Consider the following 57,671-nt stretch of genomic DNA (forward strand, 5'->3'; position numbering starts at 1 on the left):
GTAATAGTTCGCGTACTTCTCTCATACCTATCGGATTGTTGGCCATTATCCCTTCCTTTAAAAGTTAATGGCTCTAAGATGGGAAAAGTGTCCGTTTTGCCCCGGAACAGCTGTCCGCTTTGAAACGGAATCACTGTCCGCCTTGCCGCGGAACGGGTGTCCGTTTTATTCCGGAATCACTGTCCGCTTTCCAGCGGAATGGGTGTCCGTTTTCACCGGATTGTGCACTTAAAAGACAACGCTTTTGTACTCCTATGGAAAGGCCGTATCCAAATCGACCTCCTTCCATTTGGAAACATTGCTGATGAAGATTCGAAAGTCAGCATAGAAGGGGTTGGTCTGACCAGTGTGAACATGTCAGGGTTTATGGAAGTCTATAATGTGCAAATATTTAAAATTAGACAAAAAATTAGCGGGGGCATGCCCCCGCTAATTTTCTATTTACACACTTTATGAGATAGTCCTGATAAAAATCCTTTTCGTCAAAACCCTTTGCGACTTGGGTTAAAGAGCTTTGAAAGCTTTTATCTTTTTCCTTTCCAAATACGGCACTATCAAATTCAGATTTCATTTGGTTTACTACCTCAAAGTAAGCATCTATAGATAAATAGTTGGCTTCTCTTGAGGTTAATCCTTTGGCGTCTAATTGCTCATGATCGTAATCATCTAACAAGCTTAAGCCTTTGGCATAAACTGTAAGCCATTCATTATCTTCTATTTTTTCTTCAATGGCCCTGCTCAATATTTGTATGCCTCCTTTTAGAAGCTGTACTTCTTGCTCTTTTTGGGCCAAACGTTTTTCATTTACAGCGTAGCCTTGAATTAGATATTCCTTTAGAATATTGGAAGCCCAGATTCTAAATTGTGTTCCTCTTTGAGATTTTACCCTATAACCTACAGAAATTATTACATCTAAATTGTAAATATTCACGTTGGAGGTTTGTGTCTTCCCTTCAATGGCACCATGCTGAGTGGTTGTCCGGGATTTCCGGACAACCAGTTTTTCATCCAGTTCACCTTCTTTAAAAATGTTTCTTATATGCTCCGAAATTGTACGTTTGTTTTTTTCAAATAGTTGACCCATTTGCGCCTGTGTCAACCAAACGGTATCTTGCTCAAATTGAACGTTTATATGAGTGGAACCATCATTAGCTTGGTAAATCTCTATTTGCTTATCCGTATTCATATTGTTATGAACTGATATCTCCGGTTTGAAATTATTTTTGCTTAAACACTTTCAGTAGCAAGTTATCGTTTATTTGAACTTTACTTAAGGTGTTTTGGAAAATCCATCCGACCGCCCAAAACTCTTACAATGAATATTTTCTCATTTTCCACAAAATAGAATATGACATGTGCCTTGTACCTATAGCGTAGCAACATTTTGTCCTTTACTGCCACATATCTCTTTCCGAGTTCAGGGTTGTCGCCCAAATCAGCTAAAATAGTTTTGAGTCCCTGTGCATATTTTAAAGATTGCCCCTCACCGAACTTTTTTATTGTGTATTTGGCAATGGCCTTCAAATCTGCCTTTGCCTTTGCACTAATGACAAATTTATTTTCCGGCATTGTGCTCGTTTATGGCTTCTTCCCAAATACTATCTATAGTAGCATCGGTCGGACCGCTTTCAATTCCTTCGATCAACGCTTCATTCAAATCAACGATACGTTTTCTACGCTCTTGATCCTTTCGAATTATGTCCCTGATATATTCGCTGTCGTTCGTGTAGAACCCTTGCTCGATCAAACTTTTGACAAAGGCATCTTGTTGTTCCGTAAAAGTGATAGATTTTCTAATTACCCCCATATTGAACCAATATTATTAATAATGATTCAATTTAAGCAAATAATTTGGCATAGACAACAATCGTTTATTTGAACTTTATCTATTAAGAATTGAATCTCTATAATCAATCCATTTTTGTAGATTTCTTTTGGACTTTTCAACATCAAAGAATAAAGGGCTAGAACCATCTGCCGCTCTTAATTTAAGGCTATTCAATATATTTCCGATACATGGCACCGCAAGTTCATTTCCTCTCACATGGATCACGAAACCATCGGATTCCTCAGAATCGCCCATATTAAACTCTATTGAGAATTGTCCGTTCACCAATATTCCCCAAGATGGATTTGAAAAATCCACTGTTGGTTCAACCGCTTTTATCTTATCAATTATTTCTGACCTCTTACCAATTGATTGCGGTTCAAAGTCATCGGGGATTTCTTCCAAAGACTCAAAATCTCCATAATCTTGCACGAATAAATCCCAACTCATTTTGACACTATAGTTTATTTGAAATTTTATTTCTTCAGTACTTCCTTCCACTTTTCTGATTCCGCAAACTCTTTTATCGTTTGATTGCGTTTTTCAAGCAATGTCTTCATGTATTTCTCCAAAAACAAGCTATCAGCAAGGTTTCCCAAAAACCCTAGTGGTGACTTATATTCAAAATAATCAATCATCAAGGTGCCGAAATCAGACTTTCTAAAATAATGCTGATGCCTAAAACTTTTAAAGGCCCCTTTATCCATTTCATCCACAAAAAAATCCGGTCTTTCAAATTCGACAATTTTAGAAGTCAGGGTTTGGTAGAATCCAAAATGTTTAGCTCTCCACGTTACCCATTCACCTTTGCCAATGAGACCGGAAGTTTTGCCTTTTATTGCTTCTTCTTTTGTCTGTTCAGTTGAAATTTTATGCAAATCAATGCTTCTGGACAAATCAAAAACGATTTCTTTATCGGCTTTAATTTCAGTTTTCAATTCAATCTTCGGCATTGTTCATTAGTTTAGATTTCCTTGGGCCTAATGGTTTCTATACTGTACTCAAAACGCAAAACCCTTAAATTCCATAAAGTTAGCGTTTGTATAGCAGTTATTTTTCCATTTTCGCCAGTTACGACCAGTTTATCTTTAAATGATTTGGTGAATTTAGCCCATAGTTCTCCTTTGGAATCTTCTAGCAAAAAGTAAAATCCACTATCGCCAATTTGTTGTCCGGAGGATTCCAAGATTAGGTCACCTTTCTCACCGACTCTAGGAGTTAAAATGACTGTTGCACTTCCATTTGGTAAAGGAAAAATTGCTTTTATGCACGCCTGACCCGAAGGGAGGGTACAAGTTTCATATACTCCTGAATATACTACTTGTCCCGTTGCCTTAAATGATCTAAGCCAGATTGTCCGTTTTGGTTCATTCGTTTTTTTATCGAGCAAATGGATTATTTCGCTTTTCAATCCTTTAGAATCCGCAATGTTTTGAATCGGAACATTTAATTGCTCTATTCTTTTACTGAAAATCAATCTCAGTAGAACACCAAAAATTTTGAAGAACGGATTCCACTTAACTTTTAATCGAAGGTCATAATTGGATGTGTTTTCATAAAAATCAATTACACTTTGGGATAGGGATGCCAATTCGTTTTCAGGTATATTAAGTTGGTCTATTGATTGGATCAACCCCTTCATTTCTGTTTGGTCATCAATAATTAAATTTTCACTTTCCGCTAATTGCGTGATAAATTTGAGACCAATACCATTTGTCCCACCAAAAGGGCCGAGTAGCCATTGGTGACTAGTTCTGTCAATTCTATGGCCAAAAAGAATGACCCATTGCTGTGTGATCCAATCTTGAAAGGTTTGTTTTTTATGCGGTGTCCCCATTTATCCCTAAAATTCTTTAAGTCTTGGGAATATAATTTGATCGGCCCTTCCAAGTACCAAATTCGCCAATAGGCTTAAACCTTAGTGTGGTGAATTCAAAGTGAAAGTCCTTTCGTTCTCTTTCTTTCATTGCAGCCTTGTGTCTTTTTGGTTTTTCCACGGCACTATGTCCATGAACCATGTCGGTCATTTCTTTCTCGGTTTTCCAAATTGAAATAGTTGAAACAGTATTTGGAAACTTTACTGATGCTAAGGAAAGTGTAGTTCCTGGATGGTCTCTTACCAGTTTTTCCACGGGCCTTCCCCAATGAATAAATCGTGGTACGGAAAAAGGCTTCATTCTTGCTATGGTCACGGCAACCACGGGAGAATTTGGGCTTTCCAATTTACAGCTATGCTGCGGGATTGTGAATCCACTGAATTTCCCCCATTCCCTTATAAAGGACAATCGAACATGCCAACTTTTTGCCAAGATCTTTCCAAAACTGGTTTGCTCCAAATAATTTTGAAGTGCAATTTCATCTTCCCATTGCGCAAAAACCGCTACTTGTCCTATTAAAACTCTAGAGGTTGAAATGATGGGTGAACCCAAGGTCATTACGGTCATATATTCGGAGTGAATCAGTCCCTTGGTGTTTTTGGAAATAGGACTGGAGAATATTCCTCTTATCGCTTCAAAACAGGGAATCTCGGCCAAATGATAAGAGAATATGCTCACTTTTTATTTGTTGGATTAAAAGTTGTATCGTTTATTTATACTTTTTAATCAGATAAATATCGGTTAAAGATGTCTTTTGAAATCTCTTACTTGTCCTAAAATGCGAACAACGAATATGCCCTTTTCAGTTGGTTCGTAAAAAATTGTGTGTGCCTTATAGTTGTATCTTCTAAGTAGAGCTGCAAATTCTGAAGCACTTCGACCAAGATCGGGATTATCTGCCAGAGTTTGTAAAAATTGGTATAATTCGGTAACATAGATATGCGTCTGTGATTCACCCCAAGTTTCCAAGGTATAATCCACTATATCATCGATATCGTCATCCGCTTTGGACGATAAATAATATCTAGGCATTTCTGTTCTTTTTACGAACTATCGCAGCTTCAATAATTTCATCAACAGACCTGATTTTAGAACTTACGCCACTATCATAACCATCTTGTATGGCCGCCTTAGTGATTAGAAACTCCCTATTGCGCTCCTCATCTAATCGTATTAGATGTCGCATGTATTCACTATCGTTTGCGAAGCCACCATTCTCGATTTGTAATTTTATCCACTCTTCCTGGGCAGCAGTTATAGTTAATGATTTTCTGATTGTTGCCATAATAATAGTATTTACATACAATATACGCATTCTAACATATTATTGGCGCATATTTATTAAAAATTTGTCAAAGGGAATTATATCAGGAATGTTTTAGGTATCGTTTAGTTGAACTTTAATGATTAAAAAACTAATTGATAATCTTAACATCGTCGTATTGAAGGCCTTCTTTGACCCTATTTTTGGAGTCGAACCTGTAGGACAGGGATATATTAAGTTGCGGAACTCTGTTCTGCAGCGTAAGTTCTCTTATAAATCCATCGCCATATGTTGTAACAATCCTTTTATTTGAATTCAACACATCACTATAATTAAGGGTCAAAGTGTACCGGTCGTTAAAAATTGTATTGCTCAGTCCCAGATTCATATAGTAAATACCCTTTCGTCTATACTGCCCTGTTTCAATGGGACCCCTGTAATTGTTCTGCCATTGCAGTTTCAAGGACTTTAACAAGTTGAACGTATGGTTGAACCGTCCGTAAAACAACATTCCTTCCCCGTTGAAACTTGCTCCCCTGACGTTGCCAACTTGCTTAAAACCATTGAAAGTGGTTTCGAGATATATATTCCACCAGTTGGTTGGTTTGTGTACAATGCTCAACTCTAAACCATAGGCGGTATAATTGCCGATGTTTGCGATGGTGGATGCAAAAACCTCTCGGGTTTCGGAGCCCACGGTTATGGTTCTTTTCTCCACAAAAAACTCCATTTCATTCTTGGTATCCCTTAGGTACAGGGTTGGAATGATTTGGAATTTTTCAAAAATTTTCCCCGAAAAAGCCAGTTCCACACTACTTATATATCTGGGGTCGATGTCCGGGTTTCCCACAAAAATATTACGCCTATCCGTGTAGCTTGAAAAGGGCACCACCAATTTGTAGTAAGGTCTTCCGATGCGTCGAGACAGACTCAAATTGAAGGTTGCGTTCCCCTTGCCAGGTTTATAATTGAAAAATGCCGAAGGAAACAAGTCCGTGTAATTTTTCTTTTGTTGAAAATCCGTGGCATTTGCCTTGATAAGGATATCCGTAGTTTCAGATCTCAACCCAAGTTTGAAGGAAAATGTTTTCCAAGACTGAGTGTATTGAGCGTAAAATGCATGTACGTTCTCCCGATATTCACTATCGTTCGTGAACTCCGGTATGTCAACGATTCCCGTATCGGTATCTGTACTGACTTCATAGTCGTTTTTTGTGGAACCCAAAGTGGACAAATATCCAAGTTCCAATTTGGAGTCTTTTTGAAAGGGTAAGCTATAATCTGTCGAAACTAAAAATTGCTGTCGGTTTTCCGCATTGGAGCTAAGATCAAACCCGATGTTGTTTGAATCGGGAAATAGGGTGTTCTCTAAAATTTGGGCATTATCATCATTTTGGGCCAACTCGCCACTGAAGCCCACTTCCAATTTTTGTCCCAACGTATCCAGTTGAATAATATAATCCGTTCTTCCCTGAAAAAAACTTCCTTTTTGATCCTCCTCCTCGGCCCGGTTGACAACGGAGGTTAATGTTCTATCATTAAAGTCTTCGTAATTGGTGGTGTTTTCGTTGCTTGCCTTTACCCTTCGATAGGTCACACTTCCCGATAGCGTTTGTTTTTCACCAAGGCTTTTACTACCACCAACATTCAACAAAACATATAGCTGCTTGCGCAAGCGTTCAGATCTTTGTTCGGTACTGTCTGGGTCAGCCAAAAAGTCATTCAAGGATATCCAACTCTTGCCCAGCGGTTCAGAATATCCAATGCCCGCATTGGTGAACCAAGAGCCGGTTTTGGTGGCGCCGTTCAAATTAACATTGGAACCTAGGTTAAATCGGTGCCCCGTAAAAATCTCGGCACTTCCATTTAGTTTCCTTACGGTTCCCTTTTTAAGAATGATGTTGATGATTCCGGCAGCACCTTCGGCCGTAAACTTTGCTGATGGGTTGGTGATCACTTCCACTTTGGCAATACTGCTGGCAGGTATGGCCCGAAGAAATTCGGCACTGCTGGCGAAACCACTGGGTTTTCCATCCAAAAGGATGAGCACATTGGCATTGCCCCTCAAACTCAAATTCCCACTGCCGTCAACTTGGACGGAGGGTACATTCTGCATCACATCCACCAGTGTACCTCCCTTGGAAAGCAAGTCTTTTGAAACATCGTACTCCTTTTTGTCAAGTCCCAGTTTTACTGCGGAAGTGGTGTTCCTGACCACGACCTCATCCAGTTGGGTTTCAGATTCGATGACAAGTTTCCCCAAATCCATTGTATCCTTACTGTTGGAAAGGTCAAAACCAAACGTTTTGGAAACCAGTCCCACAACGGATACTTGGACAGAATAATTATCTTTCTTCAATGTCAACGAAAAGCTGCCATCCTCAAGACCCAAGGTTCCATAGGTGGTCATAGAATCATTGATTTTAGTGAAGACTATACTGGCAAAGGAAACTTCGATCCCAGAATTGTCAACCACTTTTCCGGAAACGGCCACCGTTTGGGAAAACAAATTCCAAGATAAGAAGAGAAAATAAAAAGTGAATAAATACAATCTCATTTAAAAAATTGGCTTTTACCTAAAATGTGAAAGGGGCTTATAGGTCATAAATTATTTGAACTTTAGCCATGCGGATTGAGCTGTCTATTATCTTTCATAGCAATGACAGTAACCTTATCTTCTTTAAAAATATAATAGATAGTGGTATTTTTATGGATTACAGCTCGTCTTAAAGATTTCTTTTTTTGTGATTCCGGATAAAGAGTTGGAAAATTGGATACTGTATTCTCAAATTGCTTCAAAAGTTCCTCAAAACTTACTATTTCCTTTTTGTTGAACTTTCTTTTTAGATATGCTTTAATTTCCAATGCGTTGGATAATGACCTTTCGGTCCAATGTACTTCATACAAATCATCCATTGGCCAGGCCGTTCCAAAAGTCTTTTGAGCTCATCGTCAGACCCTTTTCAAAGTCTCTTATCCCTGAAAGAATATTTACCCTGTCACTTTCTGTGAGTTCGTCCCACCAGTCACCTGACTTTCCTTCACTCGAAAGTTTTACTGAATTCAAAAGCCCTAGGATTGTATCATCCTTCAAGGATTCTATCCAACCTACTAGTTCTTTTTTAGTGGATTTTGACTCTGACATGTTCATTGAAATAGCTTTGTGATATAAATTTACAAAAATGATGCTAGATAGCAGATAAAATCCTTTCTGTGAATCGTTTATTTGAATTTTACTTTTTATTTAGCTTCCTGATTTTGTTGGCAATTTTTTCGATTCCTTTTTTCTCTCCAGTCTCAATATATCGGGAGGCAATTGTTTTACATGAACTACACCATCCTTTTAAAATAACATCATTTAGGTCGTTAAGGTAACTTTTGTATTTGATTAACTTTCTGTTTTGAGCACCACAATCACAGAAAATTGAATTAACCGCAATTTCAATATCATCTTTCCATGATTGACCAAACATCAATTGAAGTTGAAGCGGACCTATTTCGATTTCATCTTCATGAATAATATGTTTAGTCCTTTTTTTAGCCACTTTTCAATCGTTTATTTGAACTTTAGTTATATCGGACATAAATTGGTCCATTTGGGTAATTTAACTCTACCAAGTAATCTTCTTCAGTGTAAGGTCCTTACCATTTGCGATATTTTCTATTTCTAAAATCATAAATGTTGATAATCAAGTAATTTGAATCTAAAAGATTTTTTGATAAGATTGCTTTGAATCTCTTGATGTCTAAATTTTGGCCTTTGGAAGTGTAATAATCAAATTGAAAGTCAAATGAACCAATAGTATCATTAGTGATTAGCTCCCAAGCATTTTGACTCATAGTCAATTTTCCAGGCACATAATCCACTCCAAAAGATTTTTTCGTTTCACCTTGATTAATTGTGATGCTTGGACGTCCGATTCCAGAAACAACTAATTCATTATTGACCTGAATAATCACATTTCACTATAAAAGTTCAATAAAACGGTGGTCAAAAAACTCGCTTGATGAAACAATTTTAATGTAATTCGAGTTGAAATCAATAATTTTCCATTGTTGTCACAACAGTTTCATTGACCGTACCTCGCTATGAATTCGGTCAAAATTTAATTTTAATTCTTGAGGTGTTTTTGGTTCAGGTTGGGGTAAGTTCCGTGCAATCCTCGGATTCTTGAACCGTATTTTTTTATCTATCCCATCAAAAAACGCCACAAATTCTCCCTGCCTCAATCCATAGAAAGCATCTGCCCGGGTCTTGGCCACTTCCCGTTCGCTTTGGGTCACCCGGGTATCAAAATTGAGGTTGTACCCTTTGTTAACACTCTTAGACTGCTTCTTTACAATCTCAAAAAAGCGTTCATAGTATTTGGCCGTGTCCGGGTCATTGGCCTTGCCAAAGAATTGATAAGAGAGATTGCTCAATATTGCCTTACTGGCCTTGTCCCCGTAGAGCATATCATTTTGGATCTTGTCCTGGAGCACATAGACCGTTGCTATATCGTAGCTCCGCAGTGTGGCCGGTATCCGATGCATATTCAATAGGCGTATGGTGGAAGCCTCTTCGATAAGAAAAAAAGAGGGCAGACGGTTCCGCTCGCTCATCTGTTTGGAAATCGTATGAATGATTGTAGCTATTACGGGAGACAGTGAGGTTTCCTTTTTAGGGTTGTTCACTATGGAAATGACCGAGGGGTTTTGGGGATTATTGATATCCAGAGACACCTCATCTGCAGAGAGGACCATAAATATTTTCCGGGTACTGATTTTCTTGAAGGCATTGGCGAGGGTACTTTTCACCCCTGCGGTCTGCCTATCGGAATCCACCCCACTGATAAAAGCATCGGCCATGGCCTTGGAAGTCAGTTCGGCACTTAAGAAACGCACCAACTGTTCCGTATCGAGGTGTTGGTAGAGTGCTATCATATGGGGAATAGTACAGTAGTCTGGAAAGTCCTCTTTCAAGCGCCAGATCAACCCTCCTATCAATCCCTCAACGGCATCCTGAAAAAAACGTGAGGTGCCACTGCTACCACTTTCCTTGAGTTCCAAGAGGTTTTCCAAAAGCACCCGGGAGATTTCATGGACACTTTCCTCATCGGGCAAATAATGGGGCGCAATGGGATTGACCCGATGGTAAATGGGATCAAAGGAAACGATATGGAATTTCCGATCGGTTCCTTTAAAGAGCGGGTAGGCCATTTCCGTGATCTCAAAGTTTTTGTAATCGTGCATGACCCCACAAAAGCGATGGGTCGCAAAATGTCTAAAGAGGTTGTGGACGATGCTTTCGGTCTTTCCGCTGCCCGCTGCCCCGATAATGGAAATGCCCCTTCGGATATTGGCCAAAACCAACTTGGTTCCCTTGGTCTGCAACACCAATCGATATTTTTTGTCAATGGTTTTGACTTCTTTGTTCGGGATAAAAACATAATACAAGAGGTTTACAAACCCCCAAGGCAACAACACATAAAGTACGGCCCTTAAAAAAGTAGCAGTATCCAAATAGAAGAAAAAAGCGGTTCCCATTCCTAAGAGCAGGGTCCATGACCCAACAAACCCGTAACGGAAGTACTTGACCAAAAGGAAAGAAATCAAGCTTCCCAATGGAAGTACCAGCAAAACAATATGTTCAATGGAAGCAGTCAACATCATTTTAGATTTCAATGCCCCCTGATCGGACGGCCCGTTCGACACCTTGTTTGAGTTTCATCAGGATCTTATAGGCCAACTGCACCTTGTTGGTGGGGATGTTGGGGATAGCGACTCCCCCTTTGCGCAACAGTTGGAGGGCCAGTTGCTTTTCGTTGTTTGGCAATCCCATCAAAAGGACCACGAACTTTTTTGGATCCTGTCGGTATAGCTTTTTCGTACCATATTTTTCCATGAAGTTTCGGTCATAGGCGAACATGCGGTCAAAGGTCTTTTCCGCAGATTGGTAGAATTGATCCCGATGGAAGCCCTGTTTGACCTTTTTGCCCTGGAGGATGGTTTCGGAGGCCTTGAACTTGCTCCCAGGGGATAGGCTATGGGTATTGGTCATATCCTTTCGGCTGACGATGATATGGATATGGGACTGCGCTCCTTCCTTTTTCATCCCTTCTACGATCATTTGGCCATTGATCTTATGGGGAGCCTCATGGGTCAAGCGATGGATTTCCTGTTTAACGGTGTTTAGGTCTCCTTGGATTTCACCCCGTTCCATCTTTGTCAGGTCATTACGAAGTTTGGCAATCTGTTTGCGGTACGGGGCATTTTCCAGCACTTGCTTTTCAAAGCCACGAAAGCTGCGTTCATGTTCGATTTTCGCGTAGTATTTGATATCATCGACGGTAATCTGTCTATCCCGATAAAAGGAAACGGCATAATCCTTCATGATCTCCCGAGTGTATTTTCTAAGTGCTACCGAATCATTGTTAATCTGTTTGAGTTCCCGTTGGCTTGGGCTTACCACTATGGAATAGAATTTGGGTTCATGCTTCTTGAGTTTGGCGGTATTGTCATCGATTTCGGATATGACCTTTTCTGCGGGAATAGCATTTTCGGTTTGGTCAAAAAAGGTCCCTTGCTCCTCCGGTTCCAAATCTTGGTTCTCCTTTTCCAAATAGGCAACATAGTCCTTTACGCTACTGTGATAGATCTCGAAGCCTTTTCCGGTTTTCTGCGCTGTGATGGTAATGTACATGTTCATAGATTTTCAAGGGTACGTTTATAGTTTTCCAATTCACCTTCGGTGATATCCAAACGTAGATAGGGTTTTCCAAGAGAGGGTTTTATTAGGGTTGTGTTTTCGATTAGGTACTGGCTTTCCCTTTGGAGCATTCCCATTTTGTCCTGAAGCCGTACATAACGGATCTTGGGAACGGTAATCTCAATCGGCGGTTCCTGTTTGGAGGGTATTTGTTCCGCCCTTGGTTTTACATGCCTGATCTTTTGTTCAAGCAGGGCCTCAAGAATGGCATTGGTGGGCTTGGTCTGGGTAATCTCGATATCACGGATAATGGCAATGGAGGCCTCGGTGCGTTTGATGGAGGTTTCGATAAGTTTCCGGTTCTTGAGAACCTCTTGGAGGAAGCTTTGGCCAAGTCTATCGGAAGGCGTAAAGCCATGCCACTCAAAAAAGTCCATGACAGCCATAAGGGTTTCCGTGTGGGATTTTGCCGTTTTTTTAGAGAAACTGCGAAACCTATTGGCCACCGCACTTTTAATATTGATAGACGAAAATCGATATGTTTTTCTGTTCCGTTTCATGTTTTACAGCAATTTTTTTCAATCTTTTCAAGGGTTTCAAGACGATTTACAGCAAACAATGGATGTCGAATTTATCATCCCATCCTTGAATCCTCCAGTATCTATGGGCTTTGCACAGCAAATGGGACTTGTAGCAACGCCTTGCTATTCGTTTCCCCGCGCGCTCGGGGAAAACGCCATACCTATCCCAAGGTATAGGCCTTGACAGCTCAGGAAACACCAAAACGAAATTTTAAGATGTGGAAAGTGCTGCTTTTGAAAAAAATACAAGGAAAGCGTCCAAGGGCTGTACATCTTCAATAAAAAAGGGAACCTATGTAGTTCCCTTTGCTAAAATAGTGGTGCAGCTCCTTCAGCTACAACACCCCTTGATCGGCAAAACTAAAGTAGTCCCCGTTGGGGGCGATGATGATATGATCGAGGACCTTGACATCGAAGAGCTGGGCGGCCCGTTGGATCTTTTGGGTAATGTCCCTATCCGGTTGGCTGGCCTGTAGTTTCCCACTGGGATGGTTATGGGCATTATGGAAAGCTTTGCATAAGGCCCATTATGTAAAGTGTTTTTTTATGTAAAGTAACCCTATGAATACCCCATAAACCTTGAAGTTTTTATAAAATTACTTTACATAATAATATCAGAATCGCTTCAGCCAACCGATCAAATTTTCATTATTTGTCCAAACAGGTTCCTCATCTGGGTTGATATCCACATATGCGTTTTCCAACGCTTTACGTTTTTGTCTGGAATCGGCCCTAGCATAAATCTCTGTGGTCTGGACGGATACATGCCCCAAAATATCTCGAATATACACTAGGTTCACCCCTGCCTGCAACAGGTGCATGGCCTTGGAATGCCTAAAAGAATGGCAGCTGACCTTATCAGGGATCAATGTTTTGTCTGCTTCCCTGGCCATTTCTATATATTTTTGGATGATATGGTTGATTCCGGCACGGGTGAACCTTTCCTTTCTGCTATTGAAGAAAAGAGGGTGCACACTGGCACTGGCCTGGTCCAATCGATGCTCTTTCATGTAATTTTTAAGGTGCACGATTTGCGCATCCAGCATTGGAACAAGCCGTGCCCTGTTCCCCTTTCCGATAATTTTGATCACTGGAGGCCTTGCCAGTCTCAACCTTGAGGGCGTTAGATCAATAATTTCCTGGACCCTGGCACCGGAATCATAGATCAGTGACAGCAAGGCCAGGTCCCGCCTTCCCCTGGAGGTTGTTGTATCGGGCTGTTTCAGGAGCAACTTCATTCCTTCGATAGAAAGGTATGTTATACTTTCCTTTCGGGCCCTCTTGGACCTGATGGACAGTATCCTTTGGCTTTCGTGGAGATTGTCCAGGTTTTCGTGCTGCAAGTATTTATAAAAGGAATGGATCGCTGCCAATCTCATGTTCCTGGTGGAGTCGCTAGATTTCCGCTGTTTTTGTATCCAATCAAGGAACTCTATGATGGTCTCCTTTTTGATCTTTTCTAGTGTCAGTTTTTCTATCTTTAAGAGCTTTCTCTTTTTGATAAACTCCAATAGCAGGACGAACGTATCCCTGTATGCGGCAATGGTATTCACACTTGCCCCTCTCTCGTCGGGTAAATATCTCACCATAAAATCGGATATGTACATTGAAAAATCAGTTGGCCTCATAATTCTTGAATTTAGGGAATACGTCCAGGCACACTGCATTCATGTCATTGATCAGATTAGGGTACATGTTACTTGTCAACCTGACATAATGGTCGGTCGCTCCAATAGATTGGTGCCCTAAATAATTGGAGAGTATGGGCAGTGAGGCATAAAGATCAATCCCCGATTCTGCCATTTGGGCAAGTGAAGTAACGGCAAAGGTATGCCTAAGGTCGTGAAGTCGTGCTGAATTGGGTATTCCTGCCTTGTCCAAACATTTTTTGAACCATTTCCTAACGTCTTGCCCGCATTTTTGCCCGTTGATCTTCACAAAGAAGTAGCTGGAACCTGTTTTTCTGGATGGAAGTAAATCCCTGTATCCCAGATATTCCCGGCATACGGATACCAGTGATTGTGGGATCGGTATGATCCGCTCTTTCCCGTTCTTGGAATCCCGAACCAGTAAATAACCTTCATCTAGATGGACATCTTCATTTTTTAGGGCAATGGCTTCTCCAATCCGGATTCCGGTACAGTAAAGTAGCCTGATCAGTGCAGGCATGCAGATCAAACAGGAATCCTTGTTTACCCTGCCCAACCTTAATTCATCACAGGCCTTGAACAGTTGCCGAATCTCTTTCCCTGAATAGATGTAGGGAATGAATGTGCTCTTTGGGAAGTTCGGTAACCTAGGGATATATGATGGGGTTCCCAGTTCGCACAGGTAGGAGGAGAACTGTACAAGATGGCTTATCCTTGTATAGCGATAAAACTCGGATTCGTTGGGCCGTCTTTCGCTCCATATCCTTGTAAATTCTTTTGTAACCCCCAATTCGGTTTCCTCCCTATGGGCCGCCAAGGCATCGATCTGGGATAAAATAAACGTACCGGTTGCAAACTTAAAACCTAACCTTTTCTTTAGTTCTATGAACTGTACAATATAGGGGCCATATATACTGTTGTATTGCTTATTCATAAAAGAGCCCTCCTTTCTGCTGGTAAAAACCGATAGGGACAGGAGGCACATCGACCATACATTGTCTCATCGATTTAAGATCGATCCTAAGGTAGTACCTGGTGGATTCTGTGCTTTGGTGGCCAAGGACTTCCGAGATAACAGGAAGCGCAGTGCTTTCCTCCAGCATCCTGAACCCTAGGCTATGGCGCAGGGAATGGGCACCGAACCTCCTGCCTTTGACTTCAATCCCTGCTTTTCTATAGGCCCTTTGGACAACATGGGTAACCACCTGGCTGGTATGGAACTCTGCATAGGGTGCTTTGGCTATCAAGAATACAAACGGGGATGTCGATACTGGACGGCCATATTTCAGATAATCGATCAGCGCATTGCCAACATCGGGCAATATAGGAAGCACTAATTCCTTTCCTGTCTTGACCTGGCTTATTTCTATGGAACTTGTTCCCCAATTCAGTTCCGAGAACTTCAACCTTGAGATATCCGATGCTCTTAATCCTAATCTGGCAGCTAAAAGTATGATTGCATAGTTGCGTTTTCCCATTGGGCTGGATCTGTCTATTGATGCGATCAGCTTTTCGATTTCCTCCTTGGAATATGTGGAAGGCAATTTGGGCTGATCTACAGATCTGTATCTCGGAATTTTGCTGGAGTAATCAAAATTCGCCAACTTCTCCCGATAGGCATACTTCATAAAGCTACGAAGTGCTATGATGGTAACTTGCACCACTGTCTTTTTACGACAGTCCATTTGATTTAGATATCCGAGGATAAAGGCTTGATCGATATCCCCCATGGAGCCAATGTTGTTCTTATTGCAATATTGCAGGAAGGGGAAAAGGTTTTTCCGATAGTCATATAAGGTTGATACGGTCAATCTTTCCTTCAGTCTTTTGTGCTCCAAAAAACCAACGATCGCCCTTCCTATTGTCCCTGAAAAAACGATTGGGTCTTCTTTGCGCTGGCTCCTGGCGGGTGCCGTGATAATACCTGTACTCTTGAATTCGGTCAACATCCTGGCCCCATGGTAAAGATATCTTTCGCTTTCCGATAATTTCGGGATACTGCGGCCACCAAGCTCATTCTGAAATATTAGGGTCTCGACCCTTTTGTCATAACGTTCGATCCCGTGTCGAAACATGTAAACCTTTATCTTTTTCCAAGCCGACCTATAGCAAGCAAGGGTACTCAATGAATAAGATAGTTCAGATTGGAGATAATCTCCCGCTTTGGACATTAACTCATGGAATTCTTTGATCTGTTTGTTCATGATACAATCATTTTAAATGTGAATAATTTCCCTAAATAAATGATTGACCTTCAATTTGAACAGTATACGTGATATTTTTATGTAAAGTTATTTCCAATACTTTCTAACAATGACAGGGTTTTGGCTGCTTCACTTTACATAAAAAAACACTTTACATAATGGGCGAGCAGGATGCCCACGGAGAGCGTTTTGAGCACTACGGCGAAGAGGATGCGCAGATCTACCAAGGTTCCCGTGATCCCGCCTTGCGAGATTTGGTAGATGCCCTTGACCTTGTTGCTGTTGTTGAGCAGGACGATCTTAAAGGATTCATGTACGGCGATGGTATCGGCGTTCCATGTTTGGTAGAGCAGTTCCGCGGCATCCTTGGAGGATTTTATCTGTTTCCAAAAGGGGGCGGGTACGGGTTCTTTGTAGCGGATGCTGATTTCGTTGACTTGAGTTCCCATGATGATGGTATTAGGGTGCTGATGAAAAAAAGAGGGCGGAAGTTTTTAGCTGCCCACCCTCTTAAGGCATCGGCTCGACCGCATTAGGCAGTCTTGGCCGTTTTAGGGTTCTTGGCCTTTGAAGCCGTTTTTTGGCCTTTTCCCTTTTCGGGGATTGGCTCGGCTTCTTGGGATTCCTTGCCTCCCAAGAGCAGGATCTCGGTGGCCACAATCTCGGTCACATAGACCTTGACATCCATTTCATTGGTATAGCTTCGGGATACCAGTTTGCCCTCGATGGCGATTTCCTTGCCCTTGTGGGCATACTGTTCGATGACCTCCGCCCTTTTGTCCCAGGCCACCACGTTGTGCCACTGGGTGGACTGTACCTTTTCCCCTTGGGCGTTTTTGTAATACTCGTTGGTGGCCATGGCAAAGCGTACGGTCTTGCTGCCGCTTTCCAATACGGCCACTTTGGGGTCGTTTCCGATGTTCCCGATCAATTGGACTTTGTTTCTCAATGTACTCATGATTAAAAAATTTAAAGATTAGAATTATATGAAGCCCTATCCGTCAGGGCGTTGAAAACTGATTTACTTATTATATCCAGAGCGTTTTCCTTTTTGTTCGTTTTTAACTTTTGAAGTGCTCCCGTTTTATTGTTTTCGTATGATTTCATCGTTCTTGGTTTAAATGATTTACTTCCCATAGGGCCGTCACGTATCCTTTTTGTTGCTGATCGCGGTACAACCTCCAGGCTTGTACAAGGGCGTATAAAAAGCGAAGCGGCTTTATGCCGCCCGCAAGGCTGGATGTTGTTGTTTTGCCGTCAAAAAGGAAGCACGGACGGCTTGGACAAGGGAATCAAGAACGGGAAATACGAAAGGAATGGGAGCCACGGAAAAAACAATGGCAATACATGGAATTCAAGCTTATTTCAAACCACTATCTTATAGGTGGCCTGTAAGAAATAAGACCCTACGGAATAGTACGTACCTTAAAAAACCCAGTAGCCATAACGAGGGGTATCAAGGGATAAGGGACTAGGGGCCAGATTTTAAGAAGATAGATGGCTACGAGTCAAAAAAGCAGGTATAGTTACATGGAAATTGTGGGATTTTTGTCGACGGGCCTTTATGATTAGCTGTTGCCAAAATGCAATCCTTTCAACGAAGTCGAGAAAAACGGAAGCAAGCCTTTCGGTTTGGTACATTGCCCTTGAATCCAAGTGAGGACGAGACCCCGTCAACATGGTATCAACAAAGGATAAAAAAGGTGGCATGATGTACACAAGGGAAAAGATGGGTTTTCAACAAAAAGGGCAGGTTATGAGTCTCCCCCCCGCCCCCCCTCTTTCAACATCATCATCACACTTATTTTTAAAGAAATACTGTCCTAGAGATAGGGGGAATTATAATAAAGGATATTGGTAAGTGCGAAATGCCCTTTTCGCTTTTGTTTTGTGCAAAAGGACTTAAAAGTTTCCCTATTGGAAATGCTGGACATAGTATACCACCTTCGCTGGATAAAATTGAGCACCCTCGAAACCAACACAAAACCCCGTATTTCAGAACACCAAGACCGATTGTTGGATGGCTTTAATCTTCCGTTTTCACAATGAACACATGTCAAACCATTGTCAACTCTGTTCATCATTTTCCCTACAATTAAACGAGGTAATGGATCATTATCCATGATTTAAACTGTTGTGTTCATTATTCTTGTTTAATTGAATTTCTTGGGCTTCTTCGGTGATTTTATTCACGATTTCATCCATTTCGTTAGATGAAACCCTTAGGTTCTTTAAAAGGAACAGCAGGTCATCATCCAAACCATCTGTCTCCATTTCGATTAAATTCACTATCCCCAAAATTCTTGACAAAGGCGCTCTTACAAGATGGGACTGTGTCCATGCAATGTTTCTTAGTTTTTTATTCTGTTCTTCAATATGCGTTACATACTGACTTCTACTGAATGCAAACTCAATGCTTTTATGAAGAATACTTGGTGTTATTTCATCTTTGATCAAAAAATCTTCAACACCTAGTTTAAGGCTTTCCTTGGCTAAATTAATGTCTGAATATCCTGTTAAGATTATTATGGGGACTTGAAACTTTTCAGAAACAACTCTTTGAATTAGATCCAGACCTGAGAAATCAGACAAATGCAAATCCAAAAGGATCAAGTCATATTTTCCATTTTCATTATTTGTGAATTCTTCAAAGTCACTATATGAATCACATCTTTCGATCTGAACTGTTTTAAAAGTCTCAATCAAGAAATCTTCAATTAACACAAAATCACCATCGTTGTCTTCTATCACGACAACTGAGAACTTTTTACTCATGTTTTATTTTTTATTCATCTGGCCAGTGTTGCTAGCTGCAGCCAAAACTCTTCAATTTTAAGAACTGCCTGCATAAACTCTTCCATTTCCAACGGCTTTTGAATATAGCTGTTACAATAATTGCCGTATGCCTTATCTATGTCCTTTTGATTGGAGGAGGTAGTTAGCATGATGACCGGAATTTTCTTTAAATTTTCATTCCGTTTGATTTCTTCCAGCACCTCATGTCCGCTAAATATGGGTATGTTGATATCCAACAAAATCAAATCGGCTTTTTGAGCGCCCGAAAATTCACCTTGCTTTTTGAGAAAGTCCAATGCTTCCTGTCCATTCCTAGCTACACTTACCTGTGAATGAAACTTACTTTCCTCAAAAGCATCAAGGGTAAGCAGGATATCTCCTTCATTGTCTTCTACCAGAAGGATATGTGCAGGTTTTGGATTACTTGTCATGGTTTTTCATATGTATTTAGTGTTATATAGAAGATAGTGCCTTTATCTAATTCAGATGTCAACCATATCTTACCTTTCATTTGTTCAATATTTCTTTTTACAAGGGCCAAACCAATGCCTTTACCCTTTTGTTCTTGTGAATTATCCAGACGTTTAAAAATCATAAATATATTTTCATGTTGATTTTTCGGTATACCCAAACCATTGTCTTTTATGATAAGTGTTGGTTGACCATCTATCAACTCCGTTGATATGCCAATGACCGGAAACCTATCTTCAGGTGTAAACTTAATGGCATTGGAAATGAGGTTTTGAAAAACCTGAAAATAGCCTGTGTATGAGCCTTTTACCAATGGCAGATTACTGCTTTCAATTTTTGCGCCCTTTTCATCTATCATCAATTTTAATGTTTTTCGGACTTCTATTAAAACCAAATTTAGGTCAACTACTTCATCATTGACTGCATTTTCTGTTCTGTGAAATTCTAATAGGGCATTAAACATCTCATCAAGTTTTTTTGCTCCACCAGTTGCGAATTTCAAGTAGGACTTACCCTTTTCGTCTAAATTAGCCTCATATTTTTTTTCAAGTAATCCCAAGAAGGATTTAACCATCCTTAATGGCTCTCTAAGGTCGTGTGACACAGAATAGGTAAAATTGTTCAGGTTATCATTTAATGCTTCTAGCTCTTTATTCAACAACTCAATTCTTTTACTTTTTCTAATCAATTCCCTTTTGCTATTTACTAATTCATTATTAATGGCTGAAAAATCGTCCAATATCGAATTGTCATTATCAGGTTTTCTTGATTTAACTTTTAAATTGAATATTTCTTTCTCGGAGAGTCTTAGTTTGTTCACCTGCTCATTGGAGATTTTCATAAGTTCATCCAAGGCAGTTGCAGGCGCAGATAGCTCGGTATTTCCGGTCAATAACACCTTGTCTCCCAAGAGGTAGCCTGAAAAAACGTACGTCAATTGCCTTTCATTACAACTCAACGTTAATACATGATTTTCCTCAATTTTATTGTTGATAATGGAAAGCCAAAAAACGCCTAAATCCTTTAACGAATTGGAGGCAAAAAGTGTGTGCAGGCCAACAGGCAGTATAATGCCATTCAATAATAAAGCTGTATCTAAATACAACTCTTGTACAAGCCCGTGCTTATTACAAGCAATTATAATTTTATGATGATCGGCTTTAATTTCCATACTAATTATAGATTAGTTCATTTGCCTTTAAAATGGCTTGCTCAGCATTTTGCGCAAACCCATCTGCTGATACTCTTTGCCATAGTTCCGGATTATTTATGAACGGGTAGCCCCCAACCATGATTTTCACATGTTGAGTTGATGGGTTTGTTTTTATACTTTTTATTAAAGCTGCCGCTTTACTAACATGCAACGGAAGGGTAACAGAAAGTGCCAAAATATCAGCCTTGTATTCAATCAAGTAAGTTTCAATCTGTTTTTCCGGTAAATTTGTTCCCAAATAATAAGTGTCCCAACCCTCCATTTCAAAATAGTCTGCCACCATCCGGATGCCCATTTCGTGCAATTCCCCTGAAATAGAGCATGCAACAAGTGTTTTTCCATTTCGGTCCATGTTAAAAATATATTGATAAAGGCCTGACATAATTTGCTGTGTAGCAGCTGTACAATAGTGCTCGTGAGCCACCGTAATTTTATTGCATTGCCAGAGTCTTCCAACTTCATATTGTGATACCTGAAAAATGTCTTGATAGATATTTTTAATGGATACTCCATTTTGAATGAGCTCGTTAACCAATGTATTGGCCAGTTGACGTTTCCCGTTAAGTAAATAATCCAAATAGTTTGAGACTTCATTTTTTAAAGGATTACTTTCATTTATATAGGAATTATTTTCTGCCTTTCGATTACTCAGTTTTTCTTTTGCGGCTTGAATGTAGGGTTCGGTAAGTGTTGTATATTGACTCCCCAATACTTCTTTTATGCTTTTCTGTACATAATCTATGTCATTATAAAGGACTGATTCAGGAATATTTCTTGAGTCCAGCATGGAAGCTGCCCAAAGTATATAATTGGCATACATATCGGGCAACTCCATAGTAATTGCTTCCGCCAGGAATTTGAGATGAAAAACAGCGTCTTCATAGCATCGATCCTTACCAGCTGCACCGTAGCATTCTATCGACTCAGGATGATGTTTAAAATGTAACTCCAAAATCTGTTTGGCAATCTTATCGGCTGATTGCGCAAGGATTTGTATGTCTATTTTTTCCATAGTTGACTGCTTATATGTTCCTACTTGTTCAACTCCCAACTTTTAGTGAGCAGCTTTAATCCTTTAGGTATATTTTGATGGGATTCCTTTTCTTCCATACTGTTTCTAATTTCAAAATTTGCTTATTACCGCTATCGTGTTTTTTCAGTTTTATCAGGAATTTTTGAAATTGTAAAGTAAAATGTAGTGCCTTCACCAACCTTGGATTCCACCCATATCTCTCCCCCCAGAAACGCTACTGCTCGTTTGGCAATCGCCAAACCAATACCGGTACCGTCAAATTCACTTCTATTATGAAGTCGCTGGAATATGATAAATACCTTATCATGGAACCTTTTATCGATTCCAATCCCATTATCCTTTATTGCAAACTGCCAAAACTCTCCTTTATCTAGCGCTTCTATCTCAATTATTGGAGGCTCATCCACTTTGGTGTACTTAATGGCATTGTCTAGCAAGCTATGGATAATTTGTGTCAACGGAACTTTCAAACTCTTTAATTCTGGAAGGTTTTTATACTTAATTTCAGCTTTCTTATCGGTAATTAGCTTCCTCCTCAAGTCCAAATATTCGGTCAGTACATCATTTAAAATTACCTCCTCTGGCTCCTCTGTGGATGCGTTTATTCTGGAATAAAGCAACAAATCCTGTATGATCTGCTTCATGCGATTGGCACCATCTGTGGCATAATGTATGTATTGAAGCCCTTTATCGTCCAAAAGACCAGCATATTTTTTTTCCAGTTTTTCCATAAAGCTGCTTACCATCCTCAAGGGTTCCTGTAGATCATGAGATGCAATATATGCGTACTGCTCGAGCTCCTCATTTTTGGCTTGCAATGTCTTTGTACTTTTCTCAAGTTCCATTCTTAACCTCTCTTGCTCAAGTATATAGTTTTCTATACCTCTGAAAATTTGAGGGATGAGAGCTGATGACAGATAACATAGGAAAACAAGATTAGAGGAAACAGCAGCCCATTCTGTCACTGATTTTAAATCGATATTATTGCTAAACTGAAGTAAATTGAATTGAATGGCAACCCCGATCAATACAGATAAAAGCAATACGAAATGGCTCCACCAGTATGCATACTTATTATCGAAAATGATTATGGAATAAATGCAACCTGCCATCATGTAAACAAGTACCGGGCCCGAAGATGGTGTTAGTGTATTAAGGGATACCGCAAACGCAAATACCGTACAGGAAAAAATCGTCTTACGTACATTGAGACTTATTCTGGGCATAAATGCTATAAAACACATAATGCATATGGTAACAATATCCAATAAAATAATAGTACTTACATTTTTATAAATATTAAGTACAAGTACAGGAAGCATTGCAATGAAACAAAAGGGTAGGATAAAGATTAATGTGGAAGCAAAAAGCCTGTTTCTCCAATAATTGACACCATCCATAGATTCCTCGAGGGAAGTGTCACAATTCTGGGCTATCTTTAGCTTATACTTTTTCCAATATCCTAATATCATTTCTTTGGTATTTTAAAATAAAATGTTGATCCTTCTCCCAAGGTGGACTTCACCCAAATCTCTCCACCCAGAAACTCTACTGCTCGTTTCGCAATGGATAAACCAATACCGGTACCATCATACTCCTTTCTATTGTGTAACCTTTGGAAAATGATGAACACCTTTTCATAGAATCGATCGTCAATCCCTATCCCATTGTCCTTAATGGAAAACTCCCAAAACCCCTCCTTATCAACCACCTTGATAGCAATGGCAGGCGTCACACTCTCCCTGGTGTATTTTAAGGCATTATCCAGCAAACAATTAAACAGTTGTGTTACAGGAGCTTTGAAGGTTATTAGTTCCGGCAATTGGTCCACATGAATTACTGCCTTTTTTTCAGCGATTAACTTTCTTCTTAATTGTAAAAACTCTGATACGATTTCATTCAGGTTTACAGCTTCTTGGAACTCAGTGGGCCTATTAACTCTTGAATACAGAAGTAGGTCCAGGATAATCTGCTTCATCCGCTTGGCCCCATCCTTGGCGTAGTGAATGTACTGTTTTGCCTTATCATCCAATTGATCGGCATATTTCCTGTCCAGCTGATCCATAAAGCCTGAAATCATTCGAAGTGGTTCCTGTAAATCATGTGAAGTGATAAAGGCGAATTGTTCCAATTCTTCATTGGACCGCTCCAATTCCCTGGTTTGGGTTTCCAATTTTCTATTGACAGCCAGAAGCTGTTGCTCACTTTGTTTTCGTTCGGTAATATCCGTCATTGCTCCAATCATTCGGATGGCTTCACCAGAACCACCTCTTATGATAAATCCTCTATCTATCACATATAGTGTATTTCCTTTTTCATTCAAAATTCTATATTCCATTTCCCAACGATTGGTCCGATCATCCTTGAGTGTATTGGAAATACTCTCTTTAATAATTTTGAGATCATCCGGGTGGAAAGAATCGGTCCAGAAATCTTTGCTGGTTAACTCTGTAGCGGTTTCCTTGCCAAAAAATTTCAGGATATTTTGAGACCTATAAAACGTGTCATTCACAATATCCCAATCCCAAATGGCATCATTGGTAGCTTCCGTTACTTTTTCGAACCTTTCGTTTGCTTTAATCAACCGCTCATCGGCTTCTTTTCTAAGGGTAACATCCGTAAAGTAAATGGATAGTCCAGTGTCCGATGGATAAACATTCACTTCAAACCATTTTCCTTGTGTTTCATATTTTTCTTCAAAGCGAACCGTTTCTCCCGTTTTCATCGCATGGTGATATTGGCGATAAAAATCCGAATCAATGGCATCTGCAAATACTTCCCATAGGTTCTTTCCAACAATTTCTCCTTTCGGTAATCCAAGTAACTTCTCCGCTTGCCTATTCCAGTAGGTAACAGTCCAATCGCTATCAATGGTAAAAAAGGCATCTCCGATACTTTCCAGTATATTGTTTTTTTCATGATAGGCCTTTTCCAGTTCCTCCGCAACCTTCTTTCGCTCATCAATATTCTTAAAATAAGCTGCTACACCACCATTAGAAGGGTAAGCGGCCAGTTCATACCAAGAATTATCACCGGGATAGAAATATTCAAAATTTTCAGGATTCTCTGATGAAGCCACTCTCCTGTATATTTTTTCAATCTCGGTTCCTTCAGCCGGGGCGAAGATTTCCCAAATATTGCCACCCAAAACTTCCTCAGCCCTTTTCTTCAAAAGGTTTTCTGCTTCTTTATTGAAGTAGGTAAAGTTCCAATCCTCATCCACAGCATAAAATGCGTCTGAAATACTTTCAAGTATAGTGGCCCTTTCAGCTTGAGATTGTTTGTACTTTTCTTCTAGTTCCTTCTTCTCTGTAATATCGATGATCACCGAATTCCACAACACCGCTCCGTCCTTCAGTTTTTGTGGCAAACCTCTTCCTTCGTACCATTTCTTTGTTCCGTCGGGAGATATGTTTTTCCATTCGGCATACCAAGGAGTAAGATGTTCGGCAGATTCCATGATGCTTGCTACTACTTCATCCTTGTTGCCACCGGCCTCTATTTGTTGCCATATCTTTTCCGGAGAGCTCATACATTCCTGTGGTGACAGTCCCCAGACTTTGTAGCTTCCCTCGCTGATGTATAGAATTTGGTCATTCCCGTCAGTATGGAGCAGGTATTGGAAAATCACCCCAGGAAGGTTGTCAGTAAGCGATTTAAGTTGCAGTTCAGCGGTTTTTCGGTCGTGTATATCCTGAAAACTACCATAGATCCTTATACATTTTCCGTCAATAAATTCCCCATTTCCGATACAGCGAATCCATTTATTCATTCCTTTTGCTGTTCTGATCAATAACTCCAAATCAAAGGGAGTCCCTGATGCCATGAGTTTTTCAACTGCTTCTTGAATCAATACTTTGCTATCTACTTCATAGAACTCGAAGCCTCCGGTAAGCGATGGGTTATAATCATCACCTACTTCCAGAATCTGTCTTAGCATAGGTGACCAGTACATGTTATCAGTTTCATCCTGGTTGGCAAGGTTTAGTTCCCAATTCCCAATTTGGGCCATTTCGGAAGCCTCTTCGTAGAGGTCAACAGCTTTTTTCTCATCGGTGTTATCGAAGATCATGGAGTTATAAACTACCGTGCCATCTGGCAAAAATTGAGGCGTACCAAAACCTTCGACCCATCTCACTTGACCATCCTGCAGCATAATCCTCATTTTGCTGTGCCAAGGTGTTTTGGTCTCTTTAGAATGTGTGATATCCTGCACCACACGTTCATAATCACCCCCCTTTTTTATTAGATCCCAAATGAGATTGATATCTTTTTCACACTGCTCGGGCCTGAGTCCCCAAATCCTTTCCGACCCCTTGGAAACAGTAAAAACCTTATCTGTACCATCTGGATACAAATGATATTGAAAAGAAACTCCCGGAAGGTCGTTGGTAATATCCTGTAACCTTAATTCAGCTTCTTTTCGACCCGTAATATCTTCACAGATTGCTACTGTTTTAACGGGGGTTCCATCCTCATCTCTGATAAATGCCAAATGAATACGCACCCAAACGATAGATCCGTCCTTTTTGATGTAGCGTTTTTCATTACGGTATATCAATTCTCCTTTAGCTGCTTTATGGAACAACTCCCAATCTTGTTCTTGATCATCAGGATGGGTCAAATCCTTAAATGTCATTTGTAGCATTTCATCAATGCTGTAGCCTGTAATCTCCTCATAGTGAGAATTGACAAGCAGGATCTGTCCATCAACCGGAGATACCTGAGTAATTCCCAAAGATGCGATTTCAAAAATAGTCTTGAACTTTGCTTCACTTTCGATTAAGGCCAATTCGGTTGCTTTAATTTCCGAAATATCCTGAAAACTACCGAATAGACGTTTGGTGATACCATTAACCCGTTCTACTTTTCCTATAGTACGAACCCATTTTTCATTTTGATTTTTTGTAACAATGACTGCCTCAAAGTCGAAGTCTATACCTTTTTCCACACTTTTTGTCACCAATTCCTGAACCATCGGCCTGAAATCTTCGCGGTAAAAGTTGATAGAAGAAGCTAGATCGGGCGAAAAGCTGATAGCATCGGTTTCATGTAGCTGATGTACCATCTCAGTCCAGAATACGGTGCCTTTTTCTACATCTACTTCCCAAGAGCCGATTTTGGCCATGGTATTGGCCTGCTTATTCAGTTGACGCAGCACTTTTTCCTTGGTGATATCTTTGGCAGCCGCATAGATCAATCCTTCTTGAACAGACGAGTTACAGTTCCAGCTCAACCAGATGATTCGTCCGTCCTTGGTGATGTATCTGTTTTCAAATTGAAATGTGGTAGCGCCCTGTCCCAACTTTTTCACCTCATTAGCTGAAATAGCTCTATCTTCAGGATGTGTAAATTCATCAAAGGGGTGAAAAAGTATTTCTTCTTCCGTATAGCCTAAAAGTTCACACCCCGCAGGGTTCATTTTCAAAAAACGTCCTTGAAAATCAGCTATACAAAGAATTTCTGGGATGGCTTGATATAAATGCTTAAGATCATCCTCCAATCTACTGCGGTTGATTTCGGAGCCGATAAATGCTTCCAGATTTTTTAAGAGTCCGCTAAATTTTTGCAAGCTTGCATCACCACTTGTAGTACCTATGACCAATACTCCTGTAATTTGGTTCTGATGTGTCAAAGGAACCCCCAAAAGATGCGTTAGCCCTGCATTTTCGGCTTCCTTTTTGCGCAGAAAATATTTTGTGATTTTTTCCTTATCCCACAGCAATTGTTTTTTTTGCTTCCAAACTTTCCCGGACAGGCCTTCGCCTTTTGAAAATTGGAAGGTGGAGTTATTTGTGTCTTCAAAGTCTTTGGCACGGGAGCATACTGAAATTCTTGATAAATAGGTAAGCTCCAAATTCGGACACCATAGCTCAACCAAATCAAAGTCGGCAAAATCCCGAATAACTTCACAAATGGCTTTACCCGCTTGGTTTATTTCCTCTTCCAGAAAGCAGGTGGAGATTTGGGCTAAAAAGCTTTTTTCCAACTCGGCATTCTTTTGAGCAGTTACATCCCTCATAATGGCAATCCAGTGCGTGTACCAGCCTGTTTCATCAGCCACCGGGGTTACCGTGAAGTTGACCCAAAACTCTTCTCCGTTCTTTTTGTAGTTTATAGTAGTAATTTCATGCGTCTGCCAATTTCGTAGCGAATCTCCCAATTTTGCCAATGCTTCAAAGTCGGACTTGGGACCTTGCAAAATTCGGGGCGTTTTACCAATCACTTCTTCAGCGGTATAGCCCGTCATCCGGGTAAAAGCTTCGTTTACATAAATGATTCTGGGGCCGGGTCCGCTTACAGGTTCGGCTTCGGTGATCAAAACCGCATCATTGGTGCTTGTGATTACACTACTGAGTAGTTTAAGTTGTTGCTCTTCTTCTATCTTTTCCTTTGCATCTCTGGCTACACAATACATCAATTTGACTTGATCGTCCCATCTTGCCGACCATAAATTATAGGCTATATCCCCATTTTTCTTGTGAAACCGATTGTTAAAGGACTTATAAATTTTTCCTGCCATTATTTCGGACGCTACAATGTCAGTTTTCTCCAAATCCTCTTCAAGAATAAGATCTCGGTAGGGTTTATCTATTAATTCTTCAGGAAGATAGCCCCAATGCTCTGTGGAAGCAGCACTTACATAAACAAAATTCCCTGCTTCATCAATGGTACAAAAAACATCTAGGGATGAATCCATCAATGAGCTGGCACGATACTTTTCTTGGACAATATTGGTTACGTCAGTATTTCGGCATGCCACACTTTGAATTTTGCCATCTTCGCCTTTTATGGGGGAGAAAGATATGTGGCCGTATTGAACCTGATTATCTCCGGGGTGGATGAAATGTTCTTCAATGTTGAAGGACTCACCTGAAAGTGCTCTCTGATAATACGATTTCCACTTTTCAATATAGCTCTGGCCAAAGTCTTCTACTAGAATAGGAGTGTTTAGTTTTTTTTCTTTACCCGTCACTTCTTTCATCAGGTTGAGAAAAGCTTTATTGGCATAAACCAAATGTAAATTTTGGTCAACCATCCAAATCAGGTCTTTGGTTTGATTGAGTAAAAGGTCGCTATACTGTTTATTATCCATTTTTTCAGTCTTGTTATTTGTCAGAGCGTTATTAAAAATCACCCATTTGTTTTTCTGTTCTGGGGACGGGAAAAACACATGTCCATTTTACGAGCTGGCTTTGATATCCCATGGTTGTTTGTTAATTCCCAAATGTCATCCCTTATCCTGTGTTACGGCCAATTGGATGGAGCGTGGTTTTTGGAACTTCTATAAATAAAACAGCATAGCCCCTTTTTGGTCAATGGGTTGTTCTCTGTGCTTACCGTGGAACCAGATGCGGGAACCACCACAGCTCCATGCCAAAGATCTTGTCATAGAATTATTTTCCAAAAAAGTTGATTTGGCAGTATAAAATATTTGGAGGTTAACATATTGGCGTTGAAAACTGGGCAAACCCCGAATTGGGTTTAATCCGGGGTTTGTTTGTTCAGTACCTACCAATCATTCCCGTAGGTGTCGGTCAACAGTTTCACCAATTGATCCTCAAACACCGGTTTCACTAAGTAACCACTGAGTTCATTGAACTCTTGAGCTTTCGATTCGTCACGTTGATCTTTGGAGGAGGTCACCATATAAATTTTCAACTCGGAGGAAATCTTCTTCTTTAGTTTCCTGAATTCGGTTAAAAAGCCCCATCCGTCCAATTCTGGCATATTGATATCCACTAAAATGATGCCGGGTAAATTTTGGTCCTCATCCACACATTTTTGTAAGGCTGCTATGGCTACTGCTCCATTCCCAAAGGAGTGCAATTTGATATTATCCGACAAATGCGCCAATACTTTTTTGGTTACATAGATATAAATGTCATCATCATCCACTAACCATACGTTGGGTTGTCTCATTTTTCCTGTTTTAAAATTTTATTTCCCCCATTACATAACCTGACTTGGATACACAAAAAATGGGGAGAATCAATATTTTTGTGCATCTGGGATAAATATAGTTTTTTAATCATTTTTGTCCAGTAAAACCGGAATTAAAATCATACTTATCCTTAGGTTGCTGAAAATGATGTTCATTGAGATTTTCCGAGATGTAGGTGCTTTTTGCATTACCTTTTATGTTACAAAGGACCCTGATTTTTAGAGTCCATTGTTACACGAATGGTAAAAAGGTAAATTCTTCAAAATCCCATCCCAAAAGATAAGAACATGTTCGTTTGCCCTCGGTCAGGGCACCAAAATTTCTTATTTATCTTCCATCATTTTTGATGTTAATCGGAAAAATATGCTTTAGGATATCCAACCCTTTCAAACAACGGTCTTTGCAGCGAATTATTTCAAGGCTTTCAGCTCCCCCATCGAAACGCTAAACCGACCCTTCTGGTGGTCCCTCGCTCAGTAAGTTCGGCCTTTAGTCTCTCCCCTTTGTCCAAATGAAATTTCGGAAAGACATACACCAAGCGAGCTTTTTGGCCATGCATAACACTTCTGGGGGCACCATACCTATACAGGGGCAGCAGTTCCAATTCCTGGTAGGAAGCCCTCCTGCCCCTTTTACCACTAATCTTGAAAAGCTCCAGATCTCCAAAATCAAACCGGACACCGGAATGGTTCGCTATCTCAAACTGGACATACACCTCGTCTTCCATATGGCACATATTCTTTACGGCCAATGAGAGCCCCTGCTCTCTCTTAACCGAATGTTTTCGCTCGGGCAGTTGCAAGAGTGATTCGCAGGAGTTCTGAAACCTGCGATCACTGATTGTGGAAACCTCCGAGGAATCCGCAACCAAAGTCTGGGCTACCCTTTCCTGCTGAACATCTTCCCCTACCCCTTGGTCTTCGGTTCCGATCCGTTCCGCCAACCCAATAAATCTATTGGGATATTCGAGTTCCTTGGCGTAGCGGACCATATAGGAATAGACACTCCCGTCCTCCGTGATCACCAGTAGATTGCTGTCCTTACCGGGAACGGCCTTTAACAGACCCAAGGTCTGTGCTTTTTCCCGGTTATAGGTAAAGGCAAAATTGTCGTTGCCCACAATGCCCTGTTTGATCTTGGAGGGAAAGAACAGGGCCATGTTCATGTGTTCGTTGGCATAAATGGTATCCAAGGTTTTGTTGTTGGCAGCATGGGATGTGACTGCAAGAAACATCCCCAAGATGATGATCGTATTTTTCATGACGATATGGTTTTAGAAGCCCCAGTCGAACGAGGACTCAAGGTTTCAGTTTTAAAAGGATTTTATAGTTTTTGTTTACGGTGGCCCTAACCTTTCGATTGGATCGTTTAAAGATGTTTTTCAGGCCCTTGACCTGGGGCACTCCCGGCACATTGATGTCGTCCACGACATCGTCCATCAGTTCCCTGGACAGTTCGGCTCTAAAAGAATTCTGGATATACAGGCCTTCCAGTCCATCCCGATAGTCATAGGCCCTTAAGCTTACGGGGATATGATCAATATTCCTGATATCCAGTACCATTCTATTGGGTTGAAAGCCCACGATGCCGAATATTACGGTGTTCCTAGGGATGGTATCCCCCTGGATGATCACTTCCTCCGAGGTATGGAATTCCAATCGGTCGTTGGCCCTGACGGTCTGTGTCCGATGTACCACCGCCGAAACGACCAAGCCATTCCCATCTTTCACATCGAATCGGGGAGCTGATGCAAAGAACAGTTGATGGTCCAAGGCCATTTCCGGTAAGGTACGTTTTGTGTCCTCTTTTGGTTCCGGTACATTTTCTTGATCCCACTTTTTATTGGGAACATGGACCTTCCCCTTATTTTCTACAAGTGTTTTCCGGTAAGACCCTTGGGTATAATCGATACGCCCCAGCCGGTAGATGCTGTCCACTATTTTTGCCTTTTCCGCATCGATCAGGTTTGGGTCAAATACGCCCGTTGTATCCAAATACTTCTCATCATACATACTTGGGGCATTGGTCGTCTTCACTTCCTTAAGATCATCGAGGGCCTCCAGTTTGGAGGTATATTCCTTTTGGGCCGTTTCCAGGGCAGGCACCAAGGGTTGATCCAGTTGTGCCCCTGAACCACCCCCATCGGTCAGGAAGAGCATGGCATACACCACCATAAATATCAGGACCAACAGAATGACGATCCCAAAAACGATTTTCTTTTTATCCAGTTTCATAACAGTGGTCTTTATAGGTCATTGACCTTTTTCAATCGATTTTCAAAATAGGCCGTAATCAACAGTCCATGGGGATTCTTGGGGAAATGCCGGTCCACCGTGATGAGCTGGCCGGAGGTCCACAGCTCGTAGGTATCGGTCACCGAACCCCTGTCAATTTCAAAAACCACCCGGGACCTGAAGGAGAAGGCTCCTGATTCTCCCAATAGTTCCGTTTCCACGGACAACACTTTTTGGACCAGAGAATATTGCAAGAGCCGGTTATAGACCCCATCGGCCCTTTTTTGCCGGTATACATTGTCCACCGAACTGTCCCCCAACCATAGGGCCTTTTCCAAATGCTTTTGATAGTTACTGGCATCGATACCATAAAAGTACTTGTGGAACTGCTCGATATGGGCCAGGGCCTCCACTTCCCGGTTTTCCTTTTGGAGCGTCCATTTCAATGGAATGACCGACCCATCCGTTCCAATGGCAAAGGTTCCCGTCTTGGTTTGCCTGTACATCTTATAGGCTACCAAAACGGAACCCATCGTACAGAGGGCCGATGTAATGACCACGGTCAGGACCACAAAACGATTGGCCCTTAGTATTTCAGCTATATTTTTATACATTGTTTTCATAATATGTTATGTTTTATCCGGTACTAGGCACCGAAGAGTCTGAGTGAAAAAGAGGTCGCCCTTCGGTAGAGTTTGAATTTCAAAAAGACGATAAACCCGATGGTGCCCAGTTCCACCAAAGGCGCAAACACCGAGCTCCCATAATCCGTCCCGAAGAGGTTCATCCAAAAGTTGTCGGTCAGTTCCCCATAAAGGGCATTGATAAAGATGTTCACCAGAAAAAAGGCGGGCACCAACATATAGACGGCCACATAGAGCTTGAAGAAGTTGTAGGCCAGGTTCCTGAATTTCTCAAAAACGGCCAAGCTGATCACTAAGGGAAAAAAGGCGCGCATGATGCCCAACAGAAAAAAGCGTTCCGCCAAAAAGAGCGGATAGATAAACAGGTCCAACAACCAGAGGAGCACACTGATGATAAAGGCCAAAAGCCGCATGCCGAACAAGGGGCTGACCAGGGCCTCATAGAGCAGTGCCATCCCCTTTCGTGCAGCGTCCATGATCCCGGAATCCTCTTCAATTGGAATATCCTGCAACTGCAAGGGCAACAGTTCGGGTGCCGTGCTGCGGTATTGGGTCTCGATACCAACCAGAATGGTGTCAAAGGCATCCAATACCTGATCGGAAAACAGGACCAAAACGACTACCGTAAAATTCTTTGCCAGTTCCGTTGGGGTCAGCCCCCAGGTGTATCCATCCCGTTCGGCAATGCCCTCGTTGTACTTCTTGATGATGTTGATCAAAAAGAACAGCAGGGCCAGAGTCTTCATCCCCGTAATGGTGTACTGTGAAAAATCACTTCCCGTGATGGTGTCGTACACCGCATCCACATACTCCAATCCGATACTTAACAATAGGCCGGCCATCTTCAATAGTTTGTTGTACGGTTATTGATGGCCTCCTGCATTTTCCGAAAGGAAATAATGTCCCGGTATCGTTTGGCCTTTTGCTGGATTTCCCCGACCATTTCCTTGGATCGTAATTCCTTTTCCTTGAGGACCGCGATCCGTTCCGCATCGGTCATCTTCAAAAAATCGCTGGAGAGTATGTCCTCCACAAATTCCAGGTCTTCCAAGGAATGCTCGATGATGGCATTGAAGGCATTCGAGATACGTTCCACCTCTTCCGGACGAATGTGGGGAGAGTCCAAGATGTCCCTGAGGTCATTGCGGACCATATCGAAAAGGCGCCCATTGTTCCGTGTCAGTTCACGGACGGCCTTCAATTGTTTGATGACATCGCTGACCTTTTCGATGCGCTCTTTCTGTTCCCGCAAAAATTCCACGGTCTTCAAGAGTTCGGAGGTCTGTTTGGCCGATTCAACAATCTGTTTGCCCAAGGTGATGAAGTTGGTATTGTCATACACCGGCATCCCCTGGGCCACACTGTGGCCTTTTGGTATTAGGATGAATAGGGTGATCATCAGTGTTTTGGTATGCTTTCTGATGGTGTTCTGTTTATTAGGGTCATGCTGGGTACAGCGGCGCCTGCTGGCCTTAAAAAAAGCTAAGGTCAGGGCAGTGCCCAATGTTTTGATGTTTGTTTTCATGATGTTCTTGATTTTTGATGAATAAACTTTTTGATGGCTTTTTCCATACAGCCCGTTTCCGTATAGTTTGCCATGATGGCCCTGTTGTCCGGGCCATCGGTCAGATATGCGGCATATACTTCCGGGGGGACCTCCAACCGGAATATGTTGCTTTCCTTTCCGATCTTTATAAATATTTCGGTGTATTTACGTTGTCCCGAAAGGTTGTTCCTGATGGATTTCAGTTGGTCAAGGTCATGCGAGGATAGCTGAAGCCTTTCCTTTAGGGCGGCATAGCCCTTTTCGTTACGCAGACTGTAGATAATTTGGGTGTTCTCCAGGATACTGGCCGAGGTCGAGTTCCTGGGCAGTTGGTTGATGGACTGTAAAATAATGCCAATGGCCCCTTCCTGTTTCCGGATGGCCTGGTAATAAAACTCCACGCTTTCCAGTACATTGTCGAACTTGAGCTGTTTGGCAAACTCATCAAAGAGGATGATGCCCCGCTCTGCCCTGTTCCTCCAAACGGTCCGTTGGATGGCCGTTTTGATGAGCTTGAGCATCACGGAGAGGATTTCCTTGTTGTCCTTCACCTCGTCAAGTTCGAACACGATCAACCGTTTGTCCTCCAATCGATAGGACCTATCTTCGCTGGTTCCAAAGAGAAAGCTATAGAGTCCGTCTCCCACATATTCCGAAAGGATGTGCAGGAATCCCTTGATATTGAAATATTCAGGATGGATCTGCAATTGTGAAAGAAGTCCCTTTTGCTGTCGGCTGACAAATTGGTAGAAACCCTCCAACGTATGTGGAGTAATTTGGCTTTCGGTATAATAGGCCAGCAATATTTTCTTCAAGGCCACCGAGCTTTCCTTTTGGGGCTTGGTGCCCGCCCCCATCAACTCGAAGAGGAACAGGGAAAGATCCTCCAAGCGTTCCGGGGTTACATCCTCGCTGTTCGATATGTAAAAGGGATTGATGCCAAGGCTCTTGCCGTTTTCATAGCGAAGCACGGTGCTCTGCTCTGGATAGAGGCTCGCGAACTTGGTATAGGAACCGCCCAGATCGATGATGACCAGACGGACGCCGGCCTCAAAGTATTGACGGAGAATGTTGTTTGCCAAAAAGGACTTCCCTTCCCCGGTCGGGGCAAAAACGGCAAAGTTCCTAGCCTTGATACGCTTTTTCCCTTCGTCCCAGACATCCTTCAGCACTGGAATGTTGAACTCCCTATCATTGAACACGATCCCCGTGCTGTCCGTGCTGTAATTGGTGGTATTGATCCAAAGACAAAGGGCGTGCTTGAGATCGGTCACATAAAGATCCTCGCTGGAGAAATTGGGGGCAAAACAAGGGAAACTGTTCAGGATATAGTTTTTGCGTTCCTTGCCACACGGGTAATAGGGCACCATATCCAGTTCCTTAAGCTCGGCCCTGATCTGTGCGTTGGTACGTTCCAGTTGCTCCCCATCCCGGTTCCAATGGATGATATTGAGGTGTCCACGAACGATTCGTGCATGGTCATCCTTGTTGATCTGGTCCAGGATATGTTCGATTTTTTTGAGGACCACCTTGTTCTGTGTCCCAAAATTGGAACTCTTTTTCAGTTCCTCCACCTTTTTCTCCAGCTGCCTTCTCCATTGGTGCCTATCATCGAGATAGATGATCTGGTTGATGATATGGTTTTCCTTGAGGGAAAGGCCAAGACCGTCGATGAACCCTTGGTGAAAGGTAAAATCATCCGAGGTAAACCGTTCGTTGACCTTACTGGTCTGTACACTGTCCCCAAAACAGGATTCGCTATTGATGGCCAGTACATCAAAGTGATGGTTCCCGATGGCCACTTTGGGGCCATCCAGAACGATATCGGTATCACAATCGGGATTATGGCCGTTGAGCTGGTTTTGGGCCAAGTCCAAAATTTCGCTGTCCACCATAGGCTCCAAGCGGATTTTCTGTCCATTGTTGAGATAATTCACCGCATCGCTGACCGCATCCAAAAATTGCTTCACCCTATCATCCAGTTTGCCTGGCAATTCCTTAGGCATGCTTTTAAAGGGATTCACATATTTGGGATTGTTGAAACCCATCCTCCTGGGACAAGTAAAGAACAGATAGCTCTGGTGTTCCATATATTCCCTTCCCTTGAAATAATCATGGGTCGCTTTGGAGAGAAAGGTGTCCTTGCGCAGATAGCCCGAAGTGAAGGAGGATTTCAGATAGCAATCCTGTTTATGGATCACGGTACCGATAGGAAGGGATTTAAAGGCCTGAAACCAATTGCCGTGCAACCCTTCAAAATCGGTTTCGGAAAGCGAATGGACCTCTGGGAGCAAAACCTTATAGCAGGCCAACACATTACCATTGTTGGCAAAGATGATATGGTCCCGTATGTCCAAAATCGGATGATGGGAGGCGATATTAATTTTCGACATGGTTCAATAGATTATCGGGTTTATTGCTGATACAACTGGGAAAGACCCTGTTGAAATCCAATAAGTGCTTGTTGGAGGCCATCTTGGCCAGCCCCGCATACCAACAACAGTTCCAGACCATGGCCAAGATGATGACCATAAGGCTGAAGGAAAAGATGATGATCAGCAGGGAAGCCAAGATGGAGAGCATCATTAGGGCAAACAGGGATATGGGAAGCCCCCATATCCTTGCCCCTTTACGGATGTCCTTATAGATTTTGTACGTTCTCATAGGAAATGACTTTTGTTGGATCTGTAAAAAGATCAGACAACGATCCCGATGAGATAGGTAAAGATGCCGACCACGGCCCCTGCAATGAGCACAAAAACCAATACCCGGGTAATTCCCTTTTTTAGGTCTGCGTTCTCCCCAAAAAAATGGCCTGCATTGAACAGGAAGCCGACCAAAAAAATGACCCCTAGGAGGAGGGGAAAGATGGTTCGAATAGTATCGGAGATGTCATTGACCGAATCCTCGATGCCCCCGATCTGTGCAAAAGTGGGCAAGCCCGTAAGGAGGATGGCCCAGATACTTAACAATGTTTTTTTCATGATGTCCGTTTTTGTGGCCGATTGGGCCGATTGATGAATAAACTTTTTCGAAAAGTATCCGTAAGCCATGGAAAGGGTGTCAATACGCTAAAAATTAACGGACAGCAGCGTTAAATTTTAAGGAATCCCAAGGGATTTGAGGAAAGCGTTACAGATTGCACAATGTATCTTAAAAATGAAACGGATATGGAACAGCAAAAAATTTTCCTCTTATGTGCCCTGTTTGCCCTCTGCCTAAGTGCATGGGGACAAGGGGACACCGAACAAAAAATGGTAATTATTGTGGATCCAGGCCATGGCGGAATCGATTCGGGCGCCATTGGTATCAATGAACTCCATGAAAAAGAGCTGACCCTACAATTGGCCGAGACCATATTATGGTACAACAGGACACTTTTGGACAATCGTTATGATATGTATCTCTCGCGATATTCAGATACCCTGATATCCTTGGGCCATCGCACCCGACTGGCCAAAGCCCTGAAACCAGATCTATTTCTCTCCTTACATTGTAACCATGCCGATAATCCCAATGCGGCGGGATTGGAAATCTACCTATACAACAGGCCGATTCCCCAAAGCCATATCACCATGGCCAAAGCCATGGACACCTACCTACAACGGCATCTGGGCTATCGCAGCCGTGGGGTAAAGCGGGCCAATTTTCAAGTATTGCGCGACAATCGAAAGGTGTGCCCCGCCCTACTGTTGGAACTGGGCTTCTTGTCCCATACGGACGAGTCACGGCACTTGGAACGGCAGGAAAGCATCAATGCCTTGGCATTGGCAATCTTAATGGGAATCAAAAAAATCATGGAATGAAAAAGTTATTTGCAAGCCTGTTTAGGGTACTCAAAAAAATAACGGTCGAAGTGTGTAGGGAACTTCGGGATGTTTTTAGACATCGTCCCAAGGTTTAAAAAGCATCTGTTTTAGGAAGAAGTACCGGTGGTTCCCTGCCCTTGATCTGTTTTTTATGTAATTTTCGTCCATTGACATAGCACGGACAAAGTATCAATTCATCAATCGTATTTGAAATGTTATACCTAACACCGACAAAAAAAGGAATAGGAGTAGAAGTTTGGGGCACCTATGAGGACCTGGATGGTTTGTATGATGTGATCGGCAAGTTCTGGAACCATGAGCACTACCATAATGCAAAGGGATTTGAGAACAGGGACAAGCTCATCAGTGGGTTCTCCTACGAGATAAGAAAGGCTAAGGAGGGCAGTAGGGACCAAAGGGAGTCCAGCCATTTTTCTCCGGAACGGGCCACCCATTATGGCACTAAGATCTCTTGGGTCCACTTGCTGTTTTCCCTATCGGCCATCAAGTACAACATGCAATTTTATCCTACGGACAAGTTAGCTATTTCCATGCTGCTGCAACTCGAGTTTTGGATGGAGCGTGCCATGAAGGAGTTTGATGGGATAGGGGCCAAAAATTTAGTGGGCTATATCGAAAACGGCCTGGATGGTGCCAATGAGTTCAGCTATCAGTACATGAGGGGCATCCATATAGATTATGTACAGCTTGGCGGAGGGAAAAGGGCTTTTAGAAAACTTCCAGAGCTTCTCAAGCGCGGTGTTTTCTTTACCGAAGAATACAGGGAATATCGTGATTTCCTGGAAAGGGAGGCCAAGCGGCTACAATGCAACATATCGGACTTGGAGCTCGATGACGACCATATCGATTACGAACATTTACAATGGTAAGAAGATAGACCGATCATATAGGGATTTGACACCAGAGCAGCGGGTGTTCACTGGCGGCATCCCGTTCACTTTTGATGCTTCCCAGCATTTCCCATTGCGGGCGTTCATGGAACCACATGCCCTTTCTGACCAGACCGCATTTTTCAAGCCCGTTAAAAAGATCATCGGACAACATGAGGTAATCGCGTTGTTTGGTGTTCACCCCCATTTTATAGGCGCCCAAGCTAAAGTAGCCCGCATCTTTCCCTTTGTCCGGATTTCCCATAAAACTGGGGTGTCGCGCAATGTCGGTAAGCCCACTGTCCTTGATCAAGGGGGAAATGGCGCTGCCATAGGCCGGGGCATTAAGGGTGCCCACCAGTATCGTTCCCATATCGGTATGCTCCCCTTGGGCCAGAAGTCCCGCGATATGTTTGGATTGTTCCCATTGGCGTTCTTTAAGCGCTTCCCCGCCAGCTTCAAAATCTGGAAAATAGGTACAAAGAACGGTAAAGGTCCTGCCAGAAGCCGTCCTGAGCCTATACTCCTGTAAATCCGTATCAAATATGGGTCTTTCCGAAGCATCAAGTTCATTGACCCTGGTTCGCATCGAAACCAAATCGATCCCTTCTTTGGCCAAGAGCCCCATCCCGCGTCCGAAAGGGTCATTGGTTCCCATAAAGACCACTTCCCGATAGGGAGCAGTAGCTTCGGAACCCAGAAAATGTCGGTTGAATTCCACTAGGGAGGCACGGCTCTCTACCTCCGATACCACCAAGATATCCGGGTCCATCGTTTGGATGACCTTGGCCTTGTTCCCAATGGCCCGCTCATCGATGGGCAAGGAATCCACTTTGGCCCAGCCTTCCCAATCGGTCAGATGGCTTGCCCGAGGTTTACCCTTGTCAAGCCCTCTTGAGACCAATAATTGACCCATGGCATTTCGAAGGGTGTAACGGGTTGAAAAACCTTGGTCATCAAATCCTAGAAAATGGGAAAGTACACGCATCCGCGCAAAGTCTTTCTGTGAACGTTCCCCTTGAAGCAATAGCCGCTCAAATTCTGTTATCCAACGGGCCCTGTTTTCCGCGCGGAACCGATGGACCAGATCAATGGGACGGTGAAAGATGTTCTGCAGATTGTAAAAGGCGACTTTCATGATCAATCGTTTAACATAAAGTTTTTGTTGTCCATCAAAATCCTATGGATCTCCTCCTGATCATAGTAGATGATCCCCCCAAGCTTTGTATAGGGTATGATCCCATTGATGCGCAGGTTCCGAAGGGTCCCGGGGCTGATCTCCAATTTCCCCATGACACTGTTGGATTTGATCCATCGGTCCAGGGTGATACCGTTATGCTTTACTAGGATGTCCTTGATCTCCTCCAGAAGGGATGCCCTGAACCCTTCGAGATCTTTCTGTGTGACAATATGTGCTGGCATGACTTTAGGTATTTGTTTGACCCCAAATATGAAATAAGAACAAAAATTAAATTCACAAGTTGTGCCCCACTTGGGTCAAACTTTAACATAAACATCCCCTTTATCCGATATTTTGTACGATTTATAGTTACGATATTGTAGTAATTCAACTATACTTTATATTTAAAAAACCTAGTTCCCTTCCCTTTAGATATACCGTACCTATGTTCATTTGTCCCACAAGGTCCATAACGAGGGAGTTTGAAGATACGTCCAATATGAAAGAGATGTGGTTTGGAATACTATTGACATTATTGACCTTGGCCCCTGCATCCGTGATTACCAAGGACAACATTCAATCCTTGATATCGAAGGAGGCAGGGTTTTTACCAGAGTTACGGGAGGCGTATTGCAAGGAAAGAACGGATCGTGCGGGCATTAAAAGGATAAATGACAGTTTCGCCGCATACAGGACCGTTTGTTACACGCTGCTCCCATGGAGACCTACAACTCCACACCCAGGGTACGACATGGGAACCAAGTGCAATCCAAAGCTACTTCCCACCAATCCCTATGCCACCACGCACATGGGGCCTTCCCGGTTTCAAAATGCAGCATTGGATAGGGTTAGGCCACATAAGGCTACCTATACTCAAGTACAGTTCCATCAACTGATGGAATCGGATACGGTTTCGGGGAGAGCTGCGGCGCTTAGCAATACGGAAGCCCTCACAGCTGAAATTTTGGCGCGGGAAGATACCATCAAGGCACAATTGATCCTGGCCACCTTACTGGTAATCCTATTGGCTTTTTTCTATATCAAATACCGTAAGACGCAAAGCAAATTGAACATCGTGTTTCAGGAAGCTGTGGAACCCACAATAAGCCAAGTACCCAATGCAAATATCATCCCCATGGACATAGCACCGGAAGTCGTGAAACGGATTCTTTTGTCCTTGGAGCATTGGGAAAACGAGCAAGGATATCTCGATCAGGGAACCAGCCTGGGCACCTTGGCCACCCTACTTGGGACCAATACGAGCTACCTTTCCAAGATCATCAATTCCCATAAGGGGCAGCCCTTTTCACAATACCTAAGGGATCTTCGAATCACCCATGCCATCAACCAAATTAAGGAACAGCCCGAGCTTTTAAAGACCCACTCCACAATCCAACTGGCGGAACAATTTGGTTTCAATTCGGTCGATGTCTTTGCCAGGGCGATGAAATCCAAGATCGGGCTGACCCCGGGCCTGTTCTTCCGGAAAGTTCGCCAGAAACATCGCTAACAAAAAAGAAACAGATGACACCCCTTCCACTAAGCCGTTCCATGCACAAAACACCTTATACGTTCCCTTTGTCCATATGTGCTTTAAGGGTGTAGGCCATCCCGTCCAGGAAGCGGGTCCTATCCTTTTTCCGGGCACAGATTTCGGTATAGGTGCGGTAACAATCGCCAAGCTCACAATTGAACGCCGATGATAAGGTCTGGGCTATCTCCTTGACCTCGGCCTTTCCCCCATTGATGGCCCCGGTATGGTGGAGGGCATAGACCAATTCGGTGAGCGCCGCCTTGGTGGAGGACCATTGTAGCCTTGGGCGGAACGTCCCAGAACCCCGTGTATTCCGTCTATCCCTAACATAGGCAATGGCCCTCCGATAGGCCTGCAATTGCCCTAAGAGCACATCATGGGAGGTCATAAAGATGGGGTCCATGGCGATATGGTGGGAATACCCCGGTTTGAGCGCATCCTTTTCCTTTCGGGTAAAATACTGCCGGTCCCAATGGGTATGGCCCAAATGCATGTACTTCCAAAACTGTGCATGTCCAGATAAAAAGCTGGTCCATACCTTCCGCTTTGTCTTGATCCATTGCCTTCGGGCCTTTTTACCGCTGATGGCCATTTTGAGCTCTAGGTCCAAGAGTTCCGAATAGTAGATCAGATGGACCAAAGGCACTTGTTTGGTGTGCTTAAAAAAATGGATTTCCTCCATCTCATCCGCAAATCCCTTGTGCACCACATGATCTCTGAGCTCCCAGAGCCGGGAGCGACATAGGGCAGTGATTTTTTTGGCGGCCTCAATGACGTTGGGCACATGGGCCTCGATTTCCTGTATCTCGGCCTCAAGGGCCGAAGATGTCAACGAATGGTTCATATCCAAAAAATTTAAGTGCATCGCCAGGCAAGTGTATAGGATTTGGATATTGGGACAATCGATCGGGAACCCATCCAATATGGCCCATAATGACCAGGTCACAAAAAATAAGTGACGGCACTTTATAAAAGCAGGCATTTTAAGCAACTGTCCGATTCCAACAAAAACATCCCATGGTCAAGCGAAACCAAAGGTCAGCAGTACCTTAAAAACCACGGCCACATAAAGGGAAGCATTTTATAAATCGTAGCCCGTTATCCCAAAACAGCCCATACCTATGGGCCAACGCTCCCTCCCTACCACACCCCTTGTCCGACATAGCTTCTGGAAAAACAATGCAAATAGTCGGATTTTGACATCAGATTGCAGGATTTTGCCATTTTCCACACCATTGTTGTTCAATAGTTTAGCAGGGTATTATCATTTCAAGATGGTATGCTCCAAGTTTCCCAAAAAACGAAGTCCAATTGATTTGACCCATGACAGTAAACGCCAATTATAAGAAACACTTTATCGATGCCATAGTGGTATTGTTCATTTTTCTGTTTGTCTATGCCGCAACAAGTAAGTTATGGGATTTCGGGCAGTTCAAAGTGCAGTTGGGACAGTCTCCCATTCTAACGGCATACGCCGAATGGGTAGCTTGGGGCGTTCCCGGCATAGAGTACCTTCTTACCCTGCTATTGGTGCTGAACCCTACCCGGCACCTGGCATTTTTTGGGTCCTTGGCACTGATGACCATGTTCACCACTTATATTATTTTAGTGCTCAACTTTAGTGACTACATCCCCTGTTCCTGTGGGGGTGTTCTCGAAGATCTGGGGTGGAACGAACATATCCTGTTCAACCTGTTTTTTATTGCCCTTTCGATAGTGGCCATTCTCCTGACAAGGGGTGATCGAACCCATCAAACACAGATATCATGATCACAAACAATATCTATATAAAACTACTGGGGACCATTTGCTTGAGTATTGGCTTGGTAATCATCGTGTTTCTGTCCTCAGAAAGGCAAGTACACCGCAACAATGCCTTTACCCGGAGGTATCCCCCGCATCCAGTGGTCAAACAGTATGATCTGGACATTGGCTATAATTCATATTATATAGCTGGTTTCGATAAAAATCTATTATATCTTGGCAATTCCACTGCACCTTGGCATTTGCTTCAAGTTGACCTCACAACTAAGGATACCCTGCACATTGAACTGACCCCTGGCAACCAACAACTGCAATATCGTTCCTTAAAGGTAAGGGTACTTACCCCCCATTTCTATATTATGGATGGCACCATGCCCTTTATATTAAGAGGTAAAGTTGGGGAATGGAAAGCGAAGTCCTGGATTCAAGAAACCGCCTTTTTTAATAGGGCATTGCCAATCGACAGCAACAAAATCCTTATACGTACCATCAAGTCCACAACCAACAGATCGACCCTCGGCATCATAGAAAACCTAAATAATCCCAAATTAACCCTTGACACTACACTTTTACAATATCAAGTGGATGGTATTTTTGATGTGGATGGTACCCTGATCAAAAACGGATATGGCCCAGAAATCGGATATGTGTACTTCTATAAAAACCAATTCATGGTCATGGATCCCTTTTTAAAGAATGTTTCAAGGCAACGAACCATTGACACAGTCCGCCAAGTGCAAATTCGGGTCGGAAACAAAACCAAAAAGGGACAAATCAGCATGAGTACGCCACCAATGCCTATTAATAAGTCTGCATCCATGGCAGGGAGATTCGTCCTGATCCAATCCGATCGATTGGGCAAGAATGAAAACAAGGTGATGTTGGATCAAGCCTCTATTATTGATGTATACGACCATATAGCAAAGACCTACGCCTTCAGCTTTTACCTATACCATGTAGGGGGCCATAAACCCAGAGAGTTTGAAATCGTTGGAAATCATTTGGTGGCCTTGGTCGGAGACCATCTTTCCATCTACCGAACAATAGAACCTTTTTTTGAAAACCAAAATCCATTTTAGCCTATGATAAATCAATCCATAACAATACTACCGGCCAGTAGCGGGGGTAAGATCGAAAACCCGTAAACAGAGTAGATCATCACTTTAATATTTTATCATTATGAAAAAAAGAATGATCAAATTAGTAATTCCAGCCTTGGCAATCATCTTTGCCATTGCAACCAGTGCCTTTACGGCCATGGATAATTCCACGGTCGATGACAACATGCTTATAACGGGATATTACCAAACAGGAAACCCCTTAGATCCTTGTGAGGATGAGCAGGTAGATTGTAGTGTCCAGGGTAGATTCGACTGCACCATTTCAGGTGTTGATTATTTCCAACTCAATGGAACATCATGTGATATCATCCTGAAAAGGAATGTTCAATAGCTAAAATATAGGCTGCCAATATTGGCAGCCTATATTATTTTAACACGAATATTTCTAGTCCAATTCAGCTAATATCCTTGAACAAAGTTGTAAATGTCCCTTGGTACCCTTATCCTTTGTTTTTTTCAAAGCCTTGCTTACCAAGCTCTTCAACTCCAACAATTCAACGGTCACAATACTTTTGGAATAGTCGGAAAATGGAGCTTGTGTGCGCCCCAAACCTTGAAGATTGTAATGACTCTCTTTATCAATATTTTCCTTTAATAGCTTCAAACACGCTCGTTGAATACGCTGTCTCCTAGGGTTGACTAAAGGTTTGGATTGCTCTAGTTCCTCAAACAATCCTCTACCGATCACTTCAAAGAGAGTGTTCAATAGTTGATCGTTGAAATAGTTTGCATCCATAAACTCCAACCGATCCATTCGGCGTGCTTTGAACAAATTCTGCAACAACTTTATTTGTCGATTCAATAGATAGTCCGAATTAGTGGTGTAACCCACCTTGGTCAGAAAATCGGGTTGGGACAACCATCCGGGTACTTCAAAGGCATGGTCCAACAGAAAGAGCATGGCCTCTTGTTGCTCATCCCAAGCCAAGGGAGTATATATAGGGCCGCTTTGCGAACCAGAAATGTTTCGCACCTCATAGCCTCCGACCATGGAAAGCACTCTATCCATTTGTCTATACCAAAAATCCAAGGTCTTTTTATGTAAGCGCATCATTAACTCATGGTCCTCCTTCCCCTGATTGACCCTGGGTATCAACGCCATCACCCTCTTAAGGTTCTTGAGCCCCAAAATGGTGCTTTTCATTGGACTGTCATTGTCGGCCACTTCATCCGTACGACTGGGGCCAAGAATCTCCGCATGGGAAGCATTGCTTCTCAACCAAGGAAAGGTATCCTGCTTGCGAACCAAAGTATCCAAAATCGGTAACTCCTCCTCTGGTTCCTTCACCCCTTCAATGGGCATATAGCCCCACTGAATGTGGTAACGATCCAATGGACCGACCCGTTGAATCAATAGCTCGACGGGGATACTGTCCTCCGGCTGCGCAATATGGTGGTCCCTGGAATAGTTCATCACACTTGGGGTATGCCCCATTTTTAGGAGCCAGTCGACATTCCTCACCTTTTCCAATGGATAGGCAAACTCTCCAAAATTCCCATCCTTGATACCAAAGGCATGCCCCGCCTCATGGGCCGTTGTGGACTGAATAAGCTGCCCTACCAATTCATCGGGCATTGGATACTGTTGGGCCCTTTTATCCAATGGGGCACAATAAACAAAATAGCTGTCTACATATTCCTGAATGGAGGTTCCCAAAAGGATATCGGCTTTAAGGATTTCCCCACTTCGCAAGTCCGAAACTTGATGTACGGTGGAACCACCCAATCTATGGCCACGAAAATGTTCTTTTACCTGCCATCGAATAATTGAGTGATTCACACTGTTCTTCACTATTTCCAGACTATCCTTTGCAATGTCCCTGACCTCAATGGCATTTTTGAATCCAGCAGACTCAAAAGCAGGCAACCATTCCAATACACCCGCCCGGACAAAGGGCTTCCATTTTTCTGGCATAGCAGGATCCAAATAAAACACAATGGGTTCCACAGGTTCACTTTGGGGTCGGTCTTTATGTCTTTTTTCCAACCGCCATCGCAGAATACTTCCTCTTTCCGTCCAAGGTTCATTTCTTAAAGGACTTTTCAATTCCTCGTAAGAAAACCCCATCCGATGGTCGAACAACCGGGGCCGCATCACCTCCGGCAATTTATAAAAGCTGAATACTGCCCCAACAGTCCTCTGTTTTCCTGCATACGCTACTGTTCTTTTGGTATCAATGATAATTTCTCCATCCAAATAACGTATCCCATCTATACCAGACCGACCAACAATGACAGTTTCCTTGCCATGTAGCCCCCAAGTAATTTCAGAATTCAGGAAAAGTGACGTGACATCAATTCTATAATACCCCTTATCCTCCCCATAGTTTTGTATGGGAAAACGCCCTAACATATGATATGGAATCTTGGGCGTACCGTATTGGGGAATGGTCACACCCGCTTCGGACTTCACAGGGAAAACATTCAATTCGATAAAGTTGTTTTGTTCGGACCATTCTATTTGCAACTGCCCCGTATCGTGACGGACAAACAGCATAGGGGTGTCCAATATCCCTTTATCCAACTCAAAAATCAAACGATCTTTTTCCAAATGTCCTTGAATCCCAATAGTAGCCTGCCCCCATAGAGGGCAGGCCATTGCTAAAACAAAAAATGAAAACATGGACAATTCAACTAAATATTGTTTGATTCTTCCAAACCAAAGATCGATCTGTTCTTCAATAGCCTTCATTCTGAGGTAGAAGATTAGGGTTGTTGATCAATTCGGTTGCCGGAATGGGCAGTACCACATCTGTAGGATCCCACTGCGACTTGGTGGCATTCAGTACCCCATCAATTTGCCCGCTCCTCTTAAGGTCAAAGAAACGATGCCCTTGCTCCGCAAAAAACTCGATTCTTCTTTCCTGAAAAATAGCTTCTAAAACCACTTCTTTTTCCGTATTGGAAACAGGAGGTAGGCTGGCTCTCTGCCGCACCGCATTCAAATATTCCAATGCACTATCCATATCGCCCAATTGAGCATGGGCCTCTGCGGCGATCAAATATTGCTCGGTCAACCGAAAAAGGATGGAAAATTCCTCTGTGGTCGGTGTAACCCCATATAATTTGTATTTTAAGGGAAAATGCCATGTTTTGGTTCCATCGGATATCGAACCTACCCATTGCTCACGCCTTAAATCACCTTCCTCAAAATCATCCAACAAGGACTGTGACAGAAAGGATCCGTTTGGAGGTGCACTTAAGATGACAAAATTATATGCTTCCCTAGAGTTGATACCATTGGATTCCGAATCCAATTGCCAAAGGGTTTCCGCGCTATTTCGTCGGAACATCTGGTCCAATTCAGGCTCCAAGAGGCAACCACTATCAAGGATGATCTGTTCTGCTTCATCCAAGGCCAACTGCCAATTTCCTTGATATAGATACACTCGGGATAGCAATGAAGAAGCCACCCATCGGTTCGGCCTAAAATGCATATCATCTGACCCCACGGCAAGCAAGAGTTTCTTCGACAAGCTTAAATCCGCCACCAATTTTTGAAACACAGTTTCCTTATCTTCCCTGCCGACCTTTTGGTTTGTACGATAATCCGTGGATTCGATATAGGGAACCTCCCCGAAAAGCTGATATAAATAAAAATGGACAAAGGCCCTGACAAAATAAGCCTCCCCTTCAAACCGTTCCCTGTCCTCTTGATTTAGGTTGCTGGATGATTGCACCCCTTCCAATATACTGTTGGCCTTATAGACCAACCCATAACCAGTGTCCCACAGTCGTTGTCCCGAACTTCCCGAAGCCAAAAGACTATTGCCATAAAAGGCGTAGCCTCCCTGCTGTCCGGATTCCATCAACGCCAGTTCATCGGCATACAATCCCAAAAGGTTGGAAATACCATCGGCCAAACCTGTGGTAAAGGCGTTCTCCCTTAGATCTATATATATGTCGGCAAAGGCAGCTTCCACATTGGCCGGATTTTCAAAAACCACCTCCCCGACCACTTGATCTGTAGGGGTATCCACTTCAAGGTATTGTTCACATGCCACCAAGAAAAACCCCGTGGCCATTATCCAAAAACCCATTCCGGGCTTATCATTAAATAATCCTATTATTTTTTTCATACGTTATGTTTTAAAAGGTTATCCGGGTTCCCAAGGTGGCAAATCGCAAGGTCGGCACCGTTTGTTTGTTCAAGGACACAGGGTCATGTCCGAAATATTTGGTCCAGATCCATAAGTTTTGCCCCCGCAAGAATAGTTCACAACCAAAACCATGGGTCTCTTCTTTGGCAAACTGATAGCCAAGGGATACATTCTGAAGACGGATATATGATGCATCACTGACCACCCCATCACTCTCGGCATACTGGGAAAAGGCCTGCCTCGCAAGGGGATCACTTCCTGTTGAAAACCGTTGGAACTCGGCCTTGTCTCCAGGTTCTTGCCAACGATCCAATACTTCTATCGGTTGATTGGTCATCCCCCCTATAATAGGCCCATAGGACAGGAAGCCCAACCCTTTTTGCTTGGTAAACTGGAACAAAAAATCAAGGGAAAACCCCTTATAGGCCAATCGATTGCTCAGTCCCCCGTAATACTTTGGGGACAGGTCCACGATGGCCTTTTTATCCTCTATGGCGGTAATCTGGCCATCCCCATTAAAATCCACAAATTCGAAGAGACCCGTTTCTTCATCAACCCCTTTGAGTTGGTACATCTTTAGTATGCCCACAGGCTTGCCTATGACCAATTGGTTCGCATAGGTGGACCCATCCAAACCAGGAAATGAAACCAATGTATTGCGCGGAACCGTAAGGTTGAAGGATGTGCTCCATTCCCACCTACCGTTCCCAATGTTTATGGTATGCAACCCAATCTCCCATCCTTGGTTCTCCACGGTTGCATCCAGATTTGCATTTATTGAGCTAAAGCCCGTAGTGGCCGGAAGCGGTATGCCCACCAACTGATTGGACGATCGGTTCCTATAAAATTGGCCATCCATCATGATCCTGTCGTCAAACAGTCCCAGCTCCAAGCCTATTTCAATTTTTCTGTTTTCCTCCCAACTGTAATCCGGGTTGTACAATCGGGTCGGATATATGCCTACCACATTTTGATAATGCCCTGTACCAAAACTATAAGTGTCCAAATATTGGTAATCCCCTATTTGATCGTTACCGGAAGTTCCATAACTAGCACGTACCTTACCGTGGCTCAGAAATGGCAATCCCTTGGAGACAAAGCCCTCTTCTGAAAAGATCCAGGCCAGTCCAAGGGCACCGAAATTGGCAAAGCGGTTGTCGGTCCCGAAGCGACTGGACCCATCCCTTCTTCCCGTTAGGTTGAGGATATATCTGTTTTTATGGGTCAGGTTCAACCTTCCAAAAACAGCTTGGTACCGATATTGGTTGTCCATACTGGCATAGGGAAAGATATCCGATGCAGCGGCAATATTCTCCAACAAACTGTTATCGGAAAAGTCCGATGCTCGAATCGCCAATCGGCTGGAATTCCTTTCTTGGAATGAGAGGCCGGCCAAGGTATTGACCGTAAACCCTCCAAAGGCTTGGTGAAAAATAAGCTGTGGCTCCACTATATAAGAACTTCGTTTCCCTGTGTTATGGAACACACTGGAATAAGTGGGCCCGGCACCGTACACCGGGTCATAAATGGTGGAAGGTGTAGTATTGATTTCCTTGAGATGGTTTTCCGTATACCCCGCATTTACGCTAAAGGACAATGGTCCGACAATCCGATAATCCAGCTTTAGGTTGCTGATCAAGGTCGAAGCATTGGATACATAGTCCCGTTCCAATCGGGCCAAAGGATTTGCCCAGGTCGAGTTCTCCCAATTCAAGCTTCCATCCTCATTGTATACTTTTGGGGCATTGGGAGCGAGACTATAACCTTGACGTACCAATTGGGCATCACCGGGAAGATTGTTCCGGTTCGAGGTAAATTGGGTGGACAGTTGAACGGAGAATCTATCATTGTTCGACCTGTGAAACAGATTCAACAATCCCGAAACCTTATCGTTTCTATAATCTTTCGGCAGTACATTGGTCTGTCCATAATATGTCCCGCTCACCAAGAACCTTGTCCGTTCATTTCCCCCAGAAACGGATCCTTGAATCGTTGTCAGATAGGAGGTCCTACCATAAAATTCCTTTTGCCAATCCGTTTCTCTGGACGCGTACCAAGTCCCGTTGATATCATACGCATTGGCAGGATATTCCACAATTCCATCATTCGCATAGGCCTCCTTTCTCATGGCAAGATAGGCTTCCGTCCCCATAACGTCCATGGTGCGGGTCACTTTACCTAGTCCAGAAAGCACATTGAACTCCACACGGGTCTTGCCGGGCAACCCTTTTTTGGTCGAGATCAGAACTACTCCATTGGCACCACGGGACCCATAGATAGCGGTGGCATCGGCATCCTTCAATACCTCTATACTTTCAATATCGTTCGGATTAATGTTATTCAGCGGGCTTACTCCACTTCCAGGTAATGCACCAGCAGTATTCTGGTCACCTATCGTAGTATTGGAATAGGGCACGCCATCAATAACATAGAGTGGATCTGCACCGCCACTCCGAATACTGTTCCTCCCCCTGATACGGATATTGAAATTGGAACCGGATAAACCAGAGGTCTGCTCTATCTCTACCCCGGCCATTCTACCCTGTAAACTTGCCAGAGGATTGGAAATGGGCTGTTTTTCAATATCCACGGAAGTTACTTTTTCGATACTGCCCGTGCGTTCCTTCTCTGAAACGGTATAGTAGCCCGCATTGAGCACCACTTCGCCCAATACCGTCACATCCTCTTCCATGGTAACAAGGACCTCGTCCCTGCCCGCAATGGGCACGGTAAGGGTCTTGAAACCGACCATGGAAAAGACCAGGACATCATCAGGGCCTGCATTAATGGTAAAGGAACCGTCCAGACCGGACATGGTCCCGATATGCTTGGATTCCACCACAAGGTTCACCCCGGCCAGGGGATTCCCCGACATATCTGTCACGGTGCCGGATACGGTGGCCTGTGGTGGTTCCAAGACAGTGCCCGCCTGCATATACGAGGCACAAAAGGGCATTAAAAAAGCATATAGGAGCATAAGCAGGGATGCCCTGCGCATGCGTATTGTTATTGGTTGCATAAAAATGAGTTCTTTTGATTAAAGCGTTAGTTATTCTCCACACTGCCCATAAGTCACGGAAAAGCCGTAACTTCCAAAAAGGACATCAAGGTTCAGACATAGGCCATCCTGCCCGGGTAAAAACATACCCAGAAATAGGATTCCTAAACCAAAAAAGACCATGGTTTCGTGATCGGGCCGGTTGCCCTAAAAGTGTGTGTGTTGATTGCGGGACAAAAGGATATCATGAACCGGAAAAAAATGTAACGTGTATCCCACAACCGTGGTCTTGGGATTAAACGGGGTTCTTGGGCTTCTTTTTAAACAGGATATCGAACACCGAGTGCGCTGCCCCAAAAACAGGACAACAACACGCTGTGAACCCCACAAAAAAAAGTTGCCAAATGTTTCCCATAACCCAAATTGGTTGGGCGATGCCCCGAAAGGACAAAAGAAACCAAACGCTAAGAAGAAAGTTGCAATGAACCAATACACCAAAAAAAGGCGCGGGACTCAACTTATCTAAATAGAGGTACTGGTGATACCGTGCAACGATAAGAGAGCCCACGCCCGGGTCGTGAGCCATCTGCTTATTGTCCTGTTGCAAAAATTACCAGTTTTCTATTTAAGGACTCTAAGCGAAAGCTTCAAATATTGTCTATACGAAGAATCGCAAATGTATGTATTCAGTTCCAAATATAACGAAATATAAAAATGTAATCCAAATGGCTTACATTATTTTTTACAATTAAATGAAAATTGCAATATGGGTAAGCTAAAACCAGAGGATATTGCATTGAACAATAAAATTGCGCATAGAATCAAGGAATTGCGCATAAAGGCTGACCCTAATCAAAAAAGGTTTGCAGAAAACAATGATTTGGAAAGGCAAACTTTAAACAGGTGGGAAAGTGTTAATGACAACCGAGGAGTTTCAATACACACAATCAGTAAATTTTGCAAAATGGTTAATATAAGCCTAAAAGAATTTTTTGCTACAGACTCATTTAAGAATCAATAATTCTAATTTCCTCGAACTAATTCCCTTTCTCTTTTTTAAATTCCTTACAGAATTCCACATTTTCCTTTTCTAGAAAATTCTTACATTTAACGTCATCTCCCCCAAAACTTTATTGAACTATGATTAAGCTATGCTTTGGATTATGAGGCGAGACTTAGGTATAGCCAAACTATTTAGGGGTAAATACCGTTAAAAGTAGCGCACAATAAAAAAACAGAAGATGAAAACAAAACTAAATAGATTTAAAGTTTACAATTTTCGCTCAATCGAAGAAAGTAATTGGATTGAGGTATCAGAGAATTCTTGCCTAGTTGGCACAAACGAAGCTGGAAAGACTAACCTATTGATTGCACTTTGGAAATTGAATCCAGCAAATGATGAACCTATTGTTCCTTTGGATGATTTTCCTCGACACCTTTACAGTAAATATAAAGCTGACAACCACTCAGAAGATGTTTTTATTGCGGCTGACTTTCTATTAAGTGAAGATATTCAAAATGAAATTTCTAATGAATTAACGTGTGATAAGGAACAAGTAGCAATCGCTTTTGTGAGAAGGAAATATAATGGCAAGTATGACATCTCATTCCCGTATTCAAAAGTCGATTCTTATCCAGTAGATAGACTTCACAATCTCATTGAAGGCTTTGAAGAAATTCTATTTAGTTCAGATGCATTCACGAAAGAATCTACAGAACTTCAAGACGGCATCAAGTCTTTCTTAAGTCAAGAAAAAGACAAATTCCCAAAGGAATTATTCAAAAAAGAAGAAACTACCAATCTCAAAAAATCAATTGAAGATTACATTCAGCAAAATTTTGGTAAAAAGAAGAATTTACCGGAAATCTTCAAACGTCATCTGTTAAATCAACTTCAAAAAATGATTGAAGCATTTGATGGCGAACCTGTAAAAACAACTTCGGAGGTTAGACAAAAAGTGCTTAAGGAAATTCCTAAGTTCGTTTACTACTCAGACTACGGAAATCTTGATAGTGAAATCTATTTACCTAGAGTAATCGAGGATTTTGAAAGGGATGACCTTTCCGAATCCGCAAGAGCGAAAGCAAGAACTCTTGATGTTTTGTTTAAATTTGTGAAGCTATCACCAACAGAAATTTATGAGCTTGGTAATGAGAGCAAAACCATAATCAAGAAACTAAATCATGCCAATCAAGTAGTTAGCACTGAGGAACAAGAAATTTCGGAGGAAGAAATTCAAGAATGGGCTGATAAAAAAAGAGAAAGAGGAATTCTATTACGGTCTGCTGCGACACAACTTACTCAGAACTTTAAAAGATGGTGGCTACAGGGAGATTACATTTTTGATTTTGAAGCTGATGGTAGACACTTTAGAATTAATGTGTCTGACTCTCTTCGCCCTGAACAAATTGAACTTGAAGGAAGAAGTAGAGGGCTTCAATGGTTTTTTAGTTTCTTTCTAGTATTCCTCGTTGAAACAAAGGAAGGGCACTCTAACACAGTTTTGCTTTTAGATGAACCAGGCTTGTCCTTACATCCTATTGCTCAATATGATTTAGCCAAGTTCTTTCGTAAATTATCAGAAGAGAATCAACTGATTTATACTTCACATTCACCTTTCTTGGTTGACATGGAAAACTTAGCAAATGTCAAAGCGGTTTATATTGATTCGCAGACAGGTAGGACTATGGTTTCATCTAATTTAAGATACAATGAAGCTGATGCTGAAAAATCCATATTCCCAATTCACGCAGCTTTAGGGCTTACCGTCTCGGATACCTTACTTCTTGGCTGTCTTCCTATTTTAGTTGAAGGACCAAGTGACCAAATCTATCTTAATTTAATAAAGAGATATTTAATTGGAAACGGAGATTTGAAGAACTCTAAAGAGATTGTATTTATACCTACAGGTGGAGTTCGCGGCATGGGACCAGTAACAAAGCTCGTTTCTTCTAGAGATGAGTCTCTTCCATATGTTTTGTTGGATTCTGACAATGTTGGAAAAGATTATCAAAAACAACTAAAGAAAGGAAGATATCGTGATGAAAAGGAAAAAGTTGTAGGTGTTGGAGATTTTTTAGGCGATAAAGATTGGGAAATAGAAGACTTAATACCAGCAGAATCCTTAATTTCAATTATTGATAGACGCTACAGGTCTGACCAATATTTTGAAGATGTTTACAGAGAAGGCGATCCGATTGTTGACCAAATAGAAGGTTGGGCTAAAAATAATTTAATCTCCCTTGAAGACGGTTGGAAAGTTGAAATAGCAAGAATTGCTCAAAATCGATTTGACAGTATTATGAAATCAATTCCTGAAGAGACCTACAAAAAATGGATTGAGCTATTTGAGACATTAACAAAAGAATAAAGCTAAGCCCAACAAAACTTATAAACAATAGTACCCTTCGAGTCGCTACTGCTCATAGCCAAACCGCTAGCCTCAATCAAGCCAAGATTATATGAAAATAGCGTTCCATTTTGACTCACAACACGAATCATTAGCGACTTTCTATGGACTCGATTTGCAAGAAAAGATTTTTAGACTAATATTAAATCACAGAAACTTATCTGTCAACTCTAAAGTTTTTGTTGGAGACTTGCTAATGATGTTGGTAGCAAGTGATAAAACAACAATCAGCGAAACTCAATTTTCTTATTCATTCAATGAAAACAAATATTTGAATGTTTTCTATCATTGGGCAAATCCTCAAAATGTTACATGGAAAAGGTACTCTGAAGAAAATATTGAGCATTCTTTCGGAAGAGATATTTACGTAATTTGCCTTGAAAGTATTGACCTAAAAACTGCTGAATATCTTAATAATGAACTGGAAAATAATCCAGCTTACCTTGGAGCTCTCGAAGTTGATGATTCATCCGAAATTCATTGGATTCTTTATAGTCAGTCATTAATTGCATTAGGTAGAATTCACAACGATGAATTCAACTTATTTCATCAACCAGAGGATGACACAGAAGACTTACTGATTAATGATTACGAAACATTTGGTTTTAAGAAAATAAATCCAGAATCCTTAAATGGGCGCTACACAATATTTGATACATATTCGAATTTTGAGGAGGCAAGAAGAATAGCAGAATGGAAAAGAAATTCAGGTGGACTTTTAGCTTTTACAGCAGATGAGATAGTTTCAAAACTTTCTGACATTGCGCCAGATATTGGCAACAAGTTGTGGTCTGCACTTAAAACATTTGAAGATTCTGAAACTAATGAACAGCTTGCCCAAGTAACTGCTTCTTGCCGAAGAATTTTTGAATATATAGTTGACTGTATATTTCCGCCATCAAATGAAAAAATGGATGGCCATTCTTTAAAAGCTGATAAATATAAAAATCGCCTTTTTGCATATGCAGATACTTCGAGAAAGAGCAATACAAATATTGACTTGATTGTCGCTACAACCAAGACTTTATTTGAACAATGGGATAAACTAAATAGTTTAGCGAACAAAGGAGTACACAGTGAAGTATTTCGAGCCGAGACAAGAAGATGTTTACTGAGGACAATAATGCTATTAGACGATATAGTTTCTTTAAAAGAGAAACCATTTGACATAAAACCAAATTTGAACTTTGATGATATATTCGGCGAAAATGCCAGTGGCTAACAACTGTAATCACTCCTCCTGCGGCGGACATTTGTACAAGCCCTTGAACATCGGAAACTATGCTTTATAAAAAAACAAACCTTGGGAATACTAGATTGGATATTTGGAGAAGAACCTGAAAGATCTAAGAGAATTTTCATAAGCTTTTCAATGAAAGATTCAACCTACCGAGACCATTTAGTGCGTCAGGCTAGAAATAAGAAATCTCCTTTCGAATTTATGGATATGTCTGTAAAAAGACCTTGGAAACAATCTGAATGGAAGAAAAAATGTAGAACAAAAATTAAAAGAAGTGATGGAGTTATTGTTCTCTTAAGCAAAAACAATTGGCAGGCAGGTGGAGCGAGATGGGAGATGAAATGTGCCCGAGAAGAGAACAAGCCAATAATTGGAATGCACATCAAAAAAAACGACAAAGGAGCAATACTGCCTGAATTGAAAGGGGAAAAAGTTGTCTTATGGTCGTGGTCAAATCTTGAACGCTTTATTAACAACATTAGGGTATGAAGTTATTTATCTGTCATAGAAGTTCCGATAAAATAGAATCCGATGAGATTATCAACTCGTTGTTTCAACTGACTGAGAACTCGATTACAGTTCTAAGAGAAATGGACCATGACGAAAAATGGAAAGACAATGTTGAGGAGAAATTTAAAGAAGTTGATTTTGTGGTATTTCTAATTGGCTCAGATACATTTCAAAGTGACCAACTTATATGGGAATATGCAAAAGCCAAAGACTTAAACAAAAGAATTGTAGGAATCAAGTTAAACAATGCCACCCCCGAATCTATACTGTTTTGTCAAGCGTTTCAGGTGTTTGATAGTCCTGAACAAAGCCTCAAGTACCTAAGAAAAACCTTCGAAACTGACCAAAAATTAAAATTGGAACAATACAAAATCATGGTTAACTCTACAGAAAAAGTTACTGACCAACGACTAAAGGTTAACAACCTGTTTTTTACTGTTACCTCCTCAATGTTGTCAATTGGTTTTATTCTTGCGAAAGCTTTTGAATTTGCGACTTTGGGAGTTATTGGAATGCTTTTCATGACCATTATGGCGCTGATCGTTTCATTTTTTTGGGCTAAACTAATTAACTCCTATGGTACACTAAACACAGGTAAGTTTGCTGTTATTGATAAAATTGAGAAACAGCTTCGTTCAAATATGTTTGAAGATGAATGGGAAGTACTTAAAGAAATTGGCTACGAACCAAACAGTAAAACTGAAATTAAAGTAATTAAGAGATTCAGAATTTTCATAGTTGTTTTGGCATTGTTACAAATCGGCTATCTGACATATGAAATCTACCCATTGATTACAACTTGCAAATAAATATCTATAAAATGGCAAAGAGAATTTTCACCAGTTTCGCAATCGAAGATAAAACAACAAGGGACCTATTTATTGGTCAAGCTAGGAATGAGAAGGTACCTTATGAACTAGTTGATATATCAGTCAAAGAACCTTGGAGTGACTTATGGAAGACAAGATGCCGGACTAAAATCAAAGGTTGTCATGGAGTCATAGTTTTAATTTCCAAGCACCTCAAGAAAGCCGATGGAGCAATATGGGAAATCAAATGTGCGAAGGAAGAAAAGGTGCCAATTTTAGGTGTTTATATGAAGGGTTGTGACCTCTTTGACACTCCTGATGAATTAAATGGAA

57 protein-coding genes (1 of these 57 running past the window's edge) are annotated in these 57,671 nt (G+C 42.1%); 12 read left to right on the plus strand and 45 right to left on the minus strand.

Annotated elements, in window-relative coordinates; genetic code table 11:
• Positions 1-130: 130 nt before the first annotated feature.
• The 39 genes from AC13CC_RS11605 to AC13CC_RS11795 all read right to left on the minus strand — a co-directional run bounded on the left by AC13CC_RS11605 (position 131) and on the right by AC13CC_RS11795 (position 36,957).
• Positions 131-289 carry a hypothetical protein gene (locus tag AC13CC_RS11605; RefSeq protein WP_482876365.1) on the minus strand — a complete coding sequence of 53 codons (159 nt, stop codon included), beginning with the start codon at positions 287-289 and terminating at the stop codon, positions 131-133.
• A gap of 120 nt (positions 290-409) precedes the next feature.
• A complete protein-coding gene (locus AC13CC_RS11610) occupies positions 410-1,186 on the minus strand; it encodes a virulence RhuM family protein (protein WP_482876366.1) in 777 nt (258 codons plus the stop codon).
• 80 nt (positions 1,187-1,266) lie between these two features.
• Positions 1,267-1,569 carry a type II toxin-antitoxin system RelE/ParE family toxin gene (locus AC13CC_RS11615; protein ID WP_482876367.1) on the minus strand — a complete coding sequence of 101 codons (303 nt, stop codon included), beginning with the start codon at positions 1,567-1,569 and terminating at the stop codon, positions 1,267-1,269.
• A complete protein-coding gene (locus AC13CC_RS11620) occupies positions 1,556-1,807 on the minus strand; it encodes a type II toxin-antitoxin system ParD family antitoxin (protein ID WP_119607909.1) in 252 nt (83 codons plus the stop codon). The genes AC13CC_RS11615 and AC13CC_RS11620 overlap by 14 nt, the downstream gene beginning before the upstream one ends.
• Before the next feature lie 75 nt (positions 1,808-1,882).
• On the minus strand, positions 1,883-2,329 hold the full coding sequence (locus AC13CC_RS11625; protein ID WP_482876368.1) for a hypothetical protein: 447 nt from the start codon (positions 2,327-2,329) through the stop codon (positions 1,883-1,885).
• Positions 2,305-2,781 (minus strand): SRPBCC family protein, encoded by a 477-nt coding sequence (locus AC13CC_RS11630; protein WP_482876369.1) that lies wholly within the window; start codon positions 2,779-2,781, stop codon positions 2,305-2,307. The genes AC13CC_RS11625 and AC13CC_RS11630 overlap by 25 nt, the downstream gene beginning before the upstream one ends.
• Positions 2,782-2,792: 11 nt before the next feature.
• The gene (locus AC13CC_RS11635; RefSeq protein ID WP_482876370.1) at positions 2,793-3,665 is read right to left on the minus strand and encodes a hypothetical protein; all 873 of its coding nucleotides are present in this window, start codon (positions 3,663-3,665) and stop codon (positions 2,793-2,795) included.
• A 16-nt stretch (positions 3,666-3,681) separates the two neighbouring features.
• Positions 3,682-4,383, minus strand: a complete 702-nt coding sequence (locus AC13CC_RS11640) for a hypothetical protein (protein WP_482876371.1) — start codon at positions 4,381-4,383, stop codon at positions 3,682-3,684.
• Positions 4,384-4,446: 63 nt separating this feature from the next.
• A complete protein-coding gene (locus AC13CC_RS11645) occupies positions 4,447-4,737 on the minus strand; it encodes a type II toxin-antitoxin system RelE/ParE family toxin (protein WP_151890667.1) in 291 nt (96 codons plus the stop codon).
• Complete coding sequence (locus AC13CC_RS11650) at positions 4,730-4,891, minus strand: hypothetical protein (protein ID WP_482876372.1); 162 nt, start codon at positions 4,889-4,891, stop codon at positions 4,730-4,732. The genes AC13CC_RS11645 and AC13CC_RS11650 overlap by 8 nt, the downstream gene beginning before the upstream one ends.
• A 229-nt stretch (positions 4,892-5,120) precedes the next feature.
• Positions 5,121-7,526, minus strand: a complete 2,406-nt coding sequence (locus tag AC13CC_RS11655) for a TonB-dependent receptor (protein ID WP_482876373.1) — start codon at positions 7,524-7,526, stop codon at positions 5,121-5,123.
• Between the two features lie 62 nt (positions 7,527-7,588).
• Complete coding sequence (locus AC13CC_RS11660) at positions 7,589-7,885, minus strand: hypothetical protein (protein ID WP_482876375.1); 297 nt, start codon at positions 7,883-7,885, stop codon at positions 7,589-7,591.
• On the minus strand, positions 7,878-8,114 hold the full coding sequence (locus AC13CC_RS11665; protein WP_482878272.1) for a hypothetical protein: 237 nt from the start codon (positions 8,112-8,114) through the stop codon (positions 7,878-7,880). Before AC13CC_RS11665 ends, AC13CC_RS11660 begins: the two co-directional genes overlap by 8 nt.
• Positions 8,115-8,202: 88 nt before the next feature.
• A complete protein-coding gene (locus tag AC13CC_RS11670) occupies positions 8,203-8,514 on the minus strand; it encodes a hypothetical protein (RefSeq protein ID WP_482876379.1) in 312 nt (103 codons plus the stop codon).
• 97 nt (positions 8,515-8,611) lie between these two features.
• Positions 8,612-8,929, minus strand: a complete 318-nt coding sequence (locus AC13CC_RS11675) for a hypothetical protein (RefSeq protein WP_482876380.1) — start codon at positions 8,927-8,929, stop codon at positions 8,612-8,614.
• A gap of 99 nt (positions 8,930-9,028) precedes the next feature.
• Positions 9,029-10,621, minus strand: a complete 1,593-nt coding sequence (locus AC13CC_RS11680; RefSeq protein WP_482878273.1) for a type IV secretory system conjugative DNA transfer family protein — start codon at positions 10,619-10,621, stop codon at positions 9,029-9,031.
• Position 10,622: 1 nt separating this feature from the next.
• Positions 10,623-11,651, minus strand: coding sequence for a MobB family relaxase (gene mobB / locus AC13CC_RS11685; protein ID WP_482876381.1), 1,029 nt, complete (start codon positions 11,649-11,651; stop codon positions 10,623-10,625).
• A 2-nt stretch (positions 11,652-11,653) separates the two neighbouring features.
• Positions 11,654-12,217 carry a BfmA/BtgA family mobilization protein gene (locus tag AC13CC_RS11690; RefSeq protein ID WP_482876382.1) on the minus strand — a complete coding sequence of 188 codons (564 nt, stop codon included), beginning with the start codon at positions 12,215-12,217 and terminating at the stop codon, positions 11,654-11,656.
• A 356-nt stretch (positions 12,218-12,573) separates the two neighbouring features.
• Positions 12,574-12,687 carry a JAB domain-containing protein gene (locus AC13CC_RS11695; RefSeq protein ID WP_482876433.1) on the minus strand — a complete coding sequence of 38 codons (114 nt, stop codon included), beginning with the start codon at positions 12,685-12,687 and terminating at the stop codon, positions 12,574-12,576.
• Between the two features lie 165 nt (positions 12,688-12,852).
• On the minus strand, positions 12,853-13,866 hold the full coding sequence (locus tag AC13CC_RS11700) for a site-specific integrase (protein ID WP_482876383.1): 1,014 nt from the start codon (positions 13,864-13,866) through the stop codon (positions 12,853-12,855).
• Positions 13,853-14,821 (minus strand): tyrosine-type recombinase/integrase, encoded by a 969-nt coding sequence (locus AC13CC_RS11705; RefSeq protein WP_482876384.1) that lies wholly within the window; start codon positions 14,819-14,821, stop codon positions 13,853-13,855. Before AC13CC_RS11705 ends, AC13CC_RS11700 begins: the two co-directional genes overlap by 14 nt.
• Positions 14,814-16,091, minus strand: a complete 1,278-nt coding sequence (locus AC13CC_RS11710) for a site-specific integrase (protein WP_482876385.1) — start codon at positions 16,089-16,091, stop codon at positions 14,814-14,816. The genes AC13CC_RS11705 and AC13CC_RS11710 overlap by 8 nt, the downstream gene beginning before the upstream one ends.
• A 134-nt stretch (positions 16,092-16,225) precedes the next feature.
• A complete protein-coding gene (locus AC13CC_RS11715; protein ID WP_482876386.1) occupies positions 16,226-16,540 on the minus strand; it encodes a JAB domain-containing protein in 315 nt (104 codons plus the stop codon).
• Positions 16,541-16,623: 83 nt separating this feature from the next.
• The gene (locus tag AC13CC_RS11720) at positions 16,624-17,049 is read right to left on the minus strand and encodes a single-stranded DNA-binding protein (protein WP_482876387.1); all 426 of its coding nucleotides are present in this window, start codon (positions 17,047-17,049) and stop codon (positions 16,624-16,626) included.
• A gap of 1,157 nt (positions 17,050-18,206) precedes the next feature.
• Entirely contained in the window at positions 18,207-18,866 is a 660-nt protein-coding gene (locus tag AC13CC_RS11725) for a response regulator (RefSeq protein ID WP_482876389.1), read from the minus strand.
• 14 nt (positions 18,867-18,880) lie between these two features.
• Entirely contained in the window at positions 18,881-19,318 is a 438-nt protein-coding gene (locus AC13CC_RS11730; RefSeq protein ID WP_482876390.1) for a response regulator, read from the minus strand.
• Positions 19,315-20,529 (minus strand): sensor histidine kinase, encoded by a 1,215-nt coding sequence (locus tag AC13CC_RS11735; RefSeq protein WP_482876391.1) that lies wholly within the window; start codon positions 20,527-20,529, stop codon positions 19,315-19,317. Before AC13CC_RS11735 ends, AC13CC_RS11730 begins: the two co-directional genes overlap by 4 nt.
• Before the next feature lies 1 nt (position 20,530).
• Positions 20,531-21,583 carry a cobalamin B12-binding domain-containing protein gene (locus tag AC13CC_RS11740; protein WP_482876392.1) on the minus strand — a complete coding sequence of 351 codons (1,053 nt, stop codon included), beginning with the start codon at positions 21,581-21,583 and terminating at the stop codon, positions 20,531-20,533.
• Between the two features lie 131 nt (positions 21,584-21,714).
• Positions 21,715-23,076 (minus strand): sensor histidine kinase, encoded by a 1,362-nt coding sequence (locus tag AC13CC_RS11745; RefSeq protein ID WP_482876393.1) that lies wholly within the window; start codon positions 23,074-23,076, stop codon positions 21,715-21,717.
• Positions 23,073-28,700 carry a PAS domain S-box protein gene (locus AC13CC_RS11750; RefSeq protein ID WP_482876394.1) on the minus strand — a complete coding sequence of 1,876 codons (5,628 nt, stop codon included), beginning with the start codon at positions 28,698-28,700 and terminating at the stop codon, positions 23,073-23,075. The genes AC13CC_RS11745 and AC13CC_RS11750 overlap by 4 nt, the downstream gene beginning before the upstream one ends.
• A 416-nt stretch (positions 28,701-29,116) precedes the next feature.
• A complete protein-coding gene (locus AC13CC_RS11755) occupies positions 29,117-29,527 on the minus strand; it encodes a response regulator (protein ID WP_482876395.1) in 411 nt (136 codons plus the stop codon).
• Between the two features lie 446 nt (positions 29,528-29,973).
• A complete protein-coding gene (locus AC13CC_RS11760) occupies positions 29,974-30,810 on the minus strand; it encodes a DUF4138 domain-containing protein (protein ID WP_482876397.1) in 837 nt (278 codons plus the stop codon).
• 37 nt (positions 30,811-30,847) lie between these two features.
• Positions 30,848-31,783 carry a conjugative transposon protein TraM gene (traM, locus tag AC13CC_RS11765; RefSeq protein ID WP_482876398.1) on the minus strand — a complete coding sequence of 312 codons (936 nt, stop codon included), beginning with the start codon at positions 31,781-31,783 and terminating at the stop codon, positions 30,848-30,850.
• A gap of 11 nt (positions 31,784-31,794) precedes the next feature.
• Positions 31,795-32,406 carry a conjugal transfer protein TraK gene (locus AC13CC_RS11770; RefSeq protein ID WP_482876399.1) on the minus strand — a complete coding sequence of 204 codons (612 nt, stop codon included), beginning with the start codon at positions 32,404-32,406 and terminating at the stop codon, positions 31,795-31,797.
• Between the two features lie 23 nt (positions 32,407-32,429).
• Positions 32,430-33,269 (minus strand): hypothetical protein, encoded by an 840-nt coding sequence (locus tag AC13CC_RS11775; protein WP_482876400.1) that lies wholly within the window; start codon positions 33,267-33,269, stop codon positions 32,430-32,432.
• A 2-nt stretch (positions 33,270-33,271) separates the two neighbouring features.
• Positions 33,272-33,826 carry a TrbJ/VirB5 family protein gene (locus AC13CC_RS11780; protein WP_482876435.1) on the minus strand — a complete coding sequence of 185 codons (555 nt, stop codon included), beginning with the start codon at positions 33,824-33,826 and terminating at the stop codon, positions 33,272-33,274.
• Positions 33,827-33,948: 122 nt separating this feature from the next.
• Positions 33,949-36,366 carry a TraG family conjugative transposon ATPase gene (locus AC13CC_RS11785; RefSeq protein WP_482876401.1) on the minus strand — a complete coding sequence of 806 codons (2,418 nt, stop codon included), beginning with the start codon at positions 36,364-36,366 and terminating at the stop codon, positions 33,949-33,951.
• On the minus strand, positions 36,353-36,637 hold the full coding sequence (locus AC13CC_RS11790; RefSeq protein WP_482876402.1) for a hypothetical protein: 285 nt from the start codon (positions 36,635-36,637) through the stop codon (positions 36,353-36,355). The genes AC13CC_RS11785 and AC13CC_RS11790 overlap by 14 nt, the downstream gene beginning before the upstream one ends.
• Positions 36,638-36,669: 32 nt before the next feature.
• On the minus strand, positions 36,670-36,957 hold the full coding sequence (locus tag AC13CC_RS11795; RefSeq protein ID WP_482876403.1) for a hypothetical protein: 288 nt from the start codon (positions 36,955-36,957) through the stop codon (positions 36,670-36,672).
• 186 nt (positions 36,958-37,143) lie between these two features.
• Between AC13CC_RS11795 and AC13CC_RS11800 the strand changes: the two genes are divergently transcribed.
• Together AC13CC_RS11800 and AC13CC_RS11805 are read left to right on the plus strand one after the other, a co-directional pair.
• On the plus strand, positions 37,144-37,779 hold the full coding sequence (locus tag AC13CC_RS11800) for an N-acetylmuramoyl-L-alanine amidase family protein (protein ID WP_482876404.1): 636 nt from the start codon (positions 37,144-37,146) through the stop codon (positions 37,777-37,779).
• Between the two features lie 215 nt (positions 37,780-37,994).
• Complete coding sequence (locus AC13CC_RS11805; RefSeq protein WP_482876406.1) at positions 37,995-38,672, plus strand: DUF6904 family protein; 678 nt, start codon at positions 37,995-37,997, stop codon at positions 38,670-38,672.
• Between the two features lie 13 nt (positions 38,673-38,685).
• On the opposite strand, the gene AC13CC_RS11810 is transcribed toward AC13CC_RS11805, so the two are convergent.
• Both AC13CC_RS11810 and AC13CC_RS11815 read right to left on the minus strand, forming a co-directional pair.
• Entirely contained in the window at positions 38,686-39,810 is a 1,125-nt protein-coding gene (locus AC13CC_RS11810) for a hypothetical protein (RefSeq protein WP_482876407.1), read from the minus strand.
• Positions 39,811-39,812: 2 nt separating this feature from the next.
• Positions 39,813-40,094 carry a helix-turn-helix domain-containing protein gene (locus AC13CC_RS11815; protein ID WP_482876409.1) on the minus strand — a complete coding sequence of 94 codons (282 nt, stop codon included), beginning with the start codon at positions 40,092-40,094 and terminating at the stop codon, positions 39,813-39,815.
• Between the two features lie 257 nt (positions 40,095-40,351).
• Here AC13CC_RS11815 and AC13CC_RS11820 point away from each other — a divergent pair, with 257 nt between their 5' ends.
• A complete protein-coding gene (locus AC13CC_RS11820; RefSeq protein WP_482876410.1) occupies positions 40,352-41,362 on the plus strand; it encodes a helix-turn-helix domain-containing protein in 1,011 nt (336 codons plus the stop codon).
• Positions 41,363-41,417: 55 nt separating this feature from the next.
• Here AC13CC_RS11820 and AC13CC_RS11825 read toward each other — a convergent pair whose 3' ends face one another.
• Entirely contained in the window at positions 41,418-42,230 is an 813-nt protein-coding gene (locus tag AC13CC_RS11825) for an RteC domain-containing protein (RefSeq protein WP_482876411.1), read from the minus strand.
• A gap of 479 nt (positions 42,231-42,709) precedes the next feature.
• On the opposite strand from AC13CC_RS11825, the gene AC13CC_RS11830 reads away from it, so the two are divergent.
• From AC13CC_RS11830 to AC13CC_RS11840, 3 genes are all read left to right on the plus strand, one after another.
• Positions 42,710-43,156, plus strand: a complete 447-nt coding sequence (locus AC13CC_RS11830; protein ID WP_482876412.1) for a MauE/DoxX family redox-associated membrane protein — start codon at positions 42,710-42,712, stop codon at positions 43,154-43,156.
• Complete coding sequence (locus tag AC13CC_RS11835; protein ID WP_482876413.1) at positions 43,153-44,229, plus strand: hypothetical protein; 1,077 nt, start codon at positions 43,153-43,155, stop codon at positions 44,227-44,229. Before AC13CC_RS11830 ends, AC13CC_RS11835 begins: the two co-directional genes overlap by 4 nt.
• A 112-nt stretch (positions 44,230-44,341) precedes the next feature.
• Positions 44,342-44,602 (plus strand): DUF6520 family protein, encoded by a 261-nt coding sequence (locus AC13CC_RS11840; RefSeq protein WP_482876414.1) that lies wholly within the window; start codon positions 44,342-44,344, stop codon positions 44,600-44,602.
• Positions 44,603-44,656: 54 nt separating this feature from the next.
• Here AC13CC_RS11840 and AC13CC_RS11845 read toward each other — a convergent pair whose 3' ends face one another.
• Genes AC13CC_RS11845 through AC13CC_RS11855 form a run of 3 tightly spaced genes read right to left on the minus strand, consistent with a single transcriptional unit; the run spans position 44,657 to position 51,390 of the window.
• Positions 44,657-46,963 carry a zinc-dependent metalloprotease gene (locus tag AC13CC_RS11845; RefSeq protein WP_482876415.1) on the minus strand — a complete coding sequence of 769 codons (2,307 nt, stop codon included), beginning with the start codon at positions 46,961-46,963 and terminating at the stop codon, positions 44,657-44,659.
• Positions 46,950-48,350 carry a RagB/SusD family nutrient uptake outer membrane protein gene (locus tag AC13CC_RS11850; RefSeq protein WP_482876416.1) on the minus strand — a complete coding sequence of 467 codons (1,401 nt, stop codon included), beginning with the start codon at positions 48,348-48,350 and terminating at the stop codon, positions 46,950-46,952. The genes AC13CC_RS11845 and AC13CC_RS11850 overlap by 14 nt, the downstream gene beginning before the upstream one ends.
• A 10-nt stretch (positions 48,351-48,360) precedes the next feature.
• Positions 48,361-51,390 (minus strand): SusC/RagA family TonB-linked outer membrane protein, encoded by a 3,030-nt coding sequence (locus AC13CC_RS11855; protein ID WP_482876417.1) that lies wholly within the window; start codon positions 51,388-51,390, stop codon positions 48,361-48,363.
• 745 nt (positions 51,391-52,135) lie between these two features.
• Between AC13CC_RS11855 and AC13CC_RS11860 the strand changes: the two genes are divergently transcribed.
• From AC13CC_RS11860 to AC13CC_RS11885, 6 genes are all read left to right on the plus strand, one after another.
• The gene (locus AC13CC_RS11860) at positions 52,136-52,390 is read left to right on the plus strand and encodes a helix-turn-helix transcriptional regulator (RefSeq protein ID WP_482876418.1); all 255 of its coding nucleotides are present in this window, start codon (positions 52,136-52,138) and stop codon (positions 52,388-52,390) included.
• Between the two features lie 220 nt (positions 52,391-52,610).
• The gene (locus AC13CC_RS11865) at positions 52,611-54,740 is read left to right on the plus strand and encodes an AAA family ATPase (RefSeq protein WP_482876419.1); all 2,130 of its coding nucleotides are present in this window, start codon (positions 52,611-52,613) and stop codon (positions 54,738-54,740) included.
• A 91-nt stretch (positions 54,741-54,831) separates the two neighbouring features.
• A complete protein-coding gene (locus AC13CC_RS11870) occupies positions 54,832-56,001 on the plus strand; it encodes a hypothetical protein (RefSeq protein ID WP_482876420.1) in 1,170 nt (389 codons plus the stop codon).
• 81 nt (positions 56,002-56,082) lie between these two features.
• Entirely contained in the window at positions 56,083-56,508 is a 426-nt protein-coding gene (locus AC13CC_RS11875) for a TIR domain-containing protein (protein ID WP_482876421.1), read from the plus strand.
• Positions 56,505-57,338, plus strand: a complete 834-nt coding sequence (locus AC13CC_RS11880) for a RipA family octameric membrane protein (protein WP_482876422.1) — start codon at positions 56,505-56,507, stop codon at positions 57,336-57,338. The genes AC13CC_RS11875 and AC13CC_RS11880 overlap by 4 nt, the downstream gene beginning before the upstream one ends.
• A gap of 11 nt (positions 57,339-57,349) precedes the next feature.
• Positions 57,350-57,671: the 5' portion of a TIR domain-containing protein gene (locus AC13CC_RS11885; RefSeq protein WP_482876424.1), read on the plus strand. Its footprint extends 56 nt past the window's final position; the window shows 322 of its 378 coding nt (coding positions 1-322); it begins with the start codon at positions 57,350-57,352; its stop codon lies off the right edge, out of view.

The sequence above is a fragment of the Flagellimonas sp. L-11 genome (assembly GCF_056857735.1).

What these genes read in the sequence shown, in the direction of transcription:
- AC13CC_RS11835 (WP_482876413.1), top strand. Translation starts at nt 43,153, where the DNA reads ATGATCACAAACAATATCTATATAAAACTACTGGGGACCATTTGCTTG.
- AC13CC_RS11830 (WP_482876412.1), top strand. Translation starts at nt 42,710, where the DNA reads ATGACAGTAAACGCCAATTATAAGAAACACTTTATCGATGCCATAGTG.
- AC13CC_RS11735 (WP_482876391.1), bottom strand. Translation starts at nt 20,529, where the DNA reads ATGGAAATTAAAGCCGATCATCATAAAATTATAATTGCTTGTAATAAG.
- traM (WP_482876398.1), bottom strand. Translation starts at nt 31,783, where the DNA reads ATGAAACTGGATAAAAAGAAAATCGTTTTTGGGATCGTCATTCTGTTG.
- AC13CC_RS11730 (WP_482876390.1), bottom strand. Translation starts at nt 19,318, where the DNA reads ATGACAAGTAATCCAAAACCTGCACATATCCTTCTGGTAGAAGACAAT.
- AC13CC_RS11610 (WP_482876366.1), bottom strand. Translation starts at nt 1,186, where the DNA reads ATGAATACGGATAAGCAAATAGAGATTTACCAAGCTAATGATGGTTCC.
- AC13CC_RS11815 (WP_482876409.1), bottom strand. Translation starts at nt 40,094, where the DNA reads ATGCCAGCACATATTGTCACACAGAAAGATCTCGAAGGGTTCAGGGCA.
- AC13CC_RS11635 (WP_482876370.1), bottom strand. Translation starts at nt 3,665, where the DNA reads ATGGGGACACCGCATAAAAAACAAACCTTTCAAGATTGGATCACACAG.
- AC13CC_RS11615 (WP_482876367.1), bottom strand. Translation starts at nt 1,569, where the DNA reads ATGCCGGAAAATAAATTTGTCATTAGTGCAAAGGCAAAGGCAGATTTG.
- AC13CC_RS11760 (WP_482876397.1), bottom strand. Translation starts at nt 30,810, where the DNA reads ATGAAAAATACGATCATCATCTTGGGGATGTTTCTTGCAGTCACATCC.
- AC13CC_RS11805 (WP_482876406.1), top strand. Translation starts at nt 37,995, where the DNA reads ATGTTATACCTAACACCGACAAAAAAAGGAATAGGAGTAGAAGTTTGG.
- mobB (WP_482876381.1), bottom strand. Translation starts at nt 11,651, where the DNA reads ATGTACATTACCATCACAGCGCAGAAAACCGGAAAAGGCTTCGAGATC.
- AC13CC_RS11865 (WP_482876419.1), top strand. Translation starts at nt 52,611, where the DNA reads ATGAAAACAAAACTAAATAGATTTAAAGTTTACAATTTTCGCTCAATC.
- AC13CC_RS11665 (WP_482878272.1), bottom strand. Translation starts at nt 8,114, where the DNA reads ATGTCAGAGTCAAAATCCACTAAAAAAGAACTAGTAGGTTGGATAGAA.
- AC13CC_RS11845 (WP_482876415.1), bottom strand. Translation starts at nt 46,963, where the DNA reads ATGAAGGCTATTGAAGAACAGATCGATCTTTGGTTTGGAAGAATCAAA.
- AC13CC_RS11860 (WP_482876418.1), top strand. Translation starts at nt 52,136, where the DNA reads ATGGGTAAGCTAAAACCAGAGGATATTGCATTGAACAATAAAATTGCG.
- AC13CC_RS11645 (WP_151890667.1), bottom strand. Translation starts at nt 4,737, where the DNA reads ATGCCTAGATATTATTTATCGTCCAAAGCGGATGACGATATCGATGAT.
- AC13CC_RS11820 (WP_482876410.1), top strand. Translation starts at nt 40,352, where the DNA reads ATGAAAGAGATGTGGTTTGGAATACTATTGACATTATTGACCTTGGCC.
- AC13CC_RS11705 (WP_482876384.1), bottom strand. Translation starts at nt 14,821, where the DNA reads ATGAATAAGCAATACAACAGTATATATGGCCCCTATATTGTACAGTTC.
- AC13CC_RS11770 (WP_482876399.1), bottom strand. Translation starts at nt 32,406, where the DNA reads ATGAAAACAATGTATAAAAATATAGCTGAAATACTAAGGGCCAATCGT.
- AC13CC_RS11720 (WP_482876387.1), bottom strand. Translation starts at nt 17,049, where the DNA reads ATGAGTACATTGAGAAACAAAGTCCAATTGATCGGGAACATCGGAAAC.
- AC13CC_RS11660 (WP_482876375.1), bottom strand. Translation starts at nt 7,885, where the DNA reads ATGGATGATTTGTATGAAGTACATTGGACCGAAAGGTCATTATCCAAC.
- AC13CC_RS11840 (WP_482876414.1), top strand. Translation starts at nt 44,342, where the DNA reads ATGATCAAATTAGTAATTCCAGCCTTGGCAATCATCTTTGCCATTGCA.
- AC13CC_RS11755 (WP_482876395.1), bottom strand. Translation starts at nt 29,527, where the DNA reads ATGAGACAACCCAACGTATGGTTAGTGGATGATGATGACATTTATATC.
- AC13CC_RS11630 (WP_482876369.1), bottom strand. Translation starts at nt 2,781, where the DNA reads ATGCCGAAGATTGAATTGAAAACTGAAATTAAAGCCGATAAAGAAATC.
- AC13CC_RS11795 (WP_482876403.1), bottom strand. Translation starts at nt 36,957, where the DNA reads ATGAAAAAAACATTGTTAAGTATCTGGGCCATCCTCCTTACGGGCTTG.
- AC13CC_RS11810 (WP_482876407.1), bottom strand. Translation starts at nt 39,810, where the DNA reads ATGAAAGTCGCCTTTTACAATCTGCAGAACATCTTTCACCGTCCCATT.
- AC13CC_RS11745 (WP_482876393.1), bottom strand. Translation starts at nt 23,076, where the DNA reads ATGATATTAGGATATTGGAAAAAGTATAAGCTAAAGATAGCCCAGAAT.
- AC13CC_RS11605 (WP_482876365.1), bottom strand. Translation starts at nt 289, where the DNA reads ATGGAAGGAGGTCGATTTGGATACGGCCTTTCCATAGGAGTACAAAAG.
- AC13CC_RS11775 (WP_482876400.1), bottom strand. Translation starts at nt 33,269, where the DNA reads ATGGCCGGCCTATTGTTAAGTATCGGATTGGAGTATGTGGATGCGGTG.
- AC13CC_RS11790 (WP_482876402.1), bottom strand. Translation starts at nt 36,637, where the DNA reads ATGAGAACGTACAAAATCTATAAGGACATCCGTAAAGGGGCAAGGATA.
- AC13CC_RS11870 (WP_482876420.1), top strand. Translation starts at nt 54,832, where the DNA reads ATGAAAATAGCGTTCCATTTTGACTCACAACACGAATCATTAGCGACT.
- AC13CC_RS11740 (WP_482876392.1), bottom strand. Translation starts at nt 21,583, where the DNA reads ATGGAAAAAATAGACATACAAATCCTTGCGCAATCAGCCGATAAGATT.
- AC13CC_RS11785 (WP_482876401.1), bottom strand. Translation starts at nt 36,366, where the DNA reads ATGTCGAAAATTAATATCGCCTCCCATCATCCGATTTTGGACATACGG.
- AC13CC_RS11700 (WP_482876383.1), bottom strand. Translation starts at nt 13,866, where the DNA reads ATGAGGCCAACTGATTTTTCAATGTACATATCCGATTTTATGGTGAGA.
- AC13CC_RS11825 (WP_482876411.1), bottom strand. Translation starts at nt 42,230, where the DNA reads ATGAACCATTCGTTGACATCTTCGGCCCTTGAGGCCGAGATACAGGAA.
- AC13CC_RS11715 (WP_482876386.1), bottom strand. Translation starts at nt 16,540, where the DNA reads ATGGGAACTCAAGTCAACGAAATCAGCATCCGCTACAAAGAACCCGTA.
- AC13CC_RS11800 (WP_482876404.1), top strand. Translation starts at nt 37,144, where the DNA reads ATGGAACAGCAAAAAATTTTCCTCTTATGTGCCCTGTTTGCCCTCTGC.
- AC13CC_RS11655 (WP_482876373.1), bottom strand. Translation starts at nt 7,526, where the DNA reads ATGAGATTGTATTTATTCACTTTTTATTTTCTCTTCTTATCTTGGAAT.
- AC13CC_RS11880 (WP_482876422.1), top strand. Translation starts at nt 56,505, where the DNA reads ATGAAGTTATTTATCTGTCATAGAAGTTCCGATAAAATAGAATCCGAT.
- AC13CC_RS11690 (WP_482876382.1), bottom strand. Translation starts at nt 12,217, where the DNA reads ATGAAACGGAACAGAAAAACATATCGATTTTCGTCTATCAATATTAAA.
- AC13CC_RS11710 (WP_482876385.1), bottom strand. Translation starts at nt 16,091, where the DNA reads ATGAACAAACAGATCAAAGAATTCCATGAGTTAATGTCCAAAGCGGGA.
- AC13CC_RS11620 (WP_119607909.1), bottom strand. Translation starts at nt 1,807, where the DNA reads ATGGGGGTAATTAGAAAATCTATCACTTTTACGGAACAACAAGATGCC.
- AC13CC_RS11850 (WP_482876416.1), bottom strand. Translation starts at nt 48,350, where the DNA reads ATGAAAAAAATAATAGGATTATTTAATGATAAGCCCGGAATGGGTTTT.
- AC13CC_RS11855 (WP_482876417.1), bottom strand. Translation starts at nt 51,390, where the DNA reads ATGCAACCAATAACAATACGCATGCGCAGGGCATCCCTGCTTATGCTC.
- AC13CC_RS11725 (WP_482876389.1), bottom strand. Translation starts at nt 18,866, where the DNA reads ATGAGTAAAAAGTTCTCAGTTGTCGTGATAGAAGACAACGATGGTGAT.
- AC13CC_RS11680 (WP_482878273.1), bottom strand. Translation starts at nt 10,621, where the DNA reads ATGATGTTGACTGCTTCCATTGAACATATTGTTTTGCTGGTACTTCCA.
- AC13CC_RS11780 (WP_482876435.1), bottom strand. Translation starts at nt 33,826, where the DNA reads ATGATCACCCTATTCATCCTAATACCAAAAGGCCACAGTGTGGCCCAG.
- AC13CC_RS11750 (WP_482876394.1), bottom strand. Translation starts at nt 28,700, where the DNA reads ATGGATAATAAACAGTATAGCGACCTTTTACTCAATCAAACCAAAGAC.
- AC13CC_RS11650 (WP_482876372.1), bottom strand. Translation starts at nt 4,891, where the DNA reads ATGCGACATCTAATACGATTAGATGAGGAGCGCAATAGGGAGTTTCTA.